Here is a 57,671-nt window from a genome sequence, read left to right as displayed (position 1 = left end):
TAATGAGCGCAAGTGAAAAGAATTGGAGGGGAAAACATGAAGAGAATTTCCTTATTTGTTGGGATTTTGGCTGTTATGGTGATTTTTATCTTTGTAATCACATCAGAAAAGGATGAAATCACGAAAATCGATGCTGAAACTCTACAAAACAAATTGGAAAACGAGGAAATAACACTCCTTGACGTACGAGAAATGTCTGAATACGAGGGGGGGCATATTGAAGGGGCGGTGAACGCACCACTATCTTCATTAGATGCCAACGAGTTACCGTATCCGAAAGATGAGCCAATCTACGTCATCTGCCGAAGCGGTAATCGAAGTGCCCAGGCTGCTAACCGATTACAAGAGGCCGGCTATACGAAAATCTATGATGTGTCAGGCGGGATGATGGCTTGGGAATCGATTGAATAAGTAGAGAATACGAGAGTAAATGGAGGAGTCAATATGGAGTTCGGGTTTATCATTACAATCTTTCTAATCGGGTTTATCGGGTCGTTCATTTCAGGAATGGTCGGGATTGGTGGGTCAATCATCAAGTATCCGATGTTGTTATACATTCCACCAATTTTAGGATTTGCGGCGTTCAGCGCGCACGAAGTATCAGGAATTAGTGCGATTCAAGTGTTTTTTGCGACAATCGGTGGCATTTACGCCTACCGTAAAGGTGGATACTTAAACAAACAGTTGATTCTTTACATGGGTATATCGGTTTTGATTGGAAGCTTTATCGGAGGATACGGATCGACGATTCTTTCGGAAACGATGATCAATGTCGTATACGCCGTGCTCGCGACGATTGCGACGATCATGATGTTTTTGCCGAAACCGCAAGTGGACGACATGCCGCTTGATCAAGTGCAGTTCAATAAGATGATCGCAGCAAGTTCAGCTTTCATCGTAGGGATTGCAGCTGGTATCGTCGGGGCAGCGGGAGCGTTCATTCTCATGCCGATCATGCTTGTCGTCTTACGCATCCCGACGAAGATGGCGATTGCGAGTTCACTCGCCATCACCTTCATTTCGTCGATTGGCTCGACGTTCGGTAAAATCATTACCGATCAAATCGTTTGGGAGCCAGCCATCATCATGATTATTGCGAGTCTGATTGCTGCACCAATCGGGGCGAATGTCGGAAAGAATATGAATACGAAGGCACTCCAATGGATCTTAGCGTTACTCATCTTAGCGAGTACCGTTAAAATTTGGAGCGACTTAATCGCATAAAAAATCACGATGCCTCTATTCAGGCATCGTGATTTTTTTGCGTTATTTCGTAATGAAATAGTAGAGAAGTCCGAGTCCGATAAACGAGACAGGGAGCAAGACGATGTAGAGCCAAGAAACCATCGACCAGCTCTTCTTTTGGCTATACGTGGAGTGGTCTTTCCCGAGCCCGACCATAATGGTGAAAATCATGGCAATCAAACAAACGAGCAATGCTAGACCGATTATGAGATACAACAACATCACACCCTTTGCTAACCTTTATAAGATAAGGATAGCTTAAAAGAGTATCTTGAAAACGTTTAAATATTGGGAATATGTGTCCAAGATGAAAAATATAAATCACTTTTTAATGTGACGCATATATTCAGACACAGAAGATGTTTCGATTCCTAGCGCCTCATCAATAATCGTCAAGGCACTTTCATGACGTTTTAATGTCTCTGCGGCCACACAATCGCGAGGAACATAAATATCATAATCGCGCATATATGCATCATTGGCGGAGAAGAGGATACATATATCTGTTGCGACACCAGTTAAAATCAATTTCGTCACGCTTAATTGACGAAGCAAAATATCTAACTGGGTTCCGAAAAAGGTAGAGTGTCTTGGTTTAATAATGAAGTATTCTTCATCCTCTGGTTCGATTTGTAATGCAATCTGCTTCCCTTTTGTACCTTTCACATAATCAATGATATCTTCCGTGCTATCTTTCCACTGCCCAAAATTGTCATTACAATAAATGACGGGCAAGTCCGTCTCTTTAAAATGTTTTTTTAACTTGAGAATCGGATCAACAATCACTTGTGTATGCGTACGTAGCATGTCGCCACCATCAAAATCAAAATCATTGAACATATCAATAATGAGTAATGCTGTCTTAGACATAGAAATACCTCCTCACTATAAAACGCCTATAGCAAAGAGGTACCACTTTATCATTCGAAGTATGCTTATTCCGCAAACGTTTTGCTACGGAACATAAATGCCGTGATGAGATAGAAGGCGATGATATGAAGGGCGACATAGAAGATGGAGAAGCCCATCGTGGCATCCATCGCTTTCATGAATTCTGGATTCACATCATAAATGGAAAGGTCTGTATGCAAGAAGACGATCCATTTTGCGAGTTCAGGTTTCCAGGCAACGAGAAGACCACCAATGATACTTGAGGCGAAGTTCGCGAGTACCGTGAAACCGATGACAACACCGACTGATTTGAAGACGACCGAGAACATGAGCGTCAAGAAGATGATGAAGATCGGTCCGCTCACACTGATGAGAATAGGACGAACGACGTCCCATGTGACAGAGCCGTCTAACGTGAGTGAGAACCCGAACGCGACGACTAAGATAAAGACGAATTGGAGCAACATGACGAGAACGGCCATGACGAGTTTTGACAACAAGATGCGGTCTCGGGAATACGGACTCATCAAAAGATGCTTCAACGTATCAAATTTCAACTCATTCCCGACCATCTCGGCCGTGAAGACGATGGTAAAGATGCTGAGGAAGGCGATGGCGCCCATCGTTGAGAATTCAAAGAACGACGCAGCTTCCGGTGCCCCATCTCCGCTCGCCAATACGGCATAGACGATGAGGATGATCGCAGTGTATACACCTAAGGCGACGTAAGGTTTAATCGTGCGGCGCCATTTCATCCATTCATTGCTGAGTAATGAACGCATTGTTCGTACCTCCTTCTTTTTTCGTCAATTTCAAGAATTGTTCTTCGAGTGACTCGTGCTTCATGCCGATCTGATAGACGGCGATATCACGTTCAATCAACCGCTTCAATAGAACAGGGATATCGGTCTCCTGACGTGGCACGATGAACGACTCGGCAGACTGTTGAACGATTTTTACATCATCGAAAGCGAGAGCTGCGACATCGAGTGCATCACTCATCTGTTCTTTCGCTACTTTACAGAGGATGACGCTATCGGCTTTCGTCTGACCGTCTTCTACTGATTTGATTTGTCCTTGGTCAATGATGGCGAAGCGGTCCGTGATCAGTTCCATCTCACTCAACAAGTGACTCGAGATGAGGATGGCGATGCCGCGGTGATCCGCAAGGTGGCGTAAGTAATTCCGAAGGTCGGCAATCCCGGCTGGGTCTAGACCGTTTGTCGGCTCATCAAGGATAAGTACTTTTGGATTATGCAACAAGGCGCGGGCAATCCCGAGGCGTTGTTTCATCCCGAGCGAATACTGTTTCACTTTCATATCGAGCTTTCCGTCGAGTCCGACGAGCGCACCAAGCGCATTCAAATCGACTTTCTTTAAGTTCGGAATCAAGTTCATGGCATGAATCAAGTTCTCACGACCGGTCATGTACGGATAGAACGCCGGATTCTCAACGATGGCTCCGATTCGGCTGAGTGCTTCTTGGCGATTGTTCGCGACGTCATACCCATCGACCGTCACGGTTCCATGTGTTGCAGGCATGAGACCTGTAATGATTCGGATTGTCGTCGTTTTCCCGGCGCCGTTTGGTCCGAGGAAACCGAAGATTTCACCTGGGACGACATCAAAGCTGACATTCGTCAATACCGTTGCTTTTCCCATTTTCTTATGGACATTTTGTACGGATAACATGTGGCCACCTAGCTTTCTTTTTTGAGTGATAGTGTTCTTCCTACATCCCCTTCTACGGGCTTGTTTGAAATAAGGTTTCATCTTTTTTTGAAATGTTTGAAACAAATCCTTTGAGACACAATTTATCGATAAGCAAAACTTATCGAAATAGTATGGACGAATTGTGAATTTGTAAGGGTCTTTCTAGCATGAAAGGTGTAGTATGAAGTTGAGCGTAAGAGGCAAGATTTGGTTTTGTTCACTAGGGTAAGAGAAGAGTGAACTGCTTCGGGCTACATGTTAAAATGAAAGCGTTCACAGATTGAACGTTTAGGAATGGATAAGGGGGATTTATTCAATGGGAGAGTCGTCGAATGTTCACGAGAAATCGCAAGCATTTTATGGTCCTAACTTAGGCTACATCATTGAACTGTACGAGCAATATTTGGAAGACCCGTCATCAGTCGATGAGGAGACACGTCGTTACTTCGACGAGAACGGAGCACCAGAATCATCACCGACAGAAGTACCGGCCTCGGGTCCGTCGTTTGACTTAGAGAAAGTCGTCTCGGCGACACGGCTCATCAACGACATCCGCGCTTTCGGTCATAAGGCGGCGGATATATATCCATTGAAAGACCATCCGCGCGAACAAGAATTGTTCGAACTGTCTCGTTATGATTTGACAGAAGAAGATTTAAAACAAATTCCGGCCCGTCTTCTTTCAGACGATGCACCGAAACCAAACGCGAGTGCCCTTGAGTTATTCCGTCACTTGCTTGACGTCTATACAGGGACGGTCGCGATTGAACTCCGTCACTTAGACGATATGGAAGAGAAGAAGTGGATTCGCCGTCAAGTCGAACAAGGCGCATTGAAACAAACCTTCTCAAAAGAAGAAAAAATCGAATTGTTCAAACGTCTGGCTGAGACAGAACTGTTTGAATCATTCCTTCATAAAACGTATGTCGGACAGAAACGCTTCTCCATCGAAGGATTGGATGCGATGGTGCCGTTACTTGACGCCATGGTCGGTGGACTCATCTCGAGCGGGTCTGAACACATTAACATCGGGATGGCACACCGTGGACGTCTGAACGTACTCGCTCACGTACTCGGCAAGCCATACGAGATGATTTTTGCGGAGTTCCAGCATGCACCGAACAAAGAATTGATTCCGTCTGAAGGGTCAATCGGCATCAACTTTGGTTGGTCAGGCGACGTGAAATATCACCTTGGTCTTGATCGCAAAGTCGTCGAACAACAAAAAGAAGTACGTCTCAACTTGGCGAACAACCCGAGTCACCTTGAATTTGTCGGATCTGTCGTTGAAGGGTACACGCGTGCCGCACAAGATGATCGTTCTGAAAAAGGATCGGCTGTCCAGCAGGATGATTTGGCAGCTTCAATCTTGATTCACGGAGATGCGGCGTTCCCAGGACAAGGAATTGTCGCGGAGACGCTCAACATGACGAACTTGACGGGTTATCGTACGGGTGGAACGGTTCACGTCATTGCCAACAACACCATCGGTTTCACGACGGACCCGAACGATTCACGTTCGACGCGTTACGCGAGTGATATCGCCAAAGGGTATGAGATTCCAGTCTTCCACGTGAATGCAGACGACCCGGAAGCATGTGTCGCCGTCGCAAAATTGATCAGTGAGTATCGTGCCAAGTTCCATAAAGACATCTTGGTCGATTTGATTGGGTATCGTCGTTACGGTCACAACGAAATGGACGAACCGATGAATACGAACCCGGTTCTTTATAAAGCGATCAAAGGACATCAGTCTGTCCGTCACGTATATGCCGAGCAACTTGAGGCAGAAGGTGTCATGACAAAAGATGAGAAAGCACAAATCGAACAAAAGATCGAAGATGCGCTTAAAGCAGCACGCGACCTCGTTCCTTCTGAAGAAGAGGATGCTGACATCGTCTTGCCGGACGCGGTCCATAAAGGATTCCCGAAAGTCGATACGAGCGTGGAACTCGAACTTCTCACGCAATTGAACGAAGAGTTGCTTGACTGGCCAGAAGGCTTCGGAGTCTTCCACAAACTTCAAAAAGTACTCGACCGTCGCCGTGACGCATTCGGTGAAGGTGGAAAAATCGACTGGGGTCATGCGGAAACGCTCGCCTTCGCTTCGATTCTTTCAGACGGTACGCCGGTTCGCTTGAGCGGTCAAGATTCGGAGCGCGGAACGTTCGCCCAACGGAACATCATGTTGAACGATGTCGAGTCAGGGAAGAAGTTCTCACCACTCCATCAGCTGTCGACGGCGAAAGCTTCGTTCTCTGTCTACAACAGCCCGCTTTCAGAAGGGTCGGTTCTTGGATTTGAATATGGGTATAACGTATTCGCCCAAGACACGCTCGTATTGTGGGAAGCCCAGTACGGTGACTTTGCGAACTCGGCGCAAGTCATGTTCGACCAGTTCATCTCGGCAGGTCGTGCGAAATGGGGTCAAAAATCAGGGCTTGTCATGCTCTTGCCACACGGTTACGAAGGACAAGGACCAGAGCACTCGAGTGCACGGATGGAGCGTTACTTGACGCTTGCCGGTGAGAAAAACTGGACAGTCGCAAACCTTTCGTCTGCGGCACAATACTTCCATATTCTCCGTCGCCAAGCTGAGATGCTCGGCAAAGAAGAGATTCGTCCGATGATCATCATGACACCGAAGAGTCTGCTTCGTCATCCGCTTGCGACGTCACCAATCGAGGCGTTCACGGAAGAGAGCTTCAAACCAATCGTTGAACAGCCAGGTCTCGGTGAGAACGCAGAGAAAGTCGAACGTCTCGTCTTCTGCACAGGGAAGATGGCGATCGACCTCGCGGAAGCGGTCGGCAAGTCAGAAGAGTCACTCGACTTCTTGCACATCATCCGGGTCGAAGAAATCTACCCGTTCCCGGTACGTGAGATTCGTGACGTCATCAGCCGTTATCCGAACGCACGCGAAATCGTCTGGGTCCAAGAAGAACCGAAAAACATGGGGGCTTGGACGTACATCGAGCCTCGCCTTGAAGCGGTCACAACGAACCGACTCGACGTTCGTTACATCGGTCGTCGCCGTCGTTCGAGCCCGGCTGAAGGAAATCCGACAGCCCATAAACAAGAACAAGCACGCATCATCCGTGAAGCACTCTCTCGCGACGTCGTCTCGAGCGGTGCAGGCACGAGCACATACCAAAAAGATCGTAAATAAGTTAAGGGGGAACTCATTGTGGTCGAAATTAAAGTACCTGAATTAGCAGAATCCATTACGGAAGGAACGGTCGCGACATGGCTCAAACAGCCAGGCGACCAAGTCGAAAAAGGAGAAGCTATCGTCGAGCTCGAGACGGATAAAGTCAATATCGAAGTCCCAGCTGACGAAGCGGGTGTGTTAGAAGAACAACTTGCCGGAGAAGGGGATACGGTTCAAGTTGGCGACGTCATCGCACGTCTCGGTTCAGGTTCTGGTGGCGGAACGGCTGTCGCGACGAAGACGAAGACAGAAAACGCGACAGAAACGAAAACAGAAGCGCCGACTGAGAAGAAAACGGAATCTGTTGAAGAAGGTAAGAAAGTAGAAAAACGTGAAGAACACGTCGCGAGCCCAGGTAAAGGACCAATCGCAACACCTGCTGCCCGTAAACTCGCTCGCGAGAAAGGCATTGACCTCTCAGCTGTTCAAACGAACGATCCGATGGGACGTATCAATGTCCATGACGTTTCAAAACATGAAGACAAACCAGCTGTGAAAGAGCAAAAACCAGCTGCCGCAGCTCCAGCACCACAACCAGCTGCAAGTGGGAAAGAAGAAGAGCGCATCAAGATGACACGTCGTCGTCAAACGATTGCCAACCGCCTCGTAGAAGTGCAACAGACGGCAGCAATGCTCACGACGTTCAACGAAATCGATATGTCGGCGGTCATGGCACTTCGTAAACGTCGCCAAGAGAAGTTCGTGAAAGACAACGATGTCAAACTTGGCTTCATGTCATTCTTCACGAAAGCAGCGGTAGCGGCTCTCAAACGCATGCCTTACTTGAACGCTGAAATCCAAGGGAATGAAATCGTATTGAAGAAGTATTACGATATCGGGATTGCCGTATCGGCTCCAGACGGTCTCGTCGTCCCTGTCGTCCGTGAAGCGGATCGTAAAAACTTCGGTGAAATCGAGAAGGACATTCTTCACCTTGCGGATAAAGCGCGTAACAACAAGTTAGGTTTAGGCGACCTGACAGGAGGTACGTTCACGATCACAAACGGTGGTGTGTTCGGGTCACTCCTCTCAACGCCGATCTTGAACGGACCACAAGTCGCGATCCTCGGGATGCACTCGATTCAACTCCGCCCAGTCGCAATCGACGCGGACACGATGGAAAACCGTCCGATGATGTATGTCGCACTCTCATATGACCACCGAATCGTAGATGGTCGTGAGGCTGTGACATTCCTCAAGCACATCAAAGAGATGATTGAAGATCCAGAACAATTGTTGTTCGAAGCATAAGATACAGAGGAAGTACCCGCTCCGATATCAGGAGGCGGGTACTTTTTTGTTTAAGGTCATGATTAAAAACCTTTTATTGGAATTTTTAGCAAGGTATCTATGTTATCCTTGATGGAGTGAATCAATAAAAGGGCGTGAATGGTAAATGAAATGGAAAAAATGGTTTCCTTGGATTGGACTTGTCTTGGTTGTCATTGTCGTTGCTACATATGCGTTCTATCAGTATTGGATGGGACCGAATCAAAGTGAGCTCGACCGGGACAATTTGACGAAAGAAGAGTATGAACGGGCACTTGAATTGATTGACATCATCAAAGAAGAAGACCCGCTCGGGCGACGTCAAAACGTGACGCGTCGAATCAATCCGCAGGAGACGACGGGGCTTGTCTTTGACGATGAGAAAAAATTAAACAAAGGGAATCTCGTCGATGTGATGCATCTGATGACGCATCAAAAGATTTTGGCGACAGAAAAAGCGGGAGCCATCCCGATGACGCATGACAATCTGAAAGAGGTCCGAGACTATTTAGAGTTGCTACGGGACAAGAATAAAATCAAGTCCGAAGATTATCGTCAACTCGGTCAAATCATCGAACGATGGGAACAAGCCATCTTTGATGAGATTGACAAAGAACAAGATTTTCTTCTAGAGGAGATGTACGCCGTCATCGGATTTTCGAACGGACTCGCGACGCGTGCAGAAGAAGAGTTGTTCATCTTAAACAACTTCGGTGAGGAATACGTATATACGATGGATTTGGAGCCGATGCCCGAAGAGGAAGAGCAGAAGGAAGACGTGAATACGGAAACCGAAGAGTAAGCAAAAAGGAGTTCATCACGAACTCCTTTTCGTATGGGTGCCAGTAATCATTCGAACGACTCATGGAACGAAAGCCGCTTTTTCCCGTTCGCTTTTGACCGATATAAGGCGTCGTCCGCTTGTTCGATGGCGACGTGTGGAGGTTCGGCTGGCGACCAAATCGATGCGCCGATACTTGCCCCGACCTTTACCGACAGGAGACCGAGCATCACAGGGGTTGAGAGCGTATCAATGATGGATGTTCCGATTTCTTGAATATCTTGAATCGAACGTTCATGTCTTGGGAACATGAGAAAGAACTCATCCCCGCTCAAGCGGACCGGATAGATGTCATCGATTGTGAGTGTTCGGAGCCGCTGTGCGACTTCGACTAACAATTCATCGCCGACCGCGTGACCGTATGTATCGTTTACTGCCTTGAACCCATCGAGGTCGATATAAAAGAAAACGTATGGCTCTTTCGAAGCGTGCAGTTGATTCAACTGCTCACGTAAGGCGACACGGTTCGAGAGACCCGTCAGCGCGTCACGGTTCGCAAGGAGCTCAAAGTGCACCCGTTCCGATTCAGACTCCGTGAGAGATGTGACGAGCGATTCCAGTGCGAATGCGAGTGACTCAATCTCTTTGATTCCGGATTGATGCGGGAATGTATTGGCTTTTCCTTACTCCATGAGCGAAGCCGTTTCAGTAATTCGTTTCAACGGTCTCGTCACGACGGAAGCGAGTAACCAACCGAGAACGGCCGTCACAAGCGATGCGAAGAGACCAATCCATAGAATTCTCGTTTCTAGCGCGTCAACTGGTGCGAACGCGATGGCTGCCGGTTGAAGGACGACGACACGCCAACCAAGTCCAGGATATTCATCATACCCTTCCCCAATCGACATCCCCGTCAGATAGTCCTGTCCATCCTCCCATTCTTTCACGGAAGCCCCTTCCGTAAACGACACAGGGAGCGGTTTTCCGACTAGATCATCTGGACCGAGGAGTACGATGTTGTCTCGCCCACTGACGACGAACAAATCCGTATCGTCGACTTGTTCATGAAGCGTCCGATTGAAATGTCCGAGTACTTCTTTTCCCCATGCCCAACTCAAGTGAGTGGCAAGCACCCCTTGAAATGTCCCGTCTTGAAATAAAGGGACACTGATATCGACGAATTGGAGCGGTTCTCCCGTCGGATTCGGTAACAGTTCAGCTAATAGGACTGCCTCGTGGACGTCACCAATAAAAGGAGCTTCTTTCGCTTCGAGATACACCGGGCGCTCGGCGATGGATGCCTCTTCGAGTATGCCGTTCGTGGAAGCAACGACAGTCCCTTCCGCATCCGTGACACCCATCCAAGAGAATGCTGGAATGTTCGACTGGACTTGATCGAGGAGTCGTCGTGTCGCGTCCGGGTCTTCTAGGTCGAGACCTTGCAAGAGTTGGACCTCTTGATAGAGTGACCACATATAAAAGTCGAGTTTGTCCGCCAATTGATGTGATGTCGTCGAAAGACGTTCCCCGATTTCTTGTTAGAGCGAATCAGATGCCCGATGACTGATCAGGGATGTGAGTGCAATCGTCAGTAAAAAGACGAGCGTGGCGATGCTGAGCGCCAAAATGAGACCGAGGCGCATCGTAAAAGACTTGATCATGCGAGTAAAACCTCCTAAAGCTTGAAATAAAGACAATTATGAAAAACGAGTCGAACACATGATAGGTGAAAGAGCTTCCGCTATAATGAAAGACGAGTCGAAAAATAAATAGAGGTGAAGAGAATGAAAAAGAATCAATGGTTGGTCATCATGACCGTCGTCGCGGTCGCATTGATTGCATTGGTGTTCGTCTTGCTCAATCAAGATGAGCCGACAACGGCCGACCGAGGCGATCACGTGTCAATCGAGGGACAACCGACACTCGGAGACTCGGACGCGAAAGTCTCGGTTGTCGAGTTCGGAGATTATAAATGTCCATCGTGTAAACAGTGGGGCGAAACCATCTATCCGCAACTGAAAGCGGATTATCTCGACAAGGAAGATGTCAGCTTCAGCTATATTAACGTATTGTTCCACGGACAAGAATCGATTTTGGCATCCCTCGCTTCCGAGTCGGTGTACGAGCAAGATCCTGAATCGTTCTGGAAGTTCCATAAAGCGCTCTATGACGCGCAACCGGCTTCACAACAACACGACAACGCATGGGTGACGGTCGAGAAGTTGAAAGAAATCGCAGGTGAGACGACATCGGTCGACTTGGCACAACTTGAACAAGACCTTGGCGAAAACTCGACCGTACTCGAAAAAGTCAGCACGGACGACGGGCTTGTGAAAGAGAACGGTGTTCAATTCACACCTTCGATCATGATTAACGGTGTGATGCTCGAGGACCCGTTCGACTACGAACAAATCCAACAGTTGATCGAGCAGGATCTATAAGATGAAGTCATTTTTCGAAAAATATGGATTGTATCTTGCTTGGCTCGTCGCATTGACGGCGACACTCGGGAGTCTCTATTTCAGTGAGATTCGGGAGTTTGTGCCATGTGAGCTATGCTGGATTCAACGCATCTTTATGTATCCGCTGACGATTATCCTAGGGATTGCCGTCTTCACGGACGATCGGGCGGTGCGAAAATATGTGTTACCGCTTACTATCATAGGCGGTATTGTTTCACTTTACCATTACTTGGTACAAAAAGTGCCTGGATTTGCAGAAATTCAGCCTTGTGCACAAGGTGTTCCGTGTAGCGGTCAATACATCAACTGGCTCGGATTCATCACGATTCCATTCCTCGCATTGACGGCTTTCACGCTCATCACCATCCTCATGTGGAATGTCAAAAAGCGATAAGGAGTTGGAACGTGTGAAGAAATGGTGGATCGGTAGTTTGATGACGATGCTCATCGTCCTAGCAGGATGTGGGCAAGAGATCGAGGACCCGCTCAACTGGGATGTCGAATCATTCGAATACATGAACCAAGAAGAAGAGATGGTCAGTCTCGACGATTTAAAAGGGAAAGTGTGGATGGCAGACTTCGTCTTCACAAGCTGTGAGACAGTCTGCCCGCCGATGACGTATAACATGTCGAAGCTCAATGAAGCGCTCGAAGAAGAGGGCGTCGAAGATGTGCAATTCGTCTCGTTCAGTGTCGACCCGACGGTGGACACACCGGAGAAGATGAAAGAATTCATGAGTGGCTATGACCTTGCGAACGCAGACTGGCAGTTCTTGTCGGGCTACTCGCAAGACGAGATTGAAACGTTCGCCCAAGAGAACTTCAAAGCGCTCGTCCGAAAGCCTGACGAAGGGACACAAGTCGACCACGGTACGTACTTCTATTTGGTCGACCAGGAAGGGAAAATCATCAAAGCGTATCCTGGTTTCCAAAACGTCCCGACTGAAGACATCATCAACGACATTAAAATCTTACAAAAGTCTTAACCGAAGATCTGTCCCGCCAAAGCAGTGGGACAGGTCTTTTTGAATTGTGAAACCTGCTATACTGGAAGGACTAGATTGCCTCGATCCAGAGCACGCCATTTTTTGAAAGATGAGTGAATCTGCATACTAACCGATATCAGATGGAGACATGCACGTTATAATCAATGCAACGAACTTGTAGAAAAGAGGATTTAGATGAAAAAGACGATGTTGCTCTCATTAGTCGGAATGGCGGCCGTCACCGGGACGATTCTGACACAGTACAAACCACTCGGACGAAAACCGAAATCAATTCAATCCCCGAACCAGGTCAACGGGAGATTCCGTAATCAATACGAGACACCGATGAACTTCTCTGCGGAGGACATGGTATCGATGGCTCGTGACTATCGTGACGTGACGTCGCTTCGTAAGCCGAGCGAACGGCTACCAATCGTGCCGATCGATTTCGAGGAGAAGACGGGTTCAAGCTTCACGAGAATCTACTGGCTCGGTCATTCGGCGCTCATGGTGCAAATGGACGGGAAGACGATGCTCGTCGACCCGATGTTCGGACGTAGCCCATCGCCGCTTCCGTTCGCTAAAAATGAGCGTTTCAGTGAAGACTTGCCGTTCGACCTCGAGGACTTGCCTGAAATTGATGTCGTCTTGTTGACGCATGACCATTACGACCATCTCGACTATGGGACGATCCTTGCGATTAAAGACAAGGTCGCCATGTTCATCGTGCCGCTCGGGGTAGGGAGTCATTTGAAACGATGGGGTGTCGGTGCAGAGCGAATCGTGGAGCGAGATTGGAACGAGTCCTATACGTTCGGGAATTGGACGTTCGTCTGTACGCCGGCACGTCACTTCTCCGGTCGTTCGCTGACGGACCGCAACAGCACGTTATGGGCGTCATGGGTCGTCCTCGGAGAGACAGACCGGCTCTTCTTCAGCGGGGACAGCGGCTACGCGCCGCACTTCAAGATGATTGGTGAACAGTACGGACCGTTCGATTTCGCCGCACTCGAATGCGGACAATATGACGTGCGCTGGCCAGACGTCCATATGCAGCCGGAAGAGACAGCGCAAGCATTTCACGATTTACGCGCCGACCAGATGATGCCGATCCATTGGGGTGCGTTCACGCTGTCGTTCCACGATTGGTTTGACCCGGCGGAACAGATGGCGTCCCTCTTACCGAAAGAGGTCGTCCTCACTCCGAAGATTGGGGAGCGGATCACACTCGACGGTCGGAATGATACGACGACGTGGTGGCGAGAACTCCAAGACGCAAACAAGCGATGACCGATGTCATCGCTTGTTTTAATTAAGAAGAGATTTTCTCAGCAGCGTCTTCTTCGATATGCAGTTTATGTTTACGCGTATAGACGAGGAAGGCGGCTGTCATCGCAATCGAACTGACTCCAAACAAGACGACCATGAGCTGAAGTCCGATCAAGTCGAGGAAGAATCCTGTCACGAGAAGGACGACTTGGAAGATGATCCGGTCGAGCATGTTACGGAACGAGAAGAAACGGCCGTGATATTCTTTTGGCATCCGTGTCTGGAAAATCGTGACCGCCGTCGGGAAGAAGCAACCGACCGAGAAGCCGAATACGACGAACGCCGCAATCGACATGAACGGGATGTCTGCGAAATACAGCATCAGTTGCGCGACACCGATTAAAAACGAGAACGAGAATAAAATCGAGAACGCCGAGAATTTTTCACCGATCCGTTTGATCATGAAGGCACCTGTCATGAAGGCGAGCCCTTCCGCCGTATAAATCCATCCTTTGATTGCGGTTGAATCCTGCAACTCACTGATGTTGATGACGAGCAAGTTGAACCCTCCGATAAAGAGGAGTGGGATGAGCGTCATGACGAGTGTCATGAAGATGACCGGGATTGATTTAATGATTGGGAAGACGTCTTTAAAGCCGCTCGACGCCTTCGCATCGATCTTTTTCGCCGACGGTGTCTTCGATTCATCTAGCTTTAAGAAGAGCGTCGCGACCGCAAGCAACAGATAGGCGACGAGCGAGAGCGCATAGACGTTACGTAGCGAGATGAGCGTCAATAAGACACCGGCAATCGCCGTCCCGATGACGCGTGATAACGTCGAAACGTTCATATGGACACCGTTCAAGGCGAGAAGTTCCCGTTCCTTCACGATGAGCGGAATCGCTGCCTGTAGGGCAGGGAAGTAAAAAGCCGCCGACCCTTGTAAAATGATCAAAAAGACGACCATCCACACGACCGAATTCGTCTCGATGGCAACGAACATAAAGAGAACGCTGAGCGCTCGGACGATGCTTGAGATGAGCATGATGTTTTTCTTTGAGCCTTGATCGGTCAAGCGTCCCGCGAGCGGACCGATGGCGACCCCGGCAAGTAAGCCGATGGCGAGAATGACCGCCTTCACAAAGTCAGAGGGGACACGGTCTTGCATGAATTCCAAATTACCGATGATACCGAGCCATAAACCAAGACCGGCGACGAATTCGCCCGTCAAGATGATCCAGACGTTCCGATTTTTCCACATAGCTGTTGTCCTCGATTCTTATATGTTAATCACTATTATCAAGTAGTAGGGTGGAGAATACCACAAAAAAGAAGCCGAACGTCGGCTTCTTCATCAATCAAATATCACAGTTGTCGTCGGTGCACGTCGAACCGTTCGAAAGGACTTGGATTGTCGGGTTGTTCTCAGACCAGACTTTTTCGAGCACTTGCGTGAACGCTTCCGTCGGTTGAGCACCAGACACTCCGTATTTGTTGTCGAATACGAAGAACGGCACACCTGTGATTCCAAGGTCGCTTGCGCGTTTCTCTTCGGCACGAACGTCTTCGGTATACACATCAGTCGTCAAGACGTCACGGACAGCGTCATGGTCGAGCCCCACGCTTGTTGCGATTTCAAGCAGGACTTCGTGGCTCCCGATGTGCTTGGCATCGACAAAGTAAGCCTGAAGCAACGCTTCCGACAATTCTTTTTCTTTCCCGACCGTCTTGGCATAATGCGTCAAACGATGGGAGTCGAGCGTACCTGTGACGACCATGTTCTCGAAATCATAGTCGAGACCGACTTCGCGAGCTTGAGCAGCAACTTGTGCCGTCGTCCCTTTTGCCTGCTCGATTGGCATACGATACTTTGTTGCGAGTGCCTCATAAATGGTGCGTGAATCGTTCGTCGGTGCGTTCGGGTCGAGCTCGAAACTCTTGAATTCGACTTCTACTTGGTCCGCCTGTGGGAACTGTTCGAGCGCCTCTTCTAGACGACGCTTCCCGATATAACAAAACGGGCAGACATAATCTGACCATACTTCAATTTTCATCATGAATCCCTCCTGTCCTTAGTGTAGAAAATCTTGAATTCAAAGTACAGGAAACGGCTCACAAAAAAAGCCCTTCACGCGGAGGGCTTAAAAGACGTACCAGAATACACAGACGAAGTGGGCGAAGCTTCCGAACAAGATGAACAAATGGAACACTTCATGGAATCCCCATCCTCGCCAATTGACGAATTTTGGCTTGAACCCGTAGATGAGTCCGCCAATCGTATACATGACGCCACCAAGGACGAGCCAGAAGATGCCGGCGTTACCAATCACGTCATGGAGCGGTCCGATAAAGAAGACGGACAGCCAGCCCATCCCGATATAGAGCGCGGTCGATAAGAAACGTGGGGCATGGAACCAGACGAGTTTGAAGATGATTCCAAACAAGGCGAGTGCATGCACCGTTCCGAAGAGGACCCAGCGTGTCGGTCCTTCGAGCGCAAGTAGCGTGAGCGGGGCGTATGTACCCGCAATTAACGCATAAATCATCGCATGGTCGATTCTCCGGAAGAAAGCGATGACGTTCGGTGAAGCGATGATGCTATGGTAAAGACCTGACGATAAGTAAAGAAAGACGAGGCTGATCCCGAATAAAATCGCAGCCATAATCGCAAGCGGCGAGCCAAGTAATGAAGCTTTGACGACCATCGCAATCAGCGCAATGAAAGCGAGTACCGCACCAGCGAGATGCGTTAGCGCGTTGATCGGTTCACGGAAAATCGAATTCATGTAAAAACACTCCTTATCACATCATGTAGTATCGATAACTACATGATATACTGAAGAGGAACAAACAGCAAGGTGTACCTTTCGACAAATGAGAGTTTTCTTTATACTTGAAGGTGAGGTGAGACGGATGAAAGCGAAGAATATTACCGAAACAGAAGGGACGCTCCCTAGGGACGTATTGCCGACTGTCGATTTATACATGGACCAGGTCATCCAATTGTTCGAGCAGCATTATGGGAAGATGAAGCGTGACGAGGATGAGACGATTTTGACGAAGACGATGATCAACAACTACGCCAAGGGCAAGTTGTTCCATCCTGTCAAAAATAAAAAGTATACGAACGAACATCTGATGTTACTCAGTTTGATTTATGAGATGAAAGGTCTCCTGTCGATCAGTGACATCAAAGAGACGCTCCGTCCGTTGAACGAGTCGGACGAGACGTTCTCACTCGAAGACTTTTATGAAGCGTATCAGGCGCAGAAAGTGAAGAATTTAGAAGCGTTTGAAGCCCAGGCTGACACGCTGTTACATACATCGCTCGAAAAAGAGAGCGGTGTGCAGCGAACGCTCGCTATTGCGTCTGCCGTGCATATGAGCCACTTATATCAACGATTGGCCGAGCAGTTGATTGATGATGAGAAATAAAACAACTCCTCCGAGGGCGAATGCCCCACTGAGGAGTTGTTTTTTAGTTATTGATGTACTTCTCGTATACCGTACCGAAGTCTTTTCGGTTCCACTCATGATAGTGACGTTGTAGCCAATCGAACGATTGCTCGTTCAATTCCTTGAACGTGTTCGGTACGTTCATGTCACCTTCGCGGAGCCCGCTCAAAATCGACACCGAGTGTGTGAGCGACGTATTCGCATACTCCATCATGCGACGACCTTCCCGTTGAATCTCTTCAATCGCGAGGAGTGCCTTATACAAATCTTTCACATGTTCGATTTGTTTTTTGTTGATATCAATCGAGTATGGTTTGTCGCCGATGGTGAATTTGACTTCGACATCGAGGTCGACCGTACCCGCCGTCTCAAACATGACGTGCTTGATCGGATAATGTGAATACGGATATCGATAGAGGACGCGCTTCGAACTGATGGCGCTCGTTCCATCGAGGTGGATCATCGACAAGTTGGTGAAACAATACTCATCTGATTTTGACTTGATCAAGAAATAAATCTTTTCATTGTCTTCGTGAAGGACGTAATCATCCGCATCCGCCTTATCGAAGTCGGACGGGTCGATCACCTCACCGATGTCGCTGAAGCCAGTCAAATCAGAAGCCAGTTTTTTGAACATGTCATTCACTCCTCAATAATGGATTTTATGCATCTCTTTCGGGTCGGAGCCGGTCCGCTCATCACGGTTGAGCGCATCGATCGCCGCCATCTCTTCTTTCGTCAACGTGAAGTCGAATACCTGTATATTCTCTTTGATTCGACTTGGTGTCACCGATTTTGGGATGACCGCGACCCCGTTTTGTAAGTGCCAGCGCAAGATGACTTGAGCCGGTGATTTGCCGTGACGGTTCGCAATCTCGACAATCGTGTCATCTTCGAGCGCTTCGCGTCCTTTCATGAGTGGACTCCACGCCTGAATTTGAATGTCATATCGTTTACAGAAAGCAATCAATTCCTTTTGAGACAAATACGGATGGATCTCGACCTGGTTCACGGCCGGGACGATCGAGCACGACTGAATGATTTGTTCTAAATGCTCGACTTCAAAGTTCGAGACGCCGATCGCGCGGACACGCCCTTCTTCATATAACTGTTCGAGTGCCTTATACGTTTCGACGAACTTTCCGAAACGGGGCATCGGCCAATGGATGAGGAACAAGTCGACATACTCGAGACCGAGTCGGTCGAGACTATCCTGAAACGCTTGGAGCGCCTCATCGAACCCGTGGAACTCATTCCAAAGCTTCGTCGTCACAAATACTTCTTCCCGAGGAATGCCTGCTCCACGAAGCGCTTGTCCGACACTTTCTTCGTTTTGATAAATCGCGGCCGTATCAATCAAACGATAATCCGCTTCGAGCGCAGCTTTGACCGTATCGACCGTCACTGCGCCGTCTTCGACCTTATACACACCGAGCCCGAGCATCGGCATCTTGACGTTATTATTCAACGTCGTCCATTCCATAACAAATCCCTCCCTCTCGTCTTTAACGTTACCGAAATTTTGGATGAAGGGAAAGGAAAAACTATAGGCGGATGCTTTCCCCGTGCGACTTGATCACAATTTGGTCACGGTCCAGTTTTGCAGCCGCGACGAGCCGGTGATACGGCTCCTCGACCGGCTCATAAGAAAGAACGAACGTGTCCCAATGCATCGGGAAGAAGCGCTTCGCCCCGCTCTCTTTGTACATCATCCAAGCCTGTTCGGGGGTGCAGTGCGCCTCTTGGAACGAGTCCGGTTGGTAAGCGCCGATTGGGAAGAACGCGAGGTCAATCGGTTCACGATCAGCGAGTCCTTTGAAGGAGTCGGTATACGCCGTGTCTCCCGCAAAGAGCATACGGATCCCTTTGTATTTGAGGAGATAGCCGTTATAGCCCATATGTTTGTCCCATGGGAAACGGTTGCCCCAATGCTTGACAGGGATGGCTCGGACATCGAGTCCGTTCGCCAAAGTCACTTTGTCATGCGGATGCAGTTCGAGCGTCTGCAGGCTCGGGTATCGACGGAGCAGGCGACTCGTCCCTGGAGCGGAGACGACGATCGTCTCGCGGGTGATGAGTCGTTTTAAACTTTTATGGTCAAAGTGGTCCATATGGGCGTGACTGAGCAAGATGACGTCAACCGGTCCGACATCCTCGATGGAGAGGGCGGGGGCCGTGTGACGTTTCATGCCGATTGTCAGTGGTCCTAAATGGACACCGATTCGTTTAGAGAAGACGGGGTCCGTCAAAATTTTGAGTCCATACCAATGGATGAGGACGGTCGAATGGCCAATCCACGTCGCTTGCACATGCGTCTCATCGATGGTTGTCAGTTCTGGACGTTCCGGCCATTTAAAACGTGGGCGGGGGAGCCGTCGTTTGAATCGTGTATAAAGAAACGTTCCGACGCTCGCCAAGACGGCACTCGGAACGAGGATGCGTCGACGCATCATGCATCACCTCACTGTTCGAATATACTGTCATCATAACGCGGGGAAGAGGGCATCGCATCCGCCTAAAGGAGTAGAAAAAATGGGAGATTGTGGGGTGTGCTCTTGCGAATCCGCTTTCAATTTGATAAGGTGGCAGTAACTTAGGAAAGAGAGGTACACCGTGCCATGAAAAAAACACGTTCACTCCAACGATGAGACGAATCATCACTGTTCGCTTGAACAGTCACGGGTGAAGTGTGTCCATTTTTCAAGTGCGGGAAGTGCTCTTTTTCCTCTCTGAACGGATTCCTTCACACCACCGCACTTTGAGCGGATGGTGTTTTTTGTTTCATCACGTATCGGAAAAATGAGCGAGGTGAAACAGATGTTAGCTATGAAACAAGTTCGGTTCGATTACGACCGGAAACCATTATTTGAAGCGGTCTCGTTTGAGGTCGCAGCCGGAGAACGCGCTGTGTTATTCGGGCTGAACGGGAGTGGGAAGACGACGCTCTTCCGACTCGTGACAGGGGAATTGATGCCACAAGCAGGGACGATTGACTGTCACGGTGAAGTCGGGCTCGTCCGACAGACGATTGAATCCGAAGATATGTCACTACTCGAATGGGTGATGCGGAGCGATCCTGAACGGTATGCCCTTTATGAAGAGGTGTCCTCTGGCGATGAGGTACGAGTCATGCGTTCTTATGAACGAGCGCTGTCACTCGATGTGTATAACTTGGAGCAAGAGGCAATCCAAGCGTTGACCCGACTCGGGTTGGACGGTCAGCTCGACCAAAACATCAACGATTTGAGCGGGGGAGAGAAGACACGGGCGCAACTCTCGACGTTGATGATGAAGCAGGTCGACGTCGTCCTACTCGACGAGCCGACGAACCATCTGGATGTCGAGTCGATTGACTGGCTCACGAAATGGCTGAACCGGTTCGAGGGAACGGTGCTGATCATCTCTCACGACCGTCAACTGATGGATGATGTTGCGACGGTCATCCTCGAACTGTCGGATGGGGAAGTCACCAGATATCCGGGGAACTATACGGCGTATCGACGTCAAAAAGAGGATGAACGTCTGCGTGACGAGCGAGCCCATGCCCGCTACGTGAGCCGCAAAACAGAATTGCTCGATATGATTGCCCAGTACAAAGGCTGGCACTTGAAGGCGAAAGCGACAGCCAGTGTTCGTAGTCCGGGTGCGCAAAAAGGAGCGGCCAATCTCGCTGTTAGAATGAAGGCGAGGGAACAGAAGCTCAAACAGCTTGAAGACAACCGTCCACGAAAGCCGAAAGAAGAGAAGGCCATCTCCGTCCAATTTGCGGCAGATGAGCTCGAAGCGAAGACGTGGTTGACGTGTGAAGAGGTGACGTTTGGATACGACAAGTCATTCTATGAACCGATTTCCTTCTCGATTCAAAAAAGTGAACGCGTCTCCATCATCGGACCGAATGGAAGCGGAAAGACGACGTTATTGAATGTGCTGATTGGTGAACGAGCACCGCTTTCAGGTGTGATCAAGCGGCATCCTCGTCTGAAGATTGGGTATTTCTCGCAAACGCTCGAACGTTTACCGAAGACGGGGACACTGCTCGATGCGTTACTCGCCCAGAGTGACATCGGGGAGACAGAGGCTCGGACACTGCTCGCTCACTTTTTGTTCCGTCGGGATGAGGTGCATCGGCCTATCGACGAGGCGAGTATGGGTGAGAAGTGTCGGATTGCCTTCCTGATTCTCTATTTCTCCGACGCGCATCTGTTGGCACTCGACGAACCGACGAACTATTTAGATGTGGCGACACGGGAACAAATCGAGACGGCATTGTCCGTGTACCCGGGTGGATTGCTTCTCATTACGCATGACCGTTATTTCCATCGCTTGACCTCGCGGACGATCGAGCTCGGTAAAACGATTCGTATTCGTGAGAATATGGAGAACGATGAACCGGTCGATGTCGAGCAGATGATGCAAACGATGGACGAATTGACAAAATACGACTTGAAATTTTTTGACGAGGCAGGAAACCTCCTACCATTTGACGAAACGAGTGGAATGAATCGAATCGAGTAGGAGTGAAGAACATGAATGGAGGAAGATTGTCGCGCGCGACGACACGAAAGCGTAAACGAGTATTCCGGGTGACGACTGCGGTAGCCTTGGTCCTCGCTTTGGTCGGTATCATCGCGTTCGCGGCACTGATCGACAAAAAAGAAAAGTCTGCTTTACCGAAATCAGATGAGATTGCGACCGAGATGGTCGATTCCGAGTCGGAACAACCGACCGATACCGAAACCGAGTCTGCAGATACAATCTATATCGGGCAACCGTATACGAAAGTCTATGCAGATGACCGTGTCGCGGTCGTCTATGAGGCCGACCTCGGTGATCGTTTCGAACGTTTGGAGACGGTCAGTGGCTTCGTGAAAGTACAGTTGAATGAGCGCATGACGGGGTGGGTCACGGAAGAGAGTGTGACGACGGAAGCTCCGGCATTGTCGGACGATGACGTAATCGCCGCATGGCAACAAGTCGTCCCGAGCGCTTCGGAGACCGTCCTTGATTGGATCGGCAAAGATGTGGCGACCGTGCGCGCCGAACTCGGTAGCCCGGCTGCCGTTCAGCGTGACCAAGTGAACGAATATCATTTCTATGATGGATTCTTCTTGATGGTACGGGACCAAACAGTGCGTGCCGTCGATTGGGACCGTCAGGCAGTCGTGACGCCTGACGTGACACCGACGAACGAACAAACAACTGGGATTTGGTACGAAGGGGAGACGGTTCAGTTGAAGCTGTTCCCATACAGCGGTGTGATGCGCGTGCGTCTCGAGCACAAGTGAGACAAGACGGGAGAGGAATCTCCCGTTTTTTTATGTTTTTTCATTCAAATGAACGTTTGAATGTTTCGTGGAAATGGAATAAGATAAGAAGTAGAAGGAGGCGTCAGTTATGGGACATCATCATGATCACGACCATCACCATCATCATTCCACGAATCAGCGTGCGCTGTTCCTCGCTTTTCTGTTGATTGCGACGTTCATGGTCGTCGAGGTCATCGGCGGACTATGGACGAACAGTTTGGCACTTTTATCCGATGCGGGGCATATGCTCGGGGATGCGGCGGCTTTAGGACTCAGTTTCCTAGCTGTCCGATTCGGGGCGAAGGCGGCGACACCGAACCGGACGTTTGGATATCGACGCTTTGAAATTTTAGCGGCATTCATTAACGGGCTGACCTTACTCGTCATCTCGATCTATATTTTAATTGAGGCATATCAGCGCTTGAGTGCCCCACCGGAAATTTTGAGTGGGGGAATGCTCGCAGTTGCCATCATCGGACTACTCGTCAATATCCTCGCTGCTTGGATTTTGATGCGTGGAGAAAAAGATAATTTGAACGTGAAGAGTGCGTTGCTTCACGTGTTCGGAGACTTACTCGGATCGGTCGGTGCCATTACGGCAGCACTTTTGATCATGTCGTTCGGATGGACGTGGGCGGACCCGGTCGCGAGTGCGTTTGTCGCTATCCTCATCTTGATTAGCGGCTATCGCGTGACGCGCGATGCGATTCACATCCTGATGGAAGGGTCACCGGAACAAATCGATGTCCGGGCGATGCAAGCAGAGATTGCAACAGTCGAAGGAGTGAAAGAGGTACACGACCTGCATGTCTGGTCAATCTCTTCGAGTGAGCATGCGGCGACGTGCCATGTGTTGATTGGAGAAGACACGGACGACCAGGCCGTGTTACGTCAAGTGACGGAACGGATTCGTAAATATGGGACGTTCGAGCGCTCAACGGTGCAAGTCGAACGGGAACGACAATGTTGCGAGGAGCGTATCATTTGGTAAAGAAAGTGGTGTCAGTGAAAACTGACACCACTTTCTTATGGTTTCAAGACCACCTTAACGCAGTCATCTAAATGTTCATTAAATAAGTGATAGGCGTTAGCAGCTTCCTCAAGGGAGAGGCGATGCGTAATGATGTCGGTCGGATCAAACTTTTTATCCACAATCATCTGAAACAGCTCAGGCATGTAGTGAATCACAGGTGCTTGACCAGTTTTTAAAGTGACGTTACGAGTGAAAAAGTCGCCCATCGGAAATTGGTTATATTTCATTGGGTAAACGCCAGTGAGTTGGACGACCCCGAATTTGCGAACAGCTTCTTTCGCCACTTTGATTGCGCTAAGTGTTCCACCTTGAATCATAAGTTTCTGTTCTATTTTTTCAATAGGAGATTTTTTTCCGTCAATGCCCACACAGTCGACGACTACGTCTGCTCCGCCACCAGTTATTTCATAAATATATTTCCCTGTTTCGGTCGGGTCTTTTAAGAGAACTGTTTCGACTTTATTCGAGAGTTTGGCCCGGTTTAATCGATAAAGTTCAGGGTCCACAGCAATAACCCGCTTGGCACCGCGTACCCAGGCCAATTTTTGTGTCATTAACCCGACAGGACCGGAACCAAGGACGACCACAGTGTCACCTGCTTTCATACCGGCATTATCCAGACTCCACCAAGCGGTAGGAATGACGTCAGATAAAAAGAGAAGCGCTTCATCTTCAAGTTCACACGATTCAGGAATAACAAGTGGCATAAAATTGCCGTAAGGAACCTTTAAAAATTCTGCTTGTCCACCAGGGTGATCACCGAATTGCTCAGTATATCCGAACAGACCGCCGGCATCTGTATGTGGAGCGTGATTAGAATTATCACACTGGCTCTCCATCTCATTCGTACAATAAAAACAGTGGCCACAAGATACGTTACATGGAAGTACGACTCGATCGCCTTTTTTGACCTTTGTTACATCAGGTCCGGTCTCTTCGACAATCCCCATCGGTTCATGACCTATGATGAATCCATGGCGAGTAGGCATATTCCCTTGGTAGATATGAAGGTCTGATCCACATATAGCCGTAGAAGTAATCTTTACAATAATTTCTTCACGGTTTTCGATCTCAGGATCTTTCACATCTTTTACTTGAATTTTCTTAGCTCCTTGATATGTTACGGCACGCATATTTAACATCTCCTTCTTTTACAAAGACGGGTTGATGACAACAAAGTGTCTTTACCCTTCTTTAAAAAAAGTGAAGCAATATACAAAAAATTCAAGGACTTATTTTTTTCCGTGCACATCAATCACCACAATCTCTGGCGGGTTGAAAATGCGCGGTACGTTGAAACTATAATTGAATCCCCGTCCGATCACGTGGGTGAACGTCTCGTGTTCATAAAGACCGCCTGCATATTTCGGGAAAAATCCTTGGTCAGGGGCGAATAAACCGTTCAATAAATATGGGATCCTCACTTGTCCGCCGTGGGCATGACCGGACAAGACGAGGTCGAATGGTAAGTCGGCATACGTGTCGACCTCTTCGGCACGGTGAGAGAGGAGTAAGTTGAACGTCTCGTCCGGATCCACGTCTTGCATGGCCGTCGCGACGTCGGTTTCCCAACTCCCATAAATATTTTCGGTATATGTTCGTAACGGATCTTCTAATCCCCCGATGACGAGATTGATCCCATTGATGGTGATCGGCTCCCATTCGTTTTCGAGAACGGTCACCCCGTGAGAGCGAAATACATTCTTGGCATCATGACGAATATAGTCGGCGGAGTCATCAATCTCATGATTCCCGGTTACGAAATACATCGGCGCAATGCCAGCGAGTCCCTCGACGAGCTCGAAAGCAGGTTCAGGAGAACGATAGCGGTCGAGCAGGTCCCCCGGCAGGGCGATCAGATCCGGCTTTTGGGCTCGGACTTGATCGATCAAAATCGATTGCTTATAACCGTACGAGGCGCTATGTAAATCGGAAAGGAGCACGATGCGAAGCGATTCATCCGCTGACAGCTTGTCAGACGGCACGTCGTACGTCTGAACGGTCAGCGCATTATACGTCGCTGTGAACAGCAAGATACCGAGCGCGACAAACACGAACGTCGATTTATGTTTCTTCATCACGGCTCCCTCCCTTCATTGTGCCTCTATCTTACCCCGACACGTAGGGGGAAGCAAAAAAAAATCCCGCTCCTACGAGCGGGATGGATGATTATGCTGCTTTGGCTGTCAATTTCACATCGACATTGCCGCGCGTCGCTTTTGAATAAGGGCACACTTGGTGTGCTTCTTCAACGAGGCGTTCTGCTGTCGCTTGGTCGACACCTTTGATTTCGACTTCAAGCTCGACTGAAATGAAGAACCCTTCATCGTTTTGGTTCAATGTGACATGACCTGTGACGCTCGATCCGTCTGTCTTCACACGTTCTTTCCCGATGATGAGGTTGAGGGCACTACCGAAGCAAGCCGCATATCCCGCTGCGAAAAGTTGTTCCGGGTTTGTCGCACCGTCGACGTGTTTCGCGCCTGGCATTGAGACGTCCATGTCGATGACGCCGTCTGTTGATTTCACATGACCTTCGCGGCCACCGATTGCAGTTGCTGATGCTGTGAATAGTGATTTCATGATTCAATTCCTCCATTTCGTTTTAAACAATTAAGTTGTGCACAATTTAAATTATAGAGCAGTCAAAAAGTTTCGCAAGTGATATGCTTGGCTAAAGAAGAGTACGGAGGATACCGCATGGAACAATCATTAAAGCTAGAACATCAAATCTGTTTTCAACTGTATACCGCTTCAAAAGAGCTTACCCGTTTATATCGCCCAATTTTAGAACCGCTAAACCTGACATATAGTCAGTATCTGGTCATGCTCGTCTTATGGGAAGAGGATGGCATCGATTTGCGTCAGCTCGGAATGAGGCTGACACTCGACTCGGGCACATTGTCCCCCCTCGTGAAACGATTGATTCAAATTGGGTATGTCGAAAAGAGTAGGGCGACAGACGATGAGCGAAAAATCGTCGTCCATTTGACCGATCGCGGCAGCGCGTTGCGTGAGCAGGCGGCCGATGTGCCGTTACAAGTCAGTGGTATGCTAAATATAGACGAAGCGACATATGTCGCATACATGGAGATGCTCACCGATATCAAAGAGAGACTTCATGATTTCGGAGAGCGTCAGCGCGAGCAGTAAGGAAGGAGGAGCCATGTTTCGAAAATTGATCATCCTCTTGATGGGGATTGGATTGTATATGGCTTGGCAATATGAGATGCCGAACGTCTCTGCCCCGACGAGCATTCAAGTCGAGTCTGAGGTAGCGACGGAACGTGCGACGGATGCACCGAAGTTTACGAGCCAATATGCCGGGCATGATTGGTACCTTGTCGAACGTGGCGGAGATCGTGGTCTTGAACTCATTGACGAGGACGGCGCCAAAAAAGGATTTTATCAGTTCGAGACCGGAAGCGCGTATCGCGGTCTCGTGCTCGATGAGACGACGCGTGACCAAGTCGAGGAAATCGGCTTTGAGAAAGTGACGTCTTACAACAAAGGATTGAATCGCTACCTGATCCCGGACGATCCATCCTTTTCTGTATTTGCGATTGATGGACAATATGTCACGCTCTTCTTCGATCAACATGACGATGACCGCTTGAAAGGGGTCTTGTCGGTTGATCGCCGAGTGGAAGAGGCGAGTGACGGTTACTACGGTGACATTTCCGCAGAAGGGACCGTCGCGAACGAACAGTTGATGCGGATCTTGATGAACTGGGACCGTGAAAAATATGACTTGAGTGCGCTCGCCGATTATGAGCCGCTCTATCCGGTCGTCCGGGCGCACAGTCAGAACATGGCGGAGAACGACTTCTTTAGTCATACGGACCCGGAAGGACGCGACCCGTTCGACCGAATGGATGAAGCGGGACTGTCGTACTCGATGGCCGGAGAGAACTTGGCGATGGGACAGATGAGCGTATTCCATGCGCATTGGGGGCTGATGAACTCGAAGGGGCACCGTGAGAACATCATGCAACCACGATTCAGTCATGCTGCCGTCGGACTCGCCTATAATGATGAAAACAGTCCGTTCTATACGATTAACTTTATTACCCCTAGATAAAAGGATGACTCCACCTCGGAGCCATCCTTTTTGTGTCAGATGAGTTTTTTAACCGCATCCTCAATCTCAGCCGGTGTGGTCTGTGGCGAGAAGCGTTCGACGACGTTTCCGTCACGGTCGACTAAGAACTTTGTGAAGTTCCATTTGATTGTTTTCGATCCGAGCAGTCCAGGTGCTTCTTTTGAGAGATACGTGAAGAGTGGGTGCGCGTCTTTGCCGTTCACATCGACTTTCGCAAACATCGGGAACGATACGCCATAGTTGAGCTGGCAAAACTCCTGGATCTCTTCATTTGAGCCCGGGTCTTGATGTCCGAACTGGTTGCATGGGAAACCTAGAATCTGAAGGCCTTGCCCCTTGTATGAGTTGTATAGTGACTCGAGACCTTCGAATTGTGGTGTGAATCCACACTTACTCGCTGTATTGACGATGAGTAAGACGTCACCCTTATATGTAGCTAACGGTTGTGGCTGTCCTTTCATGTCCAATGCTTCAAAATCATAGATCATGTCTAATCCCCCTTTTTCTTTAGTATACCAAGAGAGTAACGAGGTCACGACTTTGAACGCGTCGCGTGCAATCAAATTGTTATGAAATCATGATGTCGCTGTTACATATTTCGTGGTGTACAATCCGTATAATGAAACTCGTTGTAGAAAGGAACGGTGTTATGCGACTTTTTAAAAATGAATTTATATGGATCGCGCTCATTTTGATTGGATTATTCTTCTCGAGTGCGACACCTTACTCAGATCAGTCCATCGTTTCGCCACTCGAGCGATTCGATTGGAGCTGGATCGAACCGACGTTAGCGAACGTCGAGTTTGACTATGCAGGCAAAGAAGTGTCACTCGACACGTTAGGGACAGTCGGACTCATCGAGTTCTTGATGCGGAAAACGGCACATTTCGTTACCTTTTTCGCTCTCGGAGCCTTGTTCGTTAAGGCGATTTCGAGAACGAACCTTCATGCCGGGCTGATCCTTTTGTTCGCTTGGACGCTTGCCAATACGGTCGCCATCTTTGATGAGTATCATCAGAGTTTGACACCGGAGCGGACGCCGTTACTGCAAGATGTCCTATTGGACAGCAGTGGGGCGATTGCTGGAGTAGTGCTCATCGGTGGCTTCTTATTACTTCGTTCAAAACGAAAACGAGGGAAACGAGCTGGGTATGTCGCATTAAGGTAGTCAAAAAATGATATAGGTTGTTATGTGAAAAGCGCTTTCTTCAAGTGCTTTTTTTATGTTGAAAACTATTTTGTGACAACGAACCAAATAAAATATTGTCTATACCCACGTTTTTTAAGGGATAAAACCTAAATTAGGTCAATGTCATACGAATGAAATATAAGTGTAAAATAACTTTTGGTTTAGATTGCTATAATGAGTCTCAGAGCGAATGAAATTTCGCAACTCATCTTAATAGAAAATACTTGAACGACTATAGATAGAAAATACACGGGAATCAGCGGAGGGAAGCACATTGGGTAACTTGAAGAAATTTGCAGCCACAGTCACTCTAGGCGCACTCTTGATCGGCGGAACGTCACCGACTTATGCAGCCTCACTTACAGAGAAGCAGAAGAAAGTACAAGAACAACGACAAAAGAATAGCAGCGAGCAGTCAAAAGCAAACTCTTCAATTCAATCACGTGAGCAAGCCATCAGCAAAGAGCAACAAGAGATCAACAAGTTAGATGCTGAACTCCAAGACGTCATCAACGATGTCGCTCAGAAAAAAGCTGAAATCCGTGCAACTGAAGAAAAAATCAAACAGCTTCAAGAGCAAATCAAAAAATACGAAGCAAAAATGAAAGCACAAGAAGAACTCATGAAAGACCGTATGGCGACGATGCAAAAGAACGGTGGCTCGTCAGTCAACTGGGCTGAGTTCATCTTCGGTTCAAAAGACTTCGGAGACTTGATCACACGTATGATCACAGCTGGTACGATCCAAGAGAACGACCAACAAATCTTCGAAGAATATGAAGCAACGAAAGAAAAACTTGCAAAAGCGCAAGCTGAATTAAAAGCAGAACGCGATTCACTCGTGAAGCAAAAAGAAGAACTTGAAAAACGCCAAAAAGAGCTCGATCAAAAAATGAAAGAGCGCGCAGCGAAAATCAAGAAACTCGAAGCTGAAAAAGTGAAATTCGAATCAAAACTCATGAGCCTACAAGAGATGGAAGATACGCTCAAAGCTCAAGAGAAAGCGATTCAAGCAGAAATCGAAGCACAACGTCGTGCTGAAGAAGAAGCACGTCGCGCAGCGGCAGAAGCAGCAGCTGCTAAGAAGCAACAAAGTGCAAGCTCAAGTAACAGCGGTTCTAGCGCTTCAGTGTCAACACCTGTAGCATCTGCACCAGCGAGCGGCGGGATGTTCCAACGTCCGGCAAGCGGTAGCCTCACACAAGGGTGGGGACCAGCGAGCGGCGTAAACGGCTACACATTCCACAACGGTCTTGATATCGCTGCAGGAGTTGGTACGCCAATCTATGCAGCAGCTACTGGTACAGTCACACGAGCTGGATGGGGTGGCGCATACGGAAACCACGTCATGATCACACACGTCATCAACGGACAAGTGTGGACGACAGTATACGCACACATGAGCTCGGTCTCAGTTAAAGCAGGTCAACGCGTGTCGCAAGGTCAAAACCTTGGCGGCATGGGTAGCACAGGGAACTCGACAGGTTCACACCTTCACTTCGAGATTCACCGTGGTGGTTACTCATGGTCATCATCAAGTGCAGGAAACACAGTCAACCCAGCATCATTCTTCTAATCAACACAAATACAGTGATCGACGAACGCGTCGATCACTTTTTTGTTGCCTGATACACGATAAACGTCAGAAGTGCGGCACCGATCACACTGAGCCATAGCGTATCGAAGTTTGGGTCATCGAGGATGCTCTGTCCACCGACGATCAACATATAAAGAAGGAGTGCCACGCCAAGTGCACGTAAAATAATTCGGAATCTAGCCATGAAAAATCGCCTCCCCCTAATAGTATAGGGGAGGCGATTCGTTTCATCTAGCGAGTCGGACCCAGGCAGAGTCCATGATCTGTTCGTAGCCAACTTCTTGATAGATTTTGTTTGAGGTCGGGTTCGTCAAGTCCGTATAGAGGACACAGAACGATTTCGTCTCAAGTAACTGGCGGCTAAGGTCTGCAACGAGACTTCGCGCGTAACCTCTTCCACGTGCGTCAGGTGACGTATAGACGAAGGAGACGGTGATGCCGTTCTCGGTCGGACGTGCACGTTTCGCACACGAGACAGGCTGTCCGTCGACTTCCCAAAAGACGGCTTCTTCCCTGTCAAGCATCGTCTGCACAGCTTTCGTCACTTTTTCGGGTGGTGACGAACGGAGTCCTGACTCGGCTTCAAAGGCGCTATACCAGGCTTCGAGCTGTGCTTGGTCGGCTGTTGTCGCTTTTCGCATGTGACCGTTCGCCATCTCGATGTCTTCCACCTCGTCGAGTCGATAAAGACCTTGTGACATGAACATCTCACTCGACCCAGATGTGATTTCTTGCCACGTTTTCCCGAACCGTTCGGCTTGAGCACGTTCTGAGACCACCTCGGTGAACGGGATCTCGTTTTCGAGAAGGTGCGGGATGATGAAAGCGGGGAGTTTTTCCTCTTGTTCGGAATCCACGACGATGTAATGGAGCGGATGGGGCGGTGTCACTTGAAGGATAGCGAGGAGTTCACCATTCTCTTCGACGGTGAATTGATGAAACGTCTCATAGATGCCTTGAATCACGTTGTTCAATACGCCAATCATGAGGCTGTTCTTGGCTTCTTCTTTTAACAAGGCGTCCATGACGCGGTCAGCGAAGTGATGCGGGTCTTTCCATTCAATCCATTCCATATGTATCTCTCCTATTCGATGTAGGCAAAAACGGACAAACCTGTTGGCTTGCCCGTTTATGCGTTGTACGTTATGCGATATCTTCTTGTTTCGACGATGTGTTGTCGAGAAGTTTCGTGTTGTGTTTGAAGTAGTGGATAATTTTTGCGATGGCACCGTCACCTGTGACGTTTGTAGCTGTTCCGAAGCTATCTTGCGCCAAGTAGAGTGCGATGACCAAGCTTTGCATCGTCGCGTCGAACCCGAGGATCGAGCCGAACAATCCGAGCGATGCCATAACGGCTCCACCTGGAACACCAGGTGCTGCAATCATCGTCACACCGAGTGCGAGGATGAATGGAAGGACGATTGCGTATGACATCGGCATGCCGTTCAAGTACATGAGTGCGACACCGACCGATGTGAGTGTGATCGTCGAGCCTGACAAGTGAATCGTTGCCGAGAGCGGGATGACAAAGTTTGCGACACCCTCATCCGTGTTGTTCAATTTCGCTTGGCGAAGCGTGACAGGAATTGTCGCGGCCGATGATTGCGTCCCGATGGCTGTGAAGTAAGCCGGCATCATCGTCTTGAGCAACTTGAACGGATTCTCTTTGTTGAGACCACCTGCGATTGAATATTGAATCATAAGCATCGTCAAATGAAGGACGATGATTGTGACGAAGACGAGCGAGAACACCGAGAGGATCTCAGCGACCTGACCAGCGTACGTCATGTTCATGAAAATTCCGGCGATGTGGAATGGGAGTAATGGAATAATGACTTTACTGATTAAGAGTTCGATGATATCGCGGAAATCCATGGCGAGGTCGAGTGACCGTTTGCTTTCGATCGCGGCGATCCCGATCCCGATGACGAAAGCTAAAATGAGTGCGGTCATGACACCGAATACCGGTGGGATCTCAAATTCCATGAACCCTTTCAATAAGGCTTCTTCTGGGTTTTCGGCTCCTTCCGTCGACCGTGTCAAAATTTGCGGGAACAAGTTGCTCGTTGCAAAATATGCGAGCGTCCCGGCGACAATTGTAGAGATATAAGCAATCAGTGCTGTAAGTCCAACTAATTTTCCTGCTCCTTTTCCGAGTTCCCCGATACCAGGGATAATGAAAGCAAGAATGATCAGTGGGATAGCGAAGCCTAAGAACTGCCCGAAGACCGTGTTGAACGTCACGAACGTCCGAACGATCCAGTTCTGACTTTCTGGTACGATGCTCCCGAGCAGAATCCCGAAAGCGATCGCGATGATGATGCGACCTAAGAGGCCAATGCGTAATTTCAAATCAATCACCCTTTCTGTTTGTTTGAATAGTTGATATTTTCGCACATTTTACGGAATGATGCCACCATCTCTTTCAATTTTCCTGAAGAAAGACGTTTGACAACTTCATAGAAGGGTAATAGAAAATGTTGTACATATCAAGGGAAGGGGCTTCTCCTTTTCCTAATATAAAAACGATGTTATGATTAATGCTGACAGACGTAAAGGAGGGGTGCGCGTGCAGTTACAACGAACAACGATTCACATTGCGGGTCAAGACTATACGATCGTGAGCGAAGAACCCGCTGATCATGTGAGGGAAGTAGGCTTTTTGGTCGACAGTAAGATCCGCGAGATTCGTGAACAATCCCCTCATTTAGATGCTCGTCAGGCGGCGGTCTTGGCTGCGATTCAAATCGCGAGCGACCACGTCAAAACTAAACGAAATATGGGAGAATAAATCAATCCATGGTTACGCTACTTATATTGTTTTTCTTGTTTATTGGAATCGTCAACGGCTTCCGTCGTGGCGCGATTCTACAGCTCGGCCATTGGGTCGCGCTCATCATCAGTTTTCTCGTCGCGAACACGTACTATAAAGATTTAGCCGAAGCGTTCAAGCTCTGGATCCCGTATCCGTCTCAGCTTGATGGAACGCTACCTGGCGGCGTCTTGGACCTCAACTCGCTTTCAGGAATTGAGATGACGTTTTACAATGTCTTTTGGTTCGTCGTCTTGTTCCTCATCACGAAACTCGTCTTGCATCTCATCTTGGCGATGCTCGACTTCTTGACGGACTTGCCAGTCTTGCGCCAATTAAAAGGGTTGATCGGAGCAGTCCTCGGATTCTTCGAGGCATATGTCATCACATTCTTCATCCTTTGGGTGATTGCATTCGTGCCGATGGCAGGCGTTCAAAATGCCGTCGACAATTCGTCGCTTGCGACATTTATCATTCAAGACACGCCATATCTATCGGATTGGTTTTCAAATAAGATGTTGTGACACGACAGGCCGGAATGCAAGCTAGTGCTTGTATCTCGGTCTTTTCTGTGTGAAGAGGGGGAAGCATATGAATAAAGTAGAAGCGATGATGTTGCTCGAGAAGATCGCGCAATATATGGAAATCAAAGGGGAGAACCCGTTTAAAATCAATGCGTTCCGTAAGGCCGCAACGGCTCTAGAGAATACAGACCTCGAGCTCGAGGACATCGACGACTTGACGTCCATCTCAGGGATTGGCAAAGGGACGGCTGCCGTCCTTGAGGAGTATCGGGATACAGGTCGCAGCGAAGTGCTCGAGGCGCTGCAAGAAGAGATCCCGTTCGGCTTGATGAAGCTCTTGAAAATTCAAGGACTCGGCGGGAAGAAACTCGCCAAACTTCGAGAAGTCGGGGTCATCGACTTAGAGTCTCTCATCCGTGTACTTGAAGACGGGACGGCGGCTTCGCTCCCGGGATTCGGCGCGAAGAGTGTCGAGAAGTTACTCGCCGCAGCGAAGAACCTCGAGTCGCGTCCGGAACGATTGGCCTATGCGGTCATGCGACCGATCGTCGAAGAAATCAACGACGTGTTGGAGAAAGAAGAGCTCGTCTTGCGTCATTCGGTCGGGGGGAGCTTCCGTCGAGCAGAAGAGACGTGTAAAGACCTCGACTTTATCATTGCGACCGAGGAGCCGATCGCACTTCGGGAGAAGTTGCTCGCCTTGCCGTTCATCAATGAAGTGATCGCGGCAGGGGAGACGAAAGTATCGCTCGTCCTCGAACGTGAGGAAATGGTGTCGGTCGACTTCCGTATGGTCGAGCCGGGCGCATTCGCCGCGACGCTTCACCATTTCACGGGCTCAAAAGACCACAACGTCCGCATGCGCCAACTCGCGAAAGCGAAAGGGGAGTCGATTTCGGAGTACGGAGTCGAAACGGCAGACGGACTGTGGCAACCTGAAACGGAAGAAGAGCTGTTCGAGCGGTATGGTCTCCCGTTCATCCCACCTGAACTTCGGGAAGGACACGCTGAGTTCGAGCACGACTTATCAAAACTCGTCACGCTCGAGGACATCAAAGCAGATGCGCATATGCACACGGTCTGGTCGGACGGGAAGTTGACCGTCGATGAGATCGTCGTGGCGATGAAAGGACGCGGCTATGAGTGGATGGCCATCACCGACCACGGGAAGTATTTGACGTTCGTCAATGGCTTGACCGAAGATCGACTCGAGGCACAAGGTGAGGAGATCCGTGAAGCCGCAAAGAAACATGAGATGAACGTGTTGCGTGGCGTCGAGATGGATATCCGTCCTGATGGGACGCTCGACTACGAACCAGAATTTTTAGAGACGCTCGACTATGTCGTCGCCTCGATCCATTCAAAGATGGACCAATCCGTCGACGAAATCATGGCACGTCTCGAGAACGCTTGCCGTTCACCATACGTCAACGTGATCGCGCATCCGACGGGACGACTCATCGGTCGCCGCGACGGTTATCCGATTGACGAGGACAAGTTGATCGCCCTCGCAAAAGAGACGGGGACGGCGCTCGAGTTAAACGCGAACCCGAACCGCCTCGATTTGACGGCCTCGACGCTGAAGAAGGCGAAGGCGGCAGGCGTCAAAGTAATGATCAACACCGACACACACCACCCGGACATGATGGAAGATATGGCACTCGGCGTGTTACACGCACGGAAAGCCTATCTCGAACCATCGGATATTATCAACTGCTTCTCGTTTGAAGACGCCAAGGCGTTCTTTGCGGCGAAGCGATAGAAAGGAACATGCTAGATGGACCACGCGTTACGCGTATTAGAATATGAAAAATTGCGCCAACAGCTTGCCGGACACGCGTCGAGCTCGCTCGGGAAAGATTTGGCGCTCAAGATGCAACCGGACTACTCGTACGACCGGGTACTCTCGAATTTGAATGTAACGAAAGAGGCGACCGAGGTCGTGCGTCTCCGTGACCGTCTGCCGCTCGGTGGGCTCACAGACGTCCGCGCGGAAGTGAAGCGGGCCGCCATCGGCTCGGTCCTTTCGACGAGCGAACTGCTCGCCGTTGCCGCCGTCATGTATGGCGGGCGTCAAGTGAAGAACTTCTTCGAGAAGCTGCACGAGGACAACGAAGAGATTCGGATTCCACGTCTGGATGAGTATGCGGACAAGTTGACGAAGCTCATCGAAGTCGAACAGTCGATTCGTCATGCAATCGATGACCAAGGGACGGTCCAAGACTCGGCGAGCTCACAACTTCGGGGACTTCGGACACAGCTCCGAAGCTATGAAGGCAGTGTCCGTTCACGAATCGACAACATCCTCCGCAACAACGCGAAGATGCTTTCAGACGCCATCGTCACGATTCGAAACGACCGCTATGTCGTGCCGGTCAAACAAGAGTACCGTCAAGCGTTTGGCGGAATCGTCCATGACCAGTCGGCTTCCGGTCAGACGCTCTTCATCGAGCCGCAAGCCATCGTCTCGATCAACAACGAGATTCAAGAAGTTCGCTTGAAGGAACGCGCTGAAATCGATCGGATTTTGAGTGCACTCTCGAACGAGGTCGGTGGGGTGCATGATGCAATCATGACGAACCTCGATGTGTTGGCCGAACTCGACTTTATCTTTGCGAAAGTCGCTTACGGACAAGAGATGAAAGCGACCGAGCCGAAGTTGAACGACAACCGTGAGATCAAGTTGAAACAAGCACGTCACCCGTTCATCCCGAAAGATGAGGTCGTGCCGATCACGGTCGAGCTCGGCGAAGACTATACGTCGCTCGTCATTACCGGACCAAACACCGGCGGGAAGACAGTCACGTTGAAGACGATTGGACTCCTCCAGTTGATGGTGCAGTCAGGCCTCTACGTGCCAGCAGAATTCGGAACAGAACTCTCTGTGTTTGACGCCGTCTATGCCGATATCGGCGATGAGCAATCGATTGAACAGAGTCTCTCGACGTTCAGCTCGCATATGACGAACATCGTCGGCATGCTCGACAAGATCGACTTCATGTCACTCGTCCTCTTCGATGAGCTCGGTGCCGGGACGGACCCGCAAGAAGGGGCTGCTCTCGCCATCGCGATTCTCGATGAAGTGAAACGTCGCGGGGCACGTGTCGCGGCGACGACACACTACTCAGAACTGAAGGCATACGCCTATAACCGCGAAGGCGTCATGAACGCCTCGATGGAGTTTGATATTGAATCACTCAGCCCGACGTACCGTCTCTTGATCGGTGTACCGGGTCGCTCGAACGCTTTCGAGATCAGCCGTCGCCTCGGATTGTCCGAGCAAGTCATCGACAAGGCGCGAAGCCACGTCGGTAGTGACGCCGAATCGGTCGAATCGATGATCAACGAGCTCGAAGCGGCGAAACAACGCGCCGAACAGCTCGAACAAGAACTCCTCGTCAAACGCCATGACTTCGAAGAAGAGCAAGCAGCGTTCGAAGCGAAGATGACCGAATTCGAGCGCGAACGCGACAACTTGTACAGTGCGGCTGAGGCGAAAGCCGAGAAGGCCGTCGAACAGGCGAAGCGTCAGGCGAACGAAGTCATCGACCGCTTGAAGAAGCTTCGGGAGCAGGGCATCGTCAAAGAGCACGAGATTATCGCGGCGAAGAAAGAGCTCGAGTCGGCCAAACCGACGCTTCAAGATAAAAAGATCCAAAAAGTGAAACAAAAAGCCCAACAGAAACGTACGTTCAGTAAAGGCGAAGAAGTGAAAGTGACCACGTTCAACCAAAAAGGCTACATCGTGAAACAAATCAACGACAATGAGTATAACGTCCAAGTCGGCATCATGAAAGTGAACGTCAAAGCGGACGACCTTCAGAAGATCGGTCCATCGAATGAGAAGCCGCTTCAATCGAAAGGAAGCTCGCTCAAACGTCAGAGTTCGACGAAGTCCGAGCTCGACCTCCGCGGCGTCCGTGTCGAGGAAGGTCTCATGCGTCTAGATAAGTATATCGATGAAGCACTCGTGTCGGGCTATGACAACGTCCGGATCATCCATGGTTTAGGTACAGGAGCGATGCGTCAGGCGACACAAGAATTTTTAAAAGGACATCGTCACGTGAAGAGTCAACGCCCGGGAGGAATGGGCGAAGGTGGACTCGGTGTCACGGTCGTCGAACTGAAGTAAGGGGAGTCGGGAATGGGTACGATTACGTTTGCCGTCATGCTGGAGTCGTTCGGCCTCTATTCGATGGCGGGACTGATGATTATCGTCGGTCTTGCCATCTTCGAGGTGACGACGCCATACAGCAACTGGCGCGAGATTCAAAAAGGAAATATCGCTGTCGCCTTGGCGACAGGTGGGAAGATTGTCGGTCTCGCCAACATCTTTCGTGTGGTCGAGAGCTATCATGATAGTACGATCGACATTTTCGTCGGTGGAGGATTCGGCTTCATGTTGCTCCTCGCGACGTATTGGTTGTTTGAATTTTTGACACCGACACTGAAGGTGAACGACGAGATTCAAAAAGGAAATATCGCCGTCGGACTGTTGGCATTCTTGCTGTCGATCGGGGTCTCCCTCGTCGTCGGCGCGGCATTGGTGAGGTGAAGACATGGTATACGAACGATTGGCAAAAATCTTGTTCATCGGGGCCGGGCTGTTCTTAGTGGCAGCGGCACTGTGGTATATCTTTTATTGAATGGAAAGCGATGTCGTGAGGCATCGCTTTTTGACTAGGGGGCGAATGAATGATTGATCTACACCATCTCATGACGGCAACGGATTACGTACTCGACACGGAATCCTTCCAAATGAAGAATGAAGCGTATTATCCTCTAGAGTGGACGTTCTTCGGAGCTCCGGACCCGACGATGCTCCTCACATGGGGTGCTGAGCGTGACCGCATCCGGATCCGTTTCGAACAGTATGCGCTCTTTCTTGGAACACTTGAAGAGCACGGTCTGAAGGAAGAAGGATTATGGAACGATTACCCAATCGTGAAGCTGACGACGTCCCGTTTCATGTCATACGTACATGAAGAGATGGGAACAAATCGAGTGAACAGCGAGCGGGGGACGCTTTCGCATTATGTCATCCGCACAATCGAGCAGGAGTTTCATGTCCTGGCGTATGAAGACCCGACCGTAGAAGATTTAGGGAAAGTCGGGGACACGGGGGTACGTGTCGAAATCGTAGAAGAAGCCGAATAAAAACAACGTCGCCTCGACTCAGGGGCGACGTTGTTTCGTTTACGGTACATCAATTTTGACGGTATACACTTTCGGCATGGCGTCGCTTGACGCATACAAGACGAGCGTCTTCTCTTTCTCTGGGACGAGGAAGACTAAATCAACTTCAGATTTCTCGCCTGTGAAATAACGAAAACCGTTCTTGAACGCTTTTTTGTTGTGGTTGACCATATCGACTGGACTATATTTTGTCCCATCTGGTGTATACATACGGAATCCGTTTGGACGATATTCCATATAGCCACCTTGACCGTCATCTGAGTGGAAGAGGGAGAGCGGGAGACTCACGAATAGCTTACCATCTTCCGGTTCGGTTCCGTCCGGAGAGGCGAAAACAGGTTCACCCACTTGGAATTCACGTTTCTTCATTTGTGGATCCCCGATAAACGTTTGGAACGTGCCAAGGTTCATGATTTTTTGAAGGTCATCTTCTTTCGGTGTGGTGGCTTTGGCTTCTTTCGGTTTCGTGTCTTTCAAGTCGGCCTGTTTCGCACCCGTCGTCTGTGCGGTCGGGGCTGGTGTCGATTTCGCCTCTTCCGTGACCGGCTTGACTTCTGGTGACGTGAAGACGAACAAGCTGATGATTCCGACGACGAGTGCCGTCGCTGTCGTTCCGAGGACGAAGCGGAAGCGTTTCTCGACTTGTTTTTGGTTGACCACATGCCCACCGATGGCTTCAGCCGGTGTGATGCGTACCGCACGTTCAGCAGGAAGCAGTGCACCTAAGACACCTGTCACGACCGGGATGAGAATGGTCACAAACAAGAATGGTAGCTCTGACGTCGGGAACTGTTGATACATGATGGTGACGATGATGATGGTGAACGTCACACCGAGTAGTCCGGCGAAGAATCCGGTCAATGCGCCTTCTGTCAAGACGAGACGACGGATGGACGTATTCTGCCAACCGAGCGCTTTCAAGACGGCGAGTTGTGGTTTTCGTTCAGAGACGTTTTGCCACATGATCTCGGTTGTTGTGAGCATCGCAATCAGTAAGGCGACACCCATGGCGACGTAATGCATTGTCCCGACTTCAAGTGCCACGAATTCCCCGATCCACGTCGTATACAAGACACCTTGGAGGCGGAACGTGACGAACAAGAAGAAGCCGAAGAGACTCGTCGGTAAGGCGATGGCAAGAATCGACAACAACGTACGTGGCCAATACGTCACGAGTTGGTTTAAGCTCATGCCCACGCTTGAGCGCGAGCGGCCAAGACGTCGTCCTTTTGAGACTTCACCGGACTGCATCGTTTCATATGGCTTGATGCGACGGACGAGTCGGATCGGGATCAGTGTCCCGAGCCAGTAAATCAAGAGACCGGCGAGTCCAATCAAGAGGATACGGGTAATCGATGTCGAGCCGGCTGCCGTCCAAAGGAACGTCCCGAGAATCATCCACGAGATGAGCGCGACCATCGACCCGAGGATCGTGGCTTCTAAGAATAACAGTTTCGAGAGCTGACTCGGACGCCAACCGAGCGACAAGAGGATGGCGAACTCTTTCTTCCGTGCGTACAACATGATGATGTTCGAGCTGAACACATATAACATCGCGACGAGGATGACGCTCGCGACGACACCGGAGAAGCCGAGTTTCGCTTCTTGGAAAATCGTGATCGACGACCCGATTTTAATCCATGGCTGCTGAATCCAACCGAGCGAACTTTCTCCTTTTAATCCTGGGAGATACGTGACGGCATATTGTGGAGACGAACCGAGCGTGACGTCGGTGATGAGACCGGTCTTGTCCTCAATCTCTGTGGCGACCGCTTGGAGCTTCGCTTCACTTTCTTCGTTCAAGACGTCCACGCCTTTCACGTTGACGCGAATGGCTGAGATGGCCTTGTCACCGGCGATGGCGAACGCCGCATCGAGTGTCGTCAACATCGAAGGTGGCTTCGTCAAGAAGCTATACGGGTTATTCGTCGGTTTAACGGTCGTCGGTGGGTTGACCGGCTCGTCTTTCGAATTCATGACCCATTCGGCGCTTGCCGGGAAATATGTCTCCATCGGAAGTTCCGTCAACGGATCTTTTGACAGCTTCAGTTTCGATGGGTCGAATAGTCCGATGTAGTTATATCTCACTTTCGGCGCATCGTTGAGGTCTTCCGCGTATAAATTGGACTTGCGATACATACTTTCTTGGCCATAAGCGACGCGCCCCTCAGCGAGGAACGGCTTGATTTGATACGAATATGGCCAACGTTTCGGGAACGGACTCGTCACACCTTCATAGACGAGCGGTGATGCCTTCTCGGCAATCCACGTATATTCCATGGTGAGACGAGGGTCTTGTGGCTGCGGTTTTCCTTCTAGAATGTGTTTCGTGATGTTGTCGTGCATTTGTTGTGCTGTAAAGTCGTATGAGGCGACTTTTGTCCCTTCCAAACTATCCAGGTATTCCTCTTTTCCGTTCTCTAAATACGTATCGATGAATTTTTCTGCGTCGCTCGTATCGGCATCGACTTCTTCGATGGTGTAGTTGATCGAGGCATCGACATAATCTTTTGTACTCATTAAAATCGGGATCGTCATGACCTCTTCATCGTAAGGCTCTGGGAGGTCTTCTTCATTGAAGTAACGACTGAACTCTGTCGCTTGTACGGCATCGTCTAACCCGACGAGTTTCGCTTCGGCGACCGGGTCAATCCCGGCGAGCATGACGTCGCTCCCATAATTGAGTGGAAACTCTTCGTTCAGGGCGGTCGGGCCGATGCCGATATGGGTGGTATCGCCGTTTGGCATCCAGCCAACCCAAAAGTAGGCTTTCAAGTCTTGGAAGTCATTGATTTTTTCAATGCCCGTATCGATGAGCGTATTCATCTTGAGGCGATAGAGACCCGCTTTATCAAACGTATGCGTTTGCGTGAACGAACTCGAATAAGTCGACCCGATCATGGCAATCGGTGCTGCGACATCGATGTCGGCAATCTGTTGAATCGTCTCGTATTGTTCGCGCGTGATCCCACCTTCGAGTCCGCTCATATAGTTTGGCTCGAGCAAGTTCAAATCTTCCGTCACGCTTCGGCTGCCTTCCGGACGGACGACGATGTGATAAGACGAGTCCCAACGCTTCTGTAGCTCGTTGACGACGGTCCCGTTATTCGCCTGGGTCACGCCGAGAAGGTAGCTGAGCCCGGTACTGACGATGAGCATCCCGACCATGAGCAGGATGAACCGTTCTTTATTCCGCCACCACGAGTTCCAAATGAACTTAAGCATGATGGACGTCGCTCATGGCAACGACCTGCCCGTCGCGCATCTCGATTTTTCGGTTGGCTCGGTCAGCGAGTTCCGGGTCATGGGTGACGAACAGGACGCCACATCCGTTCTCCCGATTCAATCGGATTAATAGATCAAAAATGACGTCACCCGTATGTGTATCGAGGTTCCCCGTCGGCTCATCGGCGAGGAGCCATTTCGGGCGATGAATGAGGGCACGGGCGACGGCGACGCGTTGTTGCTGACCGCCTGACAGTTGGGACGGTAACGAATCGACTTTGTCGCTGAGACCGACTTCTTTCAACAGTTCGAGCGCACGTTCATGGACGTCGTAATCGACTTTTCGTCCGAAGAGCGGAGACATGACGTTCTCAAGCGCTGTCAGTGTCGGGATGAGATGGAACTGTTGGAAGATGAAGCCGATGTTCTCGAAGCGGAAGTCCGCGAGTTGTTTCGCAGAGAGTGTCGAGATCGGTTCGTCGTTGAAGAGCAACGTGCCCTCTGTCGGGCGGTCGAGTGTACCGATCAGACTGAGGAGAGTCGACTTCCCAGACCCCGATGGTCCGATGATGGAGATAAAATCCCCATGCTCGAAGCGGAGGTTGATGTCTTGTAAGGCGACCGTTTTGACGTCACCCGTATCAAACCGTTTTGTTAAGTGTTCGCATGTGAAGTGATAAGCCATATCGTTAAATCTCTCCTTTAACTAATATTTAGTGAAAATATGTAAGAGGACGTAATATTCTGACTATTTTCAGATTAGAGGAAAAACATTCCAATGTATAGCTGTATTTTTTTCAATGGGGGAGCGGGTATAGAAGAGTGAGGAGGAGAGAAGATGAAATCATTCGAAATTGAATTCCATTTAATTAATGAAGAAGTGCTGACGTATATGGTGGAAGCTGATACACGATATGAGGCATTGGAGTCGATTTACCAATCATTTCGGCATGCGAGCGATGGATTCGTACAATTTGAGGACGAGTTGATTGTGATGTTAGATCATGTGGCGTATGTGAAGGCGTTTGAGGTGGATTAAAGTTATTTATAAAAATTTGCAGAAATAATATTATTATTTTTCTATAAAGTTATATTATTAATAAAATCGAATTTTAAAAAATGATTTACCATTAAATCTAAATTATCCTTGATTAAGAAAATAATAATAGTAAAGTAATATTATTACTTATTAGGAGGTATTTAAATGATAAAAAATGGTGGTAAGGGAAACTCTACAGTGACGGGTATTCTTTATGAAGAAAAAGTAGATATTTTAAATAGCCTAGATACAGTAGAAGGGTACTCTATAAAAAATAAAAGTGAGATTTTTTACGATGGTGAAAAGATTGCATCTGCATATCCCAAAAGTAAGTTATATTCAGAATTCTTGAACGAGAAGGGAGTAAAATATAAGTCAAGAATCGGTAGAAAAATACTTCCCGATCAAGCTATTTTTATAGAAAGTACTGAAACTATGAATATTATAGAAGTTAAAAAACAGACAGTTGCTGGTTCAGTAGATGAAAAAATTACAACTTGTCATTTTAAAAAACAGCAATATGAAAAGCTTTTAGATGGACTGGTTTCTAAAGTAGAATTTATTTATTGCTTATCACCGTATTTTGATGATGTTAGATATAATGATGAACTATCATATATAAATGAAGTTGGATGCCAATATTATTTTGAAGAAATCCCCCTAAACGCTTTAGAATTACCAGATAATTCAAGATGAGTTTGTTACTAAAAAAGAACAATTCATAAACTTATCTTCCTCAAAAGCTAGACAAGGGAAATGACAAATCCATTTATCTGATTTGAACTGCACCCAATTGTTAGTTTTTCTAACAATTGGGTGCAGTTTTTTTATGCGTTCAATAAGCATTTGTTTATACGAAAAACTGAATGCTATATATTGGGGAGAATAGGTTGGTGGAAATAAACAATGAAGGCTCATTATCTGTTAAATTACATTCTGGATGTGGTAAATAAGATTCAACATCACTTAACACATTGAAAACTTGATGAAATAAAGAGCCTACATCAGCATCAAAATTACGACTAAGTCGTCACTTACTGCAAAAGGAAGAGCAAAAATAACAAGTTCATGCTAGAAAAATGCAGGATTGACCCATAATAGGTCTCAAGGTAGACGTTGTTCCGCCTACAAAGGCTATTTATTAGGATAATTCTAATGGGATAGGTGTATTTGTATGGATTACTGACTAAGAGTGAACTAACCTCTTGGTGTTCAATACCAAAACATATCGTTAGACAACCATGAATGCCTTCAGTAACGATTTAAGTTTTATAGAATACTGGTCTCAAATCGTCTAAAAAGTTTTTAATATATACTCTATCGAATTGATAGGTTAAGCGTCCTAGTTACTATTTTTGAACATAACCAGACAGTATCGAAGTCAACTGTAAATAGATGTATATAAATATTTTATTTATCTAGCAAAATGATTTATAAAATCGAAAAGCGAACGTACTTTCTTATTTATGTTATAATATCTTTGTGATTTTCTAAGGAGGGATTAAAATGAACAATTTTGAGTTATCACAAAGATTTGAACTGTATAATAAAAATTCATTAGAATTTTTAAAAGAGTTTCCTGACAATAGTATAGATTTAATCTTTGCTGATCCTCCTTACTTTCTTTCAAATGATGGAGTTACTTGTAACTCTGGGAAAATGGTATCGGTTAATAAAGGTAGTTGGGACAAATCTAAAGAGATGACTCCTGATGAGTTCAATTACACTTTTTTAAAAGAGTGTTCTCGTATTATAAAACCTGAAGGAAGTATTTGGGTTTCAGGTACGTTACATAACATTTATTCAGTTGGTTATAATATGAATTTATTGAACATGAGAATCATTAATAATATAACGTGGCAGAAGACTAATCCACCTCCAAATTTAAGCTGTAAAATGTTTACTCATAGTACTGAAACAATTTTATGGGCAGCTAAAAATAAAGACAGTAAATTTACGTTCAATTACAAGTTAATGAAAGAACGTAACGGTGGTAAACAAATGAAAGACGTCTGGACTTATTCTATTACTAAAAAAAGTGAGAAGAAGTTTGGAAAGCATCCGACACAAAAACCTTTGGATCTTCTATTAAGAATAATTGAATCAAGCTCAAAGGAATTTGACGTGGTGCTTGATCCTTTTATGGGTAGTGGTACTACTGGAGTTGCAGCAATTGAATTAAATCGAAAGTTTATTGGAATTGATATTGAAGAGGAATACGTGAAATTAGCAAAGTTGAGAATTGAAGATAAAATCAACACATCAAAAGAGGAGACAGAACAATGGCAACACCATTCGTAAAGTGGGCAGGTGGAAAATCGAAATTAGCTCCCATAATAGAAGAAAAAATTGAAAACTCAATAGGTTTTGAGAATATTAGCAATTACATTGAACCATTTGTTGGTGGAGGAGCATTTTTCTTTTATTTATCAAACAAATATACATTTTCAGAAGTAACTTTAATGGATATCAATGCAGAATTAATAAATGCATACAGAGCGATAAGAGATGATGTAAAGGAAATTATAAATGAGTTAGATAAACTTCAAACGGAATATAATTCTTTAGAAGAATTAGATGAAAAGGCACAGCATTTCTATCAAATCAGAGAGATTTTTAATAGTTTTCATGATAAGAAGCGGTTAGAAATAAATGTAGACTTTGAACAAGCAAGTAGATTTATCTACCTTAATAAAACTTGTTTTAATGGGCTATATCGTGAAAATAGTAAAGGGCAATATAACGTTCCATTTGGTAAACGAGATTCGATCAATTTATATGATTTAGATAATTTACTAGAGATTAGTAAAATACTTAAAAATGTAAATTTGGTTGTGAGCGATTACAAACAAGCAGAAGAGTATATTGAACCTCTTACACGAAAGAATCTTAAAGATTATCAATATACATTGGTGTATTTCGACCCTCCTTATCGTCCTATTTCTGGAACTGCAAGCTTCAATGCTTATAGTAAAAGTGGATTTAATGATAATGATCAGGTGGAGCTTGCGAAATTTTGCGAGCGCATTTCTAAAAAAGGTGCGTACGTAGCGATCAGCAATTCGGATCCTCATAACGGCGCTGAAAAAACTAAAGAGGATAATTTCTTTGATGATCTATATGGACAAAAAGGACCAAACTTTGAGATTTATCGAATTAGTGCTGCAAGAGCTATCGCTGCAAAAGGAACGAGTCGGAGTAAGGTCTCAGAATTGTTGATTGTTAGCGATTTCACTCACATTGAATTATTAAATCACATTGATGATTTGGAGGATAAGAAAATGTCTTACGATGTACCTAGCTACAATGAATTTATCGGGCTAAATAAAGATGAGAAATTTGATTTATTAATGAATTCTCTAAGCCCAACGAATCGAACTCCTGACTATTATACAAATTGGGAGAAAGTATATAGAAATATCTCCAACATTGAGGTATATCTTCATACTTTAACCTATTTGGTAGGTAAGGATAATATTTACGAAGAAACGTTTAACTTATTATCTGATAATCCTAAACTAGTTCAGGCAATTCCTACGTTATTAGCAATTCGAGATAATCAATTTGATATTTTACGTCTAGATGAAAATGAAAATTTAGATTTTGAAAGTATTAATTTTGCAGATGTAGATGAAAAAAATATTGATTTATATGTGAAATTTATGAACGAAGCTGGATTGTTAGACTTTTTGAAATCTAAAGCTTCAAAAAGTCTTGTAGATTATGCATACGGGATTGAAGTTGGTTTAGATAGTAACGGTAGAAAAAATCGAAGTGGGACGTATATGGAGTTACTCGTTGAGAAAAAGATTAAGAAAATTTGCGAAGAGAATGGTTTTGAATATTTAGCTCAAGCTAATGCAAATGTGATCCAAGGGAAATGGGGAATAGAAGTACCTTTTAAAGAGTCAAGACGAAATCATGATTTCGCAATTTTTATTCCACAACAAAATAAACTATTTTTGATGGAAGTGAATTATTACGGTGGTGGCGGTTCTAAACTAAAATCAGTTTCTGGAGAATTTGCAGATTTCAATGCGTATCTGAAAGAAGTTGCTCCAAATATAGAATTTTTATGGGTAACTGATGGGAAAGGTTGGCTTACAGCGAAAAAGCCGCTAAGAGATGCTTTTGAGTCTATGGATTTTGTTATTAATTTGGCAATGCTAAATAATTTATTTCTGGACAAACATTTATCGAGAGATGGACAGTAAATAAAAAACCGAGTGATTCACAATAATATGTGTTCACTCGGTTTTTTATACAAAAATTTCGGAAACTAAATACAGTTTGACGTAATTACGAAATTGCGATATATTGTATTTGAACCTATCGAACTTTCTGAAGTTGATTAGGCTACAACTTACGTAGGAGGAAAAAACATGACAATGCTGAAAATTAAAGCTAAGGAATTTAGAAAATTAGAGGATCCGCACCAGAAAGATAAGCGAAAAAAATATGTGTGCTATGTTCACATTGACGATATTCCACATAATATTTCGTATGGACCAAATCCGCGCGATCAAAAATTGACTACTGCGGTTGCGAAAGCCATTGAGGAGTCTTTATTAAGTAATGATGGCGATTTTCATTTAAAAAATCGTGGCGTAGTTATTTCTGCAAAAAGAGTGATTTACGATACTAAAAAAGGTGAAATGACACTTTTTCTAGATGATGAGTATGAACATGGAAATATTGATGGGGGGCATTCATTAAGAATTGCTTTGGCACATCAAAAAGTGGGGCTAAACCAATATATGCCATTTGAAATAATGGTAGGTGTAGAGGAAATTATTGAACCTTTAGCTGCCGCTAGAAACACATCAGTTCAAGTAGATGACAAATCATTGGCAGAATTAAGTAATAAGTTTGAACCGATTAAAGATGCAATTGGTGGTATGCCATTTTTCTCAAGAATAGCATTTAAACAAAATCAACAACTAGCTCCAAAAGTCAAAATGATTGATGCTAGAGAAATAATTGCAATTTTAGCCATGTTTGATCGTAAAAAATATTCAGATAATGTTCATCCAACTCAAGCATACAGTAGTAAGGCGAAAGTCCTTAACGATTACCTGCAAAACCCTGATTATTATGAAATTTTTTCGAATATTGCAACAGACATATTTGATTTATTTGATACTATAGAAAGAGATTTTCCAGAATCATACAATGCTACAGGTGGACGTTACGGTGGCAAAAAATATTCTGGATACAAAGATGGCAAGGTGGTAGGTAAGTCAAAATTTGGGGAAGCAGATCTTTTCTACAAAGTCCCAGATGGCCTTCTCTACCCAATAGTTGCATCGTTTAGGGCCGCAGTAAAATATAATGAACTTACTGAAAAATATGAATGGAAAAGAGATATTTTTCAAGTTTATGGCGAAGTAAGGGAACAATCGGCATCAAAAATAATGAAATATACAGAAGCTGTAGGTAACAATCCGAACTCAGTCGGAAAAGATACTAATGCTTGGGATATTTTGTTTATGACTGTAGAAAGAGCGCTCTAAACAAAGTCATCCTTGCTTCTGGCAAGGATGACTGATTTTGTAAAGGAGAAAAAATATATGTATAAGGTTGAAATCAAATTAAAACAAATATTAGATGATAGGAAAATTACTCAAAAAGAATTAGCCTCATTATCTGGTGTTAGAGAGGCAACTATCAGCGACATAATTAGAGGAACTCGTACAGTAATTAACTTTAATCACTTAGCTTCTATTGCAGAAGCACTTGAAATTGAAAATATTGAAGAAATAATGGTTCTAACTAAATTGTCTGATTAACTCCGTTAAAATTGTTAACAAGTAGAATTAACAAATTTCAATTGAGAGTTGATTATGAATCGCCAGAATTTTGATGGATATAAATTCCTAAAGAAGGTGAATCATATGTTGACACATAGGGGATACAGATTTCGCATCTATCCGACAAAAAAACAGGAGCTGCTCATTATCAAGACGAACGGCTGTTCCCGGTTCGTGTACAACCACTTTCTTTCGAAATGGGACGCCACATTTGAAGCGACTGGCAAGGGATTGTCGTATGATGCCTGCTCGAAAGAACTTCCCATACTCAAGCAAGAATTCAGTTGGTTGACGGAAGTTGACAGTACGGCCGTCCAGAACAGTGTCAAACACCTGGCCGACGCGTATATGAAGTTTTTCAAGAAGGAGGGAAATCATCCCCGTTTCAAGTCGAAGCGAAACCCTGTTCAATCCTACACGGCGAACATCCAGGGAAAGTCCCAGCTCCCTGAGTTCTCGATCGTCGGAAATCGACTTAAGCTTCCGAAGCTAAAATGGGTGCGATTCGCTAACTCGAGACAGGTTGAGGGTCGCATCCTAAACGCAACGATCCGACGCACGGCTTCGGGCAAATACTTCGTGTCCCTTCTCGTAGAGCAGGAGATCGGTGAACTGCCGAAGACCGGTTCATCGGTCGGCGTCGACGTCGGGCTGAAGAACTTCGCCATCCTATCAAACGGAACCGTATACCAAAACGACCGTTATTTCCGTATGCTCGAGAAGAAGCTCGCGCGGGAGCAACGAAAGTTGTCCCGTCGTCAGCGCATCGCCCTGAACAAGAAGGTGACACTCTCCGAGGCGAAGAACTACCAGAAGCAGAAGCGGAAGGTCGCCCGCATCCATGAGAAAATCGCCAACAAACGCGCCGACTTCCTGCACAAGGTGTCGACCGAGATCGTCAAAAACCACGACGTCATCGGCATCGAGACCCTGCAGGTGAAGAACATGCAGAAGAACCGCAAGCTGAGCAAGTCGATCTCCGAGGTCAGCTGGTCGACGTTCTTCCGCATGCTCGAGTATAAGGCCGACTGGTACGGGAAGACCGTCGTGACGGTCGGGAAGACCTTCGCCTCGAGCCAATTGTGTTCGAGTTGCGGCCATCAACACAAAGACGTGAAGCATCTCGGCTTGCGTGAATGGACATGCCCGAACTGCGGGGTCCACCACGACCGTGATGTGAACGCAGGACAGAACCTCAGAAAAGAAGCCGAGCGAATGTTGGCTTCTTCAACCGTCGGGACGACGGGGCTAGCCTGATCAGGTTTCTCTCGTTAGAGAGGATAACTCAGGAATCTTCCACCTCCAAGTGAAGAATAGGTGGAGGTAGTTCAATCCACAGGAAATAAAGGCATTTGGGGTCTCAGACAATCCAATAATTAACGAAAGCGGAACCATTTCAGTTGGTTCCGCTTTCAATGTTTACAAAACATCACACCCTATTGTCACACAATGTTCATTCCTGTACACTTCGATATTGTGTGCTAAAAATTATGTTAGGGGTTAGTCAATGGAACTTGTACAGCAATTATCTCAAATGCAACTCATCAACCAATTCTGGTTGCTTATGGCCTTCATCATCCCGATGGTCATTTTATCTCGTATGGTCGTGGCTGGGACGCGCTTCTCGCCAATCCTCGTCATCGTCATCTTCGGTCTCGGTCTCGGATTCGGTATGGTCGAGCTCGGTATCGCGACGCCGGGTCTTCCTGAATTCCCGCTCGTCGACTTCTTGTCACGGACGACGATCATCGCATTAGTCGTTTCGTTCTTCGTTGGTGGACAAGAACTTCGTAAGATTTTGAGCAAGCAAACGCTCGACATGGAGGACATCGTCGTCCCTGCCAAAGAGGAAATGTTCCTCGGGACAGGACGTACGCAGTTCATCTTTATCCTCCGTTCGTTCTTCTTGCTCGTCGGTTTGGAAGGGTTCTTCCGTATGGCAATCGAGCCAGGTACGGCAGAAGGGATTGCGCTTTACTACCCAATCCTCGCACTTCTCGGTCTCGCTGTGTCGTTCTTACTCATCGACCATAAAGCACAGATTCAGGACAAGAAAGTATACATGCAAAAAGGTGTCATCGAGACAGTCCTCTTGCTTGTCATTTTGTTCGTCTCGTTCTTGATTGCGACAGCAGTTCAGCCAATCATCGCACTTCCGCAAATCTTCTTCGCGATGTTGATTTCGTCAGCACTCGGTGCCATCTTCCATAACTGGACGTATGGACCGACTGTCCGCGCGCTTCTCTTCGCAGGGATCCCGGTCGTCTTGGCTGCCAACTTCATGGTTGGTGGTTCACGAATCGGTGACGCGTTCGCGATTGAAGGTATGAACTCGATTCTCGTGTACGGTTTCTTCGGTCAGTTGTTCTGGATGTTCGGTGGAATCGCACTCATCATGTGGTTCGCTCGTACGGGTCACATCCGTAACCTCGCGCCAGGTATGGCGGGGTCGCTTTCACACAGTGGTCTCACAGGTGCGTGTACGGCTGGGGACTTCGGTCAAGTGGCGGCGAAACGTGCGCCAATCATGATCAACATCCCGTTCTTCGGACACATCTTCGTTTTCTCAATTCTCGCAGTCAGTGCCGACAACGGCGCGCTTTGGATTTGGCCAACGATGATTATTGTCTTGATTGGTCTCGCGCTCACGGCGCTCGCGTTGAAAAACTTGCGCGCGGCGAACGGGGAAGACTTCAAAGAAGTCAAAGCCCTCATGCAGTTCTCGTTCGGATGGCAGATGATGGCCGTCTTCGGTGGTCTCGTCATCTTGACGTTCAGCACGATTGCATTTGATTACACGACGATGGCACAGTCGTCAGCAATCTCGCACTTCGGCTTGTTCGCAGCGGTCCAAGGCGGAATGTTCGGGACGGAAGCATCGCTTCTCATCCCGCTCATCTTCTCGATGCCGTTCCTCGTGCACCCAATCGTTTTCTACATGTTCGGGAAAGCACTCGACAACAAAGGCGAAATGCCACGTGTGCCGGTATATGCGATGGCGCTCGTCGGTGTCGTCGGTGTATCTGCAGCGATTTTCGTCTTATAAGATATCAATTCCGCTCTGACTTCGGTCAGGGCGGTTTTTTTATTTGATGATTTGGATATGGTAGACTTTGGATAGTGAGAGCGGGGGAGAGTATATGAAAAAATGGTTGTTCTTCGGTTTTATTGTGTTGATTGTAGCTAGAGTCTGGGCGGCACCGATGTATCCGACAAAAGCGGATGAAGCTGACTTTATAAGCTGGTTCGAGGAAACCTATTCGGTACAATGTGAAGATGAGAGCTGTGACGCATTTACGCTGATTGGGGATCAGACAAATACATATGTGAATGAAGAAGGGTATATGAAACAGTCCAGTGGCTTTTTCACTTTCGACATGGAGGTCAGGCGATTATACCGAAGTGTCGAAGAACCAGAACGAGTCGGGAAGATTGAAGTGAGATGGAATCAAGATTCATTCGAGATTACGGAAGAGACGGGTATCTTTGTTTCTTCGCCATAGGAGACTTGAAACATGCTGATGATCACTCAGGATATAAAGGGGAAGCGCTATGAGGCGCTCATCGATACTTTGCTTGAGCACTGCACTCACTTTGCGTTCGTGGAAGACAGGCGCCGAATGGAGATTGAAGAAGAGCGCCTGGCGTATATGGATGTACTGACGGAAGAGATTCGTTGGGATTTGATGGAACGAACCATCGTAAGTGAATGGGAGACGACAAGACTGCCTGGAGATACGGCGTATCTATATTCGTTCCATATCAATTATCGGACAGCACAGTTTCTAAAAGAGCATGGTGACTCATTGTTCAGATGGGTCCATCCAGAACTGCCAGAAGACTTGATGTTTTATGCGAGGGATACGTTCGTGCTCGCGGTATGTTCTCATGAGGCGTTCTTTGTCGTCGATGAAGCGATGTGGGGGCAGTATTTACATCAAGCGTAGTGATTGGTATTTTTCAAATTTCCTTACATGCAGTAATCCAAAGTGATTAGACACTTAAATAAATGGTCTCCTAAATGAAATAATATGATTTTTATGTTGACGCTTACATTTTTTCGTTTTATACTGACGTCAGAACTAAATATCACATTTAGACATGTGACTGGTGATGCAGGCAGGATCTAAAATTGTTTTGAGACCAAGTGTGGACTCATTACGATTTTAGGTCCTTTTTTGTTGTCTTCAGGGATGTGTCTTGCAAAAGGAGCAAAGCAAATGAACCATCAACAAGTCGCAAAAGATGTCTTGCATTTAATCGGTGGCAAAGAAAACATCTCTCATTTTGAGCATTGTTCAACACGCCTTCGCTTTACGTTGAAAGACGACTCGAAAGTGCAAAAGAAAAAGCTTGAACAAACACCGGGTGTCATGGCTGTTAGAATGACAGCACAATGCCAAGTGGTCGTTGGCAACGAAGTCGTTGAAGTATATAACGAAATCCGGAATTTAATCGGGGAAGTTGATTCAACCAACCCCGAAGTTAAGAAAAAGCAAAAGCTTGGACCAACAATCCTTGATTTTATCGTTGGGATTTTCCAACCACTCATCCCTGCAATCGCCGGGGGAGGAATTTTAAAGTCACTCCTTTTACTTTTAGCATTGTTTGGTTGGATGGATTCAGATGGACAAACGTATAGAATATTGAATTTGGTAGGAGATGCGCCACTATACTTCTTACCACTGCTTGTCGCTGTGACAACAGCGAACAAATTAAAGGTCAATTCACTAGTCGCTTTATCAGCAGTCGGAGCGATGCTGTTGCCAAACATGTCAGCGATGCTAGCTGAAGGCGCTCAATTATTTACGTTCGATATTGTAAATATCGCTTATGCATATCAAGTATTTCCGGCTATTTTGACTGTTCTTTTATATGCACAAGTTGAAAAAGCCATTACAAAGGTCTCGCCAAAGCCGATTCGAATTTTCTTCGTGCCGATGATGTCACTTTTGATTACGGTACCGATTGGTCTTCTATTACTCGGTCCATTCGGTTTTAGAATCGGACAAGAATTTGCTTCACTTATTTTATTCATCTTTGAACAGGTTGGTTGGATTGCAGTTGGTCTTTTAGCAACGGTTCTCCCGCTTATGGTAGCAACAGGTATGCATAAGGCAATGATTCCGTACGCGGTCACGACAATGGGAGAACTCGGGAAGGAGGTCCTTTATCTCCCCGCATCCCTTGCACATAACGTTGCTGAGAGTGGTGCATGTTTCTCAGTTGCTATCCGAACTAAAGATAAGCTCTTGCGAGCAACAGCAATCTCTGCAGGAATTTCTGCATTATTCGGAATTACAGAACCTGCTCTTTATGGGGTCACGTTACAAAATAAAAAAGTGCTTGGGAGTGTCATGCTCGGATCGTTCGTCGGAGGTACATTCGTTGGAATCGTCGGACTCCAGGCTTTCGTACTTGTAGGTCCTGGTTTGGCAAGTTTGACGATGTTTATTTCTGAAGAATTACCTCGAAATATTCTTTATGCAATCGCTGGCTTCGGAATTTCGTTTGTAGTTGCATTTGTTTCAGCATTTTTACTTGGAAAAGATCAGGTCAAAGAAGAAGAGTTACCAGAGCAACACTTTGCTGATGAAATTGGAAGTCGAGAAACATTCAAAAGTCCTGTCGTGGGACAAATGATTTCTTTGGAACAAGTGAACGATTCAATATTCTCTTCACGAGTAATGGGTGACGGGATTGCCATTGTCCCAGCCGAAGGAAAGTTGTATGCACCGGTCGACGGTACAATCCGCGTTGTAATGGATACGGAACATGCGGTGGGAATGCAGACGGAAAATGGAGCAGATGTTCTATTCCACATCGGGATTGATACAGTTCAATTGGAAGGAAAGTATTTTAAAGCCCATGTTCAGCCTGAGCAATCTGTGAAGGCTGGAGATTTACTTGTAGAATTTGATCTTGATGCAATTCAGAATGCAGGATTTGATCCGGTAACACTTGCTATCGTCACAAACAAAGACCGTTACGAAGTCATTGTGCCACCAGTTCAGTCTGTCAGCCAACACGATACAATCATGACGTTACGTCCAATAGGAGGAGAATTAACATGAACAAGACATTTCCAAAAGGATTCTTATGGGGAGGCGCAATTGCAGCCAACCAAGCAGAAGGGGCATGGAACATTGATGGAAAAGGTTTATCCGTTGCAGATGTCGCAACATTCAAGGCAAACCTCAGTTTAGATGACTATGACGGTCATGTTGGGGTGACGACAAAGAGTGTAAGCGAGGCGATGGCAGATAAGACGGATACTATCTATCCTAAACGAAGAGGTATTGATTTTTATCATCATTACAAAGAAGATATCGCATTATTCGCAGAAATGGGTTTTAAAACATTAAGGGTATCTATTGCTTGGAGTCGAATTTTTCCAACAGGTGAAGAACTTGAACCGAATGAGGACGGTCTAAGATTTTACGACAATGTTTTTCATGAATTGAAACGTTATGGCATTGAACCGATTGTGACGCTTTCCCATTATGAGATGCCTCTTCACTTAAGTGTGGCGTATAATGGTTGGGTTAATCGTGATGTCATTGATCACTTCGTTCGTTTCAGTGATGTTTGCTTCAATCGATACAAGGGACTTGTGAAATATTGGCTCACTTTTAATGAGATTGATAGTATCAATCGTCACCCATTCACAACGGCAGGTATCATTCCAGATCAATGCCCGCCTGGGAAAGAAGAGGAACTTGTATATCAAGCATTGCATCATCAATTTGTTGCATCAGCACTCGTGACAAAAAGCTGTCATGAAATTATTCCTGGGAGCCAGGTCGGTTGTATGCTGACAAAATTAACTACTTATCCTCATACATGTAAACCAGAAGATGTAGAGGTGGCGCTTAAGAAAAATTTACACAATTATTTCTACGCTGATGTACAAGTATTCGGAGAGTATCCAGCATTAACGCTGCGTATGTTTGAGAATAAAGGGATTCAACTTCATTTCGAAGAAGGTGATTTAGACATATTGCGTCATAATCCAGTCGACTTCGTCTCATTCAGTTATTACATGTCATTGACTGAGTCGGCAGAAGAGGGTCTTGAAAAAGCTGCAGGAAACACAATCATGGGGGTCAAAAATCCATACCTTCCTGCAACGGATTGGGGATGGCAAATTGATCCACTCGGACTTAAAATTTCATTACTTGAGCTCTATGACCGATATAAAAAACCGCTCCTTATCGTAGAAAATGGGATGGGTGCAGTCGATCAAGTGGAATCAGACGGAACAATTCATGATTCTTATCGCATTGACTACTTTAAAGCTCACTTCCGACAAATGAAAGCTGCCATAGATGAAGGTGTAGAATTGCTAGGTTATACAAGTTGGGGGCCGATTGATATTGTAAGTGCTGGGACATCCCAAATGTCGAAACGATATGGTTTCATTTATGTCGATCAGGATGACGAGGGGAACGGAACGCTCGAACGTCGTCGGAAAGATTCGTTCTACTGGTATCAACAAGTCATCGAAACGAATGGGGCATCACTTTTCGAAACCACGCCAAAATAAAAGTAGGTGTAAGTTGTGATTAAAATCAAAAAAGTATTGAATTCGAGCGTAGTTTTGGTCGAGGATGAAGAACAAAAGGACTTCATCCTCTTTGGGAAAGGACTCGGTTTTGGTCGCAAGGTAGGGGACACGGTTGAACGAAAGAGCGCCGATCAAATTTACATGTCGGTCGATAACCCGAAGGCGAAAGAGTTAATTCATCTAATTGACTCAATTCCAAATATCTATTTAAGTTTGACCCAAGACATCGTTGCTCATGCTGAAAAACAATTAGGGACGAAGTTGAATAGTGGAATCTATTTCACACTCATGGACCACTTGCACTTTGCAGTAGAGCGTCATCAAAAAAATATCAACATCACGAATCGCGTGTATTGGGAAATCAAGAACTATTATACGGTCGAGTTTGAAATTGGTACTTATGCGGTCGACTTACTCAATCGCGCCTTGAAAGTTGATTTCCCAAAAGAAGAAGCTGCCAACATTGCGTTTCACTTAATTAATGCACAAAGCGAGGAATCGAGTTCACGTGCAGGAATGAACTATGCTAAATTAATTGGCGCAATCGTTAACATGGTACGCTATTCCTTGAATATCTCAATGGATAAAGAAAGTATTCATTACACGCGTTTTATCACTCATGTCAAATTCTTCGTTGAACGTTTTTATGAAGATAAACTGTTAGTCGAGAAAGATAACTTGTTATTCAATCAAATCGCGACCCTTTATCCTAATGCGATGGAAGTAGCTTTTAAAGTGAAATCGTATATCGAGCAAGTGCATGAAAAAGAAATACCGAATGACGAGTTAACGTATTTAGCTGTTCATATTCACCGGTTGATGAATCAGGACGAGTTAAATGATAAATAAAAATCACTAGTGCTAAACATCAAGTGTTTAAAAAAGCGTCCGACCTTTTCACCAGGTCGAACGCTTTTTCTGTCATGACATAAACATCGATACCAACGTCAAGATGGCGAGCCCACCTTGTGTCAGGATAATCTTCTTG

General features: G+C 47.0%; 59 protein-coding genes (1 of these 59 running past the window's edge). 36 read left to right on the top strand and 23 right to left on the bottom strand.

Annotated features, from left to right (window positions below):
* Positions 1–36 precede the first annotated feature (36 nt).
* Together PJK55_RS06650 and PJK55_RS06645 are read left to right on the top strand one after the other, a co-directional pair.
* The gene (locus tag PJK55_RS06650) at positions 37–411 is read left to right on the top strand and encodes a rhodanese-like domain-containing protein (RefSeq protein ID WP_271305184.1); all 375 of its coding nucleotides are present in this window, start codon (positions 37–39) and stop codon (positions 409–411) included.
* A 33-nt stretch (positions 412–444) separates the two neighbouring features.
* Entirely contained in the window at positions 445–1,224 is a 780-nt protein-coding gene (locus PJK55_RS06645; protein ID WP_271305183.1) for a sulfite exporter TauE/SafE family protein, read from the top strand.
* 42 nt (positions 1,225–1,266) lie between these two features.
* On the opposite strand, the gene PJK55_RS06640 is transcribed toward PJK55_RS06645, so the two are convergent.
* The 4 genes from PJK55_RS06640 to PJK55_RS06625 all read right to left on the bottom strand — a co-directional run bounded on the left by PJK55_RS06640 (position 1,267) and on the right by PJK55_RS06625 (position 3,828).
* Entirely contained in the window at positions 1,267–1,467 is a 201-nt protein-coding gene (locus PJK55_RS06640; RefSeq protein ID WP_271305274.1) for a hypothetical protein, read from the bottom strand.
* 99 nt (positions 1,468–1,566) lie between these two features.
* A complete protein-coding gene (locus tag PJK55_RS06635; protein ID WP_269318196.1) occupies positions 1,567–2,115 on the bottom strand; it encodes a cysteine hydrolase family protein in 549 nt (182 codons plus the stop codon).
* A 65-nt stretch (positions 2,116–2,180) separates the two neighbouring features.
* Positions 2,181–2,918 (bottom strand): ABC transporter permease, encoded by a 738-nt coding sequence (locus PJK55_RS06630; RefSeq protein WP_271305182.1) that lies wholly within the window; start codon positions 2,916–2,918, stop codon positions 2,181–2,183.
* On the bottom strand, positions 2,896–3,828 hold the full coding sequence (locus tag PJK55_RS06625; RefSeq protein ID WP_074032697.1) for an ABC transporter ATP-binding protein: 933 nt from the start codon (positions 3,826–3,828) through the stop codon (positions 2,896–2,898). Before PJK55_RS06625 ends, PJK55_RS06630 begins: the two co-directional genes overlap by 23 nt.
* A 337-nt stretch (positions 3,829–4,165) precedes the next feature.
* Here PJK55_RS06625 and PJK55_RS06620 point away from each other — a divergent pair, with 337 nt between their 5' ends.
* The 3 genes from PJK55_RS06620 to PJK55_RS06610 all read left to right on the top strand — a co-directional run bounded on the left by PJK55_RS06620 (position 4,166) and on the right by PJK55_RS06610 (position 9,131).
* On the top strand, positions 4,166–7,018 hold the full coding sequence (locus PJK55_RS06620) for a 2-oxoglutarate dehydrogenase E1 component (protein ID WP_271305181.1): 2,853 nt from the start codon (positions 4,166–4,168) through the stop codon (positions 7,016–7,018).
* 18 nt (positions 7,019–7,036) lie between these two features.
* Positions 7,037–8,311, top strand: a complete 1,275-nt coding sequence (odhB, locus tag PJK55_RS06615; RefSeq protein WP_271305180.1) for a 2-oxoglutarate dehydrogenase complex dihydrolipoyllysine-residue succinyltransferase — start codon at positions 7,037–7,039, stop codon at positions 8,309–8,311.
* 145 nt (positions 8,312–8,456) lie between these two features.
* Complete coding sequence (locus tag PJK55_RS06610) at positions 8,457–9,131, top strand: DUF6241 domain-containing protein (protein ID WP_271305179.1); 675 nt, start codon at positions 8,457–8,459, stop codon at positions 9,129–9,131.
* Between the two features lie 47 nt (positions 9,132–9,178).
* Here the strand turns inward: PJK55_RS06610 and PJK55_RS06605 are convergent, their stop codons facing one another.
* From PJK55_RS06605 to PJK55_RS06595, 3 genes are all read right to left on the bottom strand, one after another.
* Positions 9,179–9,685 (bottom strand): GGDEF domain-containing protein, encoded by a 507-nt coding sequence (locus PJK55_RS06605; RefSeq protein ID WP_271305178.1) that lies wholly within the window; start codon positions 9,683–9,685, stop codon positions 9,179–9,181.
* Positions 9,686–9,793: 108 nt separating this feature from the next.
* Entirely contained in the window at positions 9,794–10,555 is a 762-nt protein-coding gene (locus PJK55_RS06600; RefSeq protein ID WP_271305177.1) for a PDC sensor domain-containing protein, read from the bottom strand.
* 93 nt (positions 10,556–10,648) lie between these two features.
* The gene (locus PJK55_RS06595; RefSeq protein WP_271305176.1) at positions 10,649–10,771 is read right to left on the bottom strand and encodes a hypothetical protein; all 123 of its coding nucleotides are present in this window, start codon (positions 10,769–10,771) and stop codon (positions 10,649–10,651) included.
* Between the two features lie 123 nt (positions 10,772–10,894).
* Between PJK55_RS06595 and PJK55_RS06590 the strand changes: the two genes are divergently transcribed.
* From PJK55_RS06590 to PJK55_RS06575, 4 genes are all read left to right on the top strand, one after another.
* Positions 10,895–11,551 carry a DsbA family protein gene (locus tag PJK55_RS06590; protein ID WP_214697344.1) on the top strand — a complete coding sequence of 219 codons (657 nt, stop codon included), beginning with the start codon at positions 10,895–10,897 and terminating at the stop codon, positions 11,549–11,551.
* Between the two features lies 1 nt (position 11,552).
* Positions 11,553–11,966 carry a disulfide oxidoreductase gene (locus tag PJK55_RS06585; protein ID WP_271305175.1) on the top strand — a complete coding sequence of 138 codons (414 nt, stop codon included), beginning with the start codon at positions 11,553–11,555 and terminating at the stop codon, positions 11,964–11,966.
* Between the two features lie 4 nt (positions 11,967–11,970).
* Positions 11,971–12,558, top strand: coding sequence for an SCO family protein (locus tag PJK55_RS06580; protein WP_271305174.1), 588 nt, complete (start codon positions 11,971–11,973; stop codon positions 12,556–12,558).
* A gap of 195 nt (positions 12,559–12,753) precedes the next feature.
* The gene (locus PJK55_RS06575) at positions 12,754–13,848 is read left to right on the top strand and encodes an MBL fold metallo-hydrolase (protein WP_271305173.1); all 1,095 of its coding nucleotides are present in this window, start codon (positions 12,754–12,756) and stop codon (positions 13,846–13,848) included.
* Between the two features lie 22 nt (positions 13,849–13,870).
* Here the strand turns inward: PJK55_RS06575 and PJK55_RS06570 are convergent, their stop codons facing one another.
* From PJK55_RS06570 to trhA, 3 genes are all read right to left on the bottom strand, one after another.
* Positions 13,871–15,088: an MFS transporter gene (locus PJK55_RS06570; protein WP_271305172.1), complete on the bottom strand. Its 1,218-nt coding sequence runs from the start codon at positions 15,086–15,088 to the stop codon at positions 13,871–13,873.
* 97 nt (positions 15,089–15,185) lie between these two features.
* A complete protein-coding gene (locus PJK55_RS06565) occupies positions 15,186–15,881 on the bottom strand; it encodes a DsbA family oxidoreductase (RefSeq protein WP_271305171.1) in 696 nt (231 codons plus the stop codon).
* Positions 15,882–15,968: 87 nt separating this feature from the next.
* A complete protein-coding gene (gene trhA, locus PJK55_RS06560; RefSeq protein ID WP_214789565.1) occupies positions 15,969–16,613 on the bottom strand; it encodes a PAQR family membrane homeostasis protein TrhA in 645 nt (214 codons plus the stop codon).
* A 127-nt stretch (positions 16,614–16,740) separates the two neighbouring features.
* On the opposite strand from trhA, the gene PJK55_RS06555 reads away from it, so the two are divergent.
* Positions 16,741–17,262, top strand: coding sequence for a DUF1836 domain-containing protein (locus tag PJK55_RS06555; protein WP_271305170.1), 522 nt, complete (start codon positions 16,741–16,743; stop codon positions 17,260–17,262).
* Positions 17,263–17,305: 43 nt separating this feature from the next.
* Here the strand turns inward: PJK55_RS06555 and PJK55_RS06550 are convergent, their stop codons facing one another.
* The 3 genes from PJK55_RS06550 to PJK55_RS06540 form a co-directional block, all read right to left on the bottom strand.
* Positions 17,306–17,920 (bottom strand): PH domain-containing protein, encoded by a 615-nt coding sequence (locus PJK55_RS06550; protein WP_074032711.1) that lies wholly within the window; start codon positions 17,918–17,920, stop codon positions 17,306–17,308.
* 12 nt (positions 17,921–17,932) lie between these two features.
* Positions 17,933–18,766 (bottom strand): aldo/keto reductase, encoded by an 834-nt coding sequence (locus PJK55_RS06545; protein ID WP_271305169.1) that lies wholly within the window; start codon positions 18,764–18,766, stop codon positions 17,933–17,935.
* A gap of 61 nt (positions 18,767–18,827) precedes the next feature.
* Positions 18,828–19,733 (bottom strand): MBL fold metallo-hydrolase, encoded by a 906-nt coding sequence (locus PJK55_RS06540; protein ID WP_271305168.1) that lies wholly within the window; start codon positions 19,731–19,733, stop codon positions 18,828–18,830.
* Between the two features lie 367 nt (positions 19,734–20,100).
* Here PJK55_RS06540 and abc-f point away from each other — a divergent pair, with 367 nt between their 5' ends.
* The 3 genes from abc-f (at position 20,101) to PJK55_RS06525 (ending at position 23,580) form a co-directional block, all read left to right on the top strand.
* Complete coding sequence (gene abc-f / locus PJK55_RS06535; RefSeq protein WP_271305167.1) at positions 20,101–21,798, top strand: ribosomal protection-like ABC-F family protein; 1,698 nt, start codon at positions 20,101–20,103, stop codon at positions 21,796–21,798.
* A gap of 11 nt (positions 21,799–21,809) precedes the next feature.
* Positions 21,810–22,568: a hypothetical protein gene (locus PJK55_RS06530; RefSeq protein WP_271305166.1), complete on the top strand. Its 759-nt coding sequence runs from the start codon at positions 21,810–21,812 to the stop codon at positions 22,566–22,568.
* Between the two features lie 109 nt (positions 22,569–22,677).
* Positions 22,678–23,580, top strand: a complete 903-nt coding sequence (locus PJK55_RS06525; RefSeq protein ID WP_271305165.1) for a cation diffusion facilitator family transporter — start codon at positions 22,678–22,680, stop codon at positions 23,578–23,580.
* A 35-nt stretch (positions 23,581–23,615) separates the two neighbouring features.
* On the opposite strand, the gene PJK55_RS06520 is transcribed toward PJK55_RS06525, so the two are convergent.
* The 3 genes from PJK55_RS06520 to PJK55_RS06510 form a co-directional block, all read right to left on the bottom strand.
* Positions 23,616–24,755: an alcohol dehydrogenase catalytic domain-containing protein gene (locus PJK55_RS06520; RefSeq protein ID WP_271305164.1), complete on the bottom strand. Its 1,140-nt coding sequence runs from the start codon at positions 24,753–24,755 to the stop codon at positions 23,616–23,618.
* 99 nt (positions 24,756–24,854) lie between these two features.
* Positions 24,855–25,700, bottom strand: coding sequence for a metallophosphoesterase (locus PJK55_RS06515; RefSeq protein WP_271305163.1), 846 nt, complete (start codon positions 25,698–25,700; stop codon positions 24,855–24,857).
* Positions 25,701–25,791: 91 nt separating this feature from the next.
* Positions 25,792–26,205 carry an organic hydroperoxide resistance protein gene (locus PJK55_RS06510; protein WP_074032719.1) on the bottom strand — a complete coding sequence of 138 codons (414 nt, stop codon included), beginning with the start codon at positions 26,203–26,205 and terminating at the stop codon, positions 25,792–25,794.
* Between the two features lie 117 nt (positions 26,206–26,322).
* On the opposite strand from PJK55_RS06510, the gene PJK55_RS06505 reads away from it, so the two are divergent.
* Positions 26,323–26,775, top strand: coding sequence for a MarR family winged helix-turn-helix transcriptional regulator (locus PJK55_RS06505; protein ID WP_271305162.1), 453 nt, complete (start codon positions 26,323–26,325; stop codon positions 26,773–26,775).
* 13 nt (positions 26,776–26,788) lie between these two features.
* Positions 26,789–27,703 (top strand): CAP domain-containing protein, encoded by a 915-nt coding sequence (locus PJK55_RS06500; RefSeq protein ID WP_271305161.1) that lies wholly within the window; start codon positions 26,789–26,791, stop codon positions 27,701–27,703.
* A 35-nt stretch (positions 27,704–27,738) separates the two neighbouring features.
* Here PJK55_RS06500 and PJK55_RS06495 read toward each other — a convergent pair whose 3' ends face one another.
* Complete coding sequence (locus tag PJK55_RS06495; RefSeq protein WP_271305160.1) at positions 27,739–28,212, bottom strand: glutathione peroxidase; 474 nt, start codon at positions 28,210–28,212, stop codon at positions 27,739–27,741.
* Between the two features lie 161 nt (positions 28,213–28,373).
* Here PJK55_RS06495 and PJK55_RS06490 point away from each other — a divergent pair, with 161 nt between their 5' ends.
* Both PJK55_RS06490 and PJK55_RS06485 read left to right on the top strand, forming a co-directional pair.
* The gene (locus PJK55_RS06490; RefSeq protein WP_271305159.1) at positions 28,374–28,892 is read left to right on the top strand and encodes a VanZ family protein; all 519 of its coding nucleotides are present in this window, start codon (positions 28,374–28,376) and stop codon (positions 28,890–28,892) included.
* Between the two features lie 295 nt (positions 28,893–29,187).
* Positions 29,188–30,489 carry a murein hydrolase activator EnvC family protein gene (locus PJK55_RS06485; protein WP_214819321.1) on the top strand — a complete coding sequence of 434 codons (1,302 nt, stop codon included), beginning with the start codon at positions 29,188–29,190 and terminating at the stop codon, positions 30,487–30,489.
* A gap of 34 nt (positions 30,490–30,523) precedes the next feature.
* Here the strand turns inward: PJK55_RS06485 and PJK55_RS06480 are convergent, their stop codons facing one another.
* The 3 genes from PJK55_RS06480 to PJK55_RS06470 form a co-directional block, all read right to left on the bottom strand.
* Positions 30,524–30,694 carry a hypothetical protein gene (locus PJK55_RS06480; protein ID WP_271305158.1) on the bottom strand — a complete coding sequence of 57 codons (171 nt, stop codon included), beginning with the start codon at positions 30,692–30,694 and terminating at the stop codon, positions 30,524–30,526.
* A gap of 43 nt (positions 30,695–30,737) precedes the next feature.
* Positions 30,738–31,583, bottom strand: a complete 846-nt coding sequence (locus PJK55_RS06475; RefSeq protein ID WP_271305157.1) for a GNAT family N-acetyltransferase — start codon at positions 31,581–31,583, stop codon at positions 30,738–30,740.
* 70 nt (positions 31,584–31,653) lie between these two features.
* On the bottom strand, positions 31,654–32,862 hold the full coding sequence (locus tag PJK55_RS06470; protein WP_271305156.1) for a dicarboxylate/amino acid:cation symporter: 1,209 nt from the start codon (positions 32,860–32,862) through the stop codon (positions 31,654–31,656).
* A gap of 217 nt (positions 32,863–33,079) precedes the next feature.
* Here PJK55_RS06470 and zapA point away from each other — a divergent pair, with 217 nt between their 5' ends.
* The 6 genes from zapA (at position 33,080) to PJK55_RS06440 (ending at position 39,003) form a co-directional block, all read left to right on the top strand.
* Positions 33,080–33,301: a cell division protein ZapA gene (gene zapA / locus PJK55_RS06465; protein ID WP_015881047.1), complete on the top strand. Its 222-nt coding sequence runs from the start codon at positions 33,080–33,082 to the stop codon at positions 33,299–33,301.
* Positions 33,302–33,309: 8 nt separating this feature from the next.
* Positions 33,310–33,846: a CvpA family protein gene (locus PJK55_RS06460; RefSeq protein WP_271305155.1), complete on the top strand. Its 537-nt coding sequence runs from the start codon at positions 33,310–33,312 to the stop codon at positions 33,844–33,846.
* A gap of 67 nt (positions 33,847–33,913) precedes the next feature.
* Entirely contained in the window at positions 33,914–35,608 is a 1,695-nt protein-coding gene (gene polX / locus PJK55_RS06455) for a DNA polymerase/3'-5' exonuclease PolX (RefSeq protein WP_271305154.1), read from the top strand.
* A 15-nt stretch (positions 35,609–35,623) separates the two neighbouring features.
* Complete coding sequence (locus PJK55_RS06450; RefSeq protein ID WP_271305153.1) at positions 35,624–37,978, top strand: endonuclease MutS2; 2,355 nt, start codon at positions 35,624–35,626, stop codon at positions 37,976–37,978.
* 12 nt (positions 37,979–37,990) lie between these two features.
* On the top strand, positions 37,991–38,401 hold the full coding sequence (locus tag PJK55_RS06445) for a DUF350 domain-containing protein (RefSeq protein ID WP_271305152.1): 411 nt from the start codon (positions 37,991–37,993) through the stop codon (positions 38,399–38,401).
* A gap of 140 nt (positions 38,402–38,541) precedes the next feature.
* Positions 38,542–39,003 (top strand): hypothetical protein, encoded by a 462-nt coding sequence (locus PJK55_RS06440; RefSeq protein WP_271305151.1) that lies wholly within the window; start codon positions 38,542–38,544, stop codon positions 39,001–39,003.
* Between the two features lie 39 nt (positions 39,004–39,042).
* Here PJK55_RS06440 and PJK55_RS06435 read toward each other — a convergent pair whose 3' ends face one another.
* Positions 39,043–42,267 (bottom strand): ABC transporter permease, encoded by a 3,225-nt coding sequence (locus PJK55_RS06435; RefSeq protein WP_271305150.1) that lies wholly within the window; start codon positions 42,265–42,267, stop codon positions 39,043–39,045.
* Entirely contained in the window at positions 42,260–42,952 is a 693-nt protein-coding gene (locus tag PJK55_RS06430; RefSeq protein WP_271305149.1) for an ABC transporter ATP-binding protein, read from the bottom strand. The genes PJK55_RS06435 and PJK55_RS06430 overlap by 8 nt, the downstream gene beginning before the upstream one ends.
* 153 nt (positions 42,953–43,105) lie before the next feature.
* On the opposite strand from PJK55_RS06430, the gene PJK55_RS06425 reads away from it, so the two are divergent.
* The 13 genes from PJK55_RS06425 (at position 43,106) to PJK55_RS06365 (ending at position 57,532) form a co-directional block, all read left to right on the top strand.
* Positions 43,106–43,306 (top strand): hypothetical protein, encoded by a 201-nt coding sequence (locus PJK55_RS06425; RefSeq protein WP_214757262.1) that lies wholly within the window; start codon positions 43,106–43,108, stop codon positions 43,304–43,306.
* Between the two features lie 165 nt (positions 43,307–43,471).
* Positions 43,472–44,002, top strand: coding sequence for a hypothetical protein (locus tag PJK55_RS06420; RefSeq protein ID WP_271305148.1), 531 nt, complete (start codon positions 43,472–43,474; stop codon positions 44,000–44,002).
* Positions 44,003–44,812: 810 nt separating this feature from the next.
* Positions 44,813–45,607 carry a DNA-methyltransferase gene (locus tag PJK55_RS06415; RefSeq protein WP_271305147.1) on the top strand — a complete coding sequence of 265 codons (795 nt, stop codon included), beginning with the start codon at positions 44,813–44,815 and terminating at the stop codon, positions 45,605–45,607.
* Positions 45,589–47,520, top strand: a complete 1,932-nt coding sequence (locus PJK55_RS06410) for a DpnII family type II restriction endonuclease (RefSeq protein WP_271305146.1) — start codon at positions 45,589–45,591, stop codon at positions 47,518–47,520. Before PJK55_RS06415 ends, PJK55_RS06410 begins: the two co-directional genes overlap by 19 nt.
* A gap of 168 nt (positions 47,521–47,688) precedes the next feature.
* Positions 47,689–48,819, top strand: coding sequence for an AIPR family protein (locus PJK55_RS06405; RefSeq protein ID WP_271305145.1), 1,131 nt, complete (start codon positions 47,689–47,691; stop codon positions 48,817–48,819).
* Positions 48,820–48,876: 57 nt separating this feature from the next.
* The gene (locus tag PJK55_RS06400; protein WP_271305144.1) at positions 48,877–49,095 is read left to right on the top strand and encodes a helix-turn-helix domain-containing protein; all 219 of its coding nucleotides are present in this window, start codon (positions 48,877–48,879) and stop codon (positions 49,093–49,095) included.
* Positions 49,096–49,200: 105 nt separating this feature from the next.
* A complete protein-coding gene (gene tnpB / locus PJK55_RS06395; RefSeq protein ID WP_271305143.1) occupies positions 49,201–50,373 on the top strand; it encodes an IS200/IS605 family element RNA-guided endonuclease TnpB in 1,173 nt (390 codons plus the stop codon).
* Between the two features lie 250 nt (positions 50,374–50,623).
* Positions 50,624–52,162: a hypothetical protein gene (locus PJK55_RS06390; protein WP_271305142.1), complete on the top strand. Its 1,539-nt coding sequence runs from the start codon at positions 50,624–50,626 to the stop codon at positions 52,160–52,162.
* A gap of 94 nt (positions 52,163–52,256) precedes the next feature.
* Entirely contained in the window at positions 52,257–52,619 is a 363-nt protein-coding gene (locus PJK55_RS06385) for a hypothetical protein (RefSeq protein ID WP_271305141.1), read from the top strand.
* A gap of 12 nt (positions 52,620–52,631) precedes the next feature.
* On the top strand, positions 52,632–53,063 hold the full coding sequence (locus PJK55_RS06380; RefSeq protein ID WP_271305140.1) for a stage III sporulation protein AH: 432 nt from the start codon (positions 52,632–52,634) through the stop codon (positions 53,061–53,063).
* Positions 53,064–53,336: 273 nt separating this feature from the next.
* A complete protein-coding gene (locus PJK55_RS06375) occupies positions 53,337–55,190 on the top strand; it encodes a beta-glucoside-specific PTS transporter subunit IIABC (RefSeq protein WP_271305139.1) in 1,854 nt (617 codons plus the stop codon).
* On the top strand, positions 55,187–56,662 hold the full coding sequence (locus tag PJK55_RS06370) for a glycoside hydrolase family 1 protein (RefSeq protein WP_214739569.1): 1,476 nt from the start codon (positions 55,187–55,189) through the stop codon (positions 56,660–56,662). The genes PJK55_RS06375 and PJK55_RS06370 overlap by 4 nt, the downstream gene beginning before the upstream one ends.
* A gap of 15 nt (positions 56,663–56,677) precedes the next feature.
* On the top strand, positions 56,678–57,532 hold the full coding sequence (locus tag PJK55_RS06365) for a PRD domain-containing protein (RefSeq protein WP_214739571.1): 855 nt from the start codon (positions 56,678–56,680) through the stop codon (positions 57,530–57,532).
* A gap of 72 nt (positions 57,533–57,604) precedes the next feature.
* On the opposite strand, the gene PJK55_RS06360 is transcribed toward PJK55_RS06365, so the two are convergent.
* Positions 57,605–57,671, bottom strand: partial view of a DUF1304 domain-containing protein gene (locus PJK55_RS06360; protein ID WP_271305138.1) — the final stretch only. 296 nt of this gene lie beyond the right edge of the window; 67 of the gene's 363 nt are visible here — the last part of the coding sequence; the start codon falls outside the window, past its right edge; it ends in the stop codon at positions 57,605–57,607.

It is taken from the genome of Exiguobacterium sp. MMG028, assembly GCF_027947425.1.
In the GTDB taxonomy this organism is placed as follows: Bacteria; Bacillota; Bacilli; order Exiguobacteriales; family Exiguobacteriaceae; genus Exiguobacterium; species Exiguobacterium aestuarii_A.
This window is presented reverse-complemented; position numbering and strand designations above follow the sequence as displayed.

Bases quoted from the DNA above. Each gene is read 5' to 3' on its own strand.
- PJK55_RS06565 (WP_271305171.1), bottom strand. From the start codon at position 15,881: ATGAAAATTGAAGTATGGTCAGATTATGTCTGCCCGTTTTGTTATATC.
- PJK55_RS06400 (WP_271305144.1), top strand. From the start codon at position 48,877: ATGTATAAGGTTGAAATCAAATTAAAACAAATATTAGATGATAGGAAA.
- PJK55_RS06575 (WP_271305173.1), top strand. From the start codon at position 12,754: ATGAAAAAGACGATGTTGCTCTCATTAGTCGGAATGGCGGCCGTCACC.
- PJK55_RS06525 (WP_271305165.1), top strand. From the start codon at position 22,678: ATGGGACATCATCATGATCACGACCATCACCATCATCATTCCACGAAT.
- PJK55_RS06445 (WP_271305152.1), top strand. From the start codon at position 37,991: ATGGGTACGATTACGTTTGCCGTCATGCTGGAGTCGTTCGGCCTCTAT.
- PJK55_RS06495 (WP_271305160.1), bottom strand. From the start codon at position 28,212: ATGATCTATGATTTTGAAGCATTGGACATGAAAGGACAGCCACAACCG.
- PJK55_RS06415 (WP_271305147.1), top strand. From the start codon at position 44,813: ATGAACAATTTTGAGTTATCACAAAGATTTGAACTGTATAATAAAAAT.
- PJK55_RS06460 (WP_271305155.1), top strand. From the start codon at position 33,310: ATGGTTACGCTACTTATATTGTTTTTCTTGTTTATTGGAATCGTCAAC.
- PJK55_RS06530 (WP_271305166.1), top strand. From the start codon at position 21,810: ATGAATGGAGGAAGATTGTCGCGCGCGACGACACGAAAGCGTAAACGA.
- PJK55_RS06370 (WP_214739569.1), top strand. From the start codon at position 55,187: ATGAACAAGACATTTCCAAAAGGATTCTTATGGGGAGGCGCAATTGCA.
- PJK55_RS06610 (WP_271305179.1), top strand. From the start codon at position 8,457: ATGAAATGGAAAAAATGGTTTCCTTGGATTGGACTTGTCTTGGTTGTC.
- PJK55_RS06420 (WP_271305148.1), top strand. From the start codon at position 43,472: ATGATAAAAAATGGTGGTAAGGGAAACTCTACAGTGACGGGTATTCTT.
- PJK55_RS06595 (WP_271305176.1), bottom strand. From the start codon at position 10,771: ATGATCAAGTCTTTTACGATGCGCCTCGGTCTCATTTTGGCGCTCAGC.
- PJK55_RS06520 (WP_271305164.1), bottom strand. From the start codon at position 24,755: ATGCGTGCCGTAACATATCAAGGAGCTAAGAAAATTCAAGTAAAAGAT.
- trhA (WP_214789565.1), bottom strand. From the start codon at position 16,613: ATGAATTCGATTTTCCGTGAACCGATCAACGCGCTAACGCATCTCGCT.
- PJK55_RS06490 (WP_271305159.1), top strand. From the start codon at position 28,374: ATGCGACTTTTTAAAAATGAATTTATATGGATCGCGCTCATTTTGATT.
- PJK55_RS06475 (WP_271305157.1), bottom strand. From the start codon at position 31,583: ATGGAATGGATTGAATGGAAAGACCCGCATCACTTCGCTGACCGCGTC.
- PJK55_RS06620 (WP_271305181.1), top strand. From the start codon at position 4,166: ATGGGAGAGTCGTCGAATGTTCACGAGAAATCGCAAGCATTTTATGGT.
- PJK55_RS06550 (WP_074032711.1), bottom strand. From the start codon at position 17,920: ATGTTCAAAAAACTGGCTTCTGATTTGACTGGCTTCAGCGACATCGGT.
- PJK55_RS06505 (WP_271305162.1), top strand. From the start codon at position 26,323: ATGGAACAATCATTAAAGCTAGAACATCAAATCTGTTTTCAACTGTAT.
- PJK55_RS06510 (WP_074032719.1), bottom strand. From the start codon at position 26,205: ATGAAATCACTATTCACAGCATCAGCAACTGCAATCGGTGGCCGCGAA.
- PJK55_RS06545 (WP_271305169.1), bottom strand. From the start codon at position 18,766: ATGGAATGGACGACGTTGAATAATAACGTCAAGATGCCGATGCTCGGG.
- PJK55_RS06630 (WP_271305182.1), bottom strand. From the start codon at position 2,918: ATGCGTTCATTACTCAGCAATGAATGGATGAAATGGCGCCGCACGATT.
- PJK55_RS06480 (WP_271305158.1), bottom strand. From the start codon at position 30,694: ATGGCTAGATTCCGAATTATTTTACGTGCACTTGGCGTGGCACTCCTT.
- PJK55_RS06650 (WP_271305184.1), top strand. From the start codon at position 37: ATGAAGAGAATTTCCTTATTTGTTGGGATTTTGGCTGTTATGGTGATT.
- PJK55_RS06515 (WP_271305163.1), bottom strand. From the start codon at position 25,700: ATGAAGAAACATAAATCGACGTTCGTGTTTGTCGCGCTCGGTATCTTG.
- PJK55_RS06540 (WP_271305168.1), bottom strand. From the start codon at position 19,733: ATGCGTCGACGCATCCTCGTTCCGAGTGCCGTCTTGGCGAGCGTCGGA.
- PJK55_RS06570 (WP_271305172.1), bottom strand. From the start codon at position 15,088: ATGTGGAAAAATCGGAACGTCTGGATCATCTTGACGGGCGAATTCGTC.
- PJK55_RS06435 (WP_271305150.1), bottom strand. From the start codon at position 42,267: ATGCTTAAGTTCATTTGGAACTCGTGGTGGCGGAATAAAGAACGGTTC.
- PJK55_RS06590 (WP_214697344.1), top strand. From the start codon at position 10,895: ATGAAAAAGAATCAATGGTTGGTCATCATGACCGTCGTCGCGGTCGCA.
- PJK55_RS06425 (WP_214757262.1), top strand. From the start codon at position 43,106: ATGAAATCATTCGAAATTGAATTCCATTTAATTAATGAAGAAGTGCTG.
- PJK55_RS06635 (WP_269318196.1), bottom strand. From the start codon at position 2,115: ATGTCTAAGACAGCATTACTCATTATTGATATGTTCAATGATTTTGAT.
- polX (WP_271305154.1), top strand. From the start codon at position 33,914: ATGAATAAAGTAGAAGCGATGATGTTGCTCGAGAAGATCGCGCAATAT.
- abc-f (WP_271305167.1), top strand. From the start codon at position 20,101: ATGTTAGCTATGAAACAAGTTCGGTTCGATTACGACCGGAAACCATTA.
- PJK55_RS06375 (WP_271305139.1), top strand. From the start codon at position 53,337: ATGAACCATCAACAAGTCGCAAAAGATGTCTTGCATTTAATCGGTGGC.
- PJK55_RS06640 (WP_271305274.1), bottom strand. From the start codon at position 1,467: ATGTTGTTGTATCTCATAATCGGTCTAGCATTGCTCGTTTGTTTGATT.
- tnpB (WP_271305143.1), top strand. From the start codon at position 49,201: ATGTTGACACATAGGGGATACAGATTTCGCATCTATCCGACAAAAAAA.
- PJK55_RS06585 (WP_271305175.1), top strand. From the start codon at position 11,553: ATGAAGTCATTTTTCGAAAAATATGGATTGTATCTTGCTTGGCTCGTC.
- PJK55_RS06555 (WP_271305170.1), top strand. From the start codon at position 16,741: ATGAAAGCGAAGAATATTACCGAAACAGAAGGGACGCTCCCTAGGGAC.
- PJK55_RS06405 (WP_271305145.1), top strand. From the start codon at position 47,689: ATGACAATGCTGAAAATTAAAGCTAAGGAATTTAGAAAATTAGAGGAT.
- PJK55_RS06500 (WP_271305161.1), top strand. From the start codon at position 26,789: ATGTTTCGAAAATTGATCATCCTCTTGATGGGGATTGGATTGTATATG.
- PJK55_RS06450 (WP_271305153.1), top strand. From the start codon at position 35,624: ATGGACCACGCGTTACGCGTATTAGAATATGAAAAATTGCGCCAACAG.
- PJK55_RS06430 (WP_271305149.1), bottom strand. From the start codon at position 42,952: ATGGCTTATCACTTCACATGCGAACACTTAACAAAACGGTTTGATACG.
- PJK55_RS06625 (WP_074032697.1), bottom strand. From the start codon at position 3,828: ATGTTATCCGTACAAAATGTCCATAAGAAAATGGGAAAAGCAACGGTA.
- PJK55_RS06380 (WP_271305140.1), top strand. From the start codon at position 52,632: ATGCTGATGATCACTCAGGATATAAAGGGGAAGCGCTATGAGGCGCTC.
- PJK55_RS06440 (WP_271305151.1), top strand. From the start codon at position 38,542: ATGATTGATCTACACCATCTCATGACGGCAACGGATTACGTACTCGAC.
- PJK55_RS06410 (WP_271305146.1), top strand. From the start codon at position 45,589: ATGGCAACACCATTCGTAAAGTGGGCAGGTGGAAAATCGAAATTAGCT.
- PJK55_RS06645 (WP_271305183.1), top strand. From the start codon at position 445: ATGGAGTTCGGGTTTATCATTACAATCTTTCTAATCGGGTTTATCGGG.
- PJK55_RS06385 (WP_271305141.1), top strand. From the start codon at position 52,257: ATGAAAAAATGGTTGTTCTTCGGTTTTATTGTGTTGATTGTAGCTAGA.
- PJK55_RS06390 (WP_271305142.1), top strand. From the start codon at position 50,624: ATGGAACTTGTACAGCAATTATCTCAAATGCAACTCATCAACCAATTC.